Source organism: Leptospira mtsangambouensis, assembly GCF_004770475.1.
Classification (GTDB): domain Bacteria; phylum Spirochaetota; class Leptospiria; order Leptospirales; family Leptospiraceae; genus Leptospira_A; species Leptospira_A mtsangambouensis.
In genome coordinates this window covers 57,672-115,342 of the sequence record NZ_RQHK01000002.1, presented here as the reverse complement: position 1 = coordinate 115,342, position 57,671 = coordinate 57,672, and the positions used below count along the sequence as shown (strand labels likewise).

Annotated in this window: 49 protein-coding genes and 1 tRNA gene (2 of these 50 cut by a window edge); 19 read left to right on the top strand and 31 right to left on the bottom strand. The window is 38.5% G+C overall.

Annotation, left to right across the window (positions count from 1 at the left end; translation table 11 throughout):
* The 9 genes in view from EHR01_RS00475 to EHR01_RS00435 are tightly spaced (at most 24 nt apart) and all read right to left on the bottom strand, a layout consistent with a single transcriptional unit that may run on beyond the window.
* On the bottom strand, positions 1–3,395 hold the 5' portion of the coding sequence (locus EHR01_RS00475) for a TIGR04388 family protein (RefSeq protein WP_135692539.1). It extends 2,494 nt beyond the left edge of the window; only the first 3,395 of its 5,889 coding nucleotides appear in the window; the start codon lies at positions 3,393–3,395; its stop codon lies beyond the left edge, outside the window.
* Positions 3,396–3,419: 24 nt separating this feature from the next.
* Positions 3,420–6,098, bottom strand: coding sequence for an efflux RND transporter permease subunit (locus EHR01_RS00470; RefSeq protein WP_135692537.1), 2,679 nt, complete (start codon positions 6,096–6,098; stop codon positions 3,420–3,422).
* Positions 6,095–9,079: an efflux RND transporter permease subunit gene (locus EHR01_RS00465; RefSeq protein WP_135692535.1), complete on the bottom strand. Its 2,985-nt coding sequence runs from the start codon at positions 9,077–9,079 to the stop codon at positions 6,095–6,097. The genes EHR01_RS00470 and EHR01_RS00465 overlap by 4 nt, the downstream gene beginning before the upstream one ends.
* Positions 9,076–10,476, bottom strand: coding sequence for an efflux RND transporter periplasmic adaptor subunit (locus EHR01_RS00460; RefSeq protein ID WP_244309930.1), 1,401 nt, complete (start codon positions 10,474–10,476; stop codon positions 9,076–9,078). Before EHR01_RS00460 ends, EHR01_RS00465 begins: the two co-directional genes overlap by 4 nt.
* Positions 10,473–11,105, bottom strand: a complete 633-nt coding sequence (locus tag EHR01_RS00455) for a hypothetical protein (protein ID WP_135692533.1) — start codon at positions 11,103–11,105, stop codon at positions 10,473–10,475. The genes EHR01_RS00460 and EHR01_RS00455 overlap by 4 nt, the downstream gene beginning before the upstream one ends.
* On the bottom strand, positions 11,102–11,602 hold the full coding sequence (locus tag EHR01_RS00450) for a hypothetical protein (protein WP_135692531.1): 501 nt from the start codon (positions 11,600–11,602) through the stop codon (positions 11,102–11,104). The genes EHR01_RS00455 and EHR01_RS00450 overlap by 4 nt, the downstream gene beginning before the upstream one ends.
* 10 nt (positions 11,603–11,612) lie before the next feature.
* Entirely contained in the window at positions 11,613–12,131 is a 519-nt protein-coding gene (locus EHR01_RS00445; protein WP_244309929.1) for a hypothetical protein, read from the bottom strand.
* Positions 12,128–13,492 carry an Ig-like domain-containing domain gene (locus EHR01_RS00440; RefSeq protein ID WP_425269969.1) on the bottom strand — a complete coding sequence of 455 codons (1,365 nt, stop codon included), beginning with the start codon at positions 13,490–13,492 and terminating at the stop codon, positions 12,128–12,130. Before EHR01_RS00440 ends, EHR01_RS00445 begins: the two co-directional genes overlap by 4 nt.
* Positions 13,479–15,032 carry a TolC family protein gene (locus EHR01_RS00435; RefSeq protein ID WP_425269968.1) on the bottom strand — a complete coding sequence of 518 codons (1,554 nt, stop codon included), beginning with the start codon at positions 15,030–15,032 and terminating at the stop codon, positions 13,479–13,481. The genes EHR01_RS00440 and EHR01_RS00435 overlap by 14 nt, the downstream gene beginning before the upstream one ends.
* Before the next feature lie 122 nt (positions 15,033–15,154).
* On the opposite strand from EHR01_RS00435, the gene EHR01_RS00430 reads away from it, so the two are divergent.
* Genes EHR01_RS00430 through EHR01_RS00415 form a run of 4 tightly spaced genes read left to right on the top strand, consistent with a single transcriptional unit; the run spans position 15,155 to position 18,279 of the window.
* Positions 15,155–15,889 (top strand): FecR family protein, encoded by a 735-nt coding sequence (locus tag EHR01_RS00430; RefSeq protein WP_208721717.1) that lies wholly within the window; start codon positions 15,155–15,157, stop codon positions 15,887–15,889.
* On the top strand, positions 15,886–16,809 hold the full coding sequence (locus tag EHR01_RS00425) for a DUF4384 domain-containing protein (protein WP_135692529.1): 924 nt from the start codon (positions 15,886–15,888) through the stop codon (positions 16,807–16,809). The genes EHR01_RS00430 and EHR01_RS00425 overlap by 4 nt, the downstream gene beginning before the upstream one ends.
* A gap of 39 nt (positions 16,810–16,848) precedes the next feature.
* Entirely contained in the window at positions 16,849–17,052 is a 204-nt protein-coding gene (locus tag EHR01_RS00420; RefSeq protein WP_135692521.1) for a hypothetical protein, read from the top strand.
* Positions 17,053–17,055: 3 nt separating this feature from the next.
* Entirely contained in the window at positions 17,056–18,279 is a 1,224-nt protein-coding gene (locus EHR01_RS00415) for an LIC_12337 family protein (RefSeq protein ID WP_135692519.1), read from the top strand.
* Between the two features lie 28 nt (positions 18,280–18,307).
* Here EHR01_RS00415 and EHR01_RS00410 read toward each other — a convergent pair whose 3' ends face one another.
* Positions 18,308–19,456 carry a phosphoesterase gene (locus EHR01_RS00410; protein WP_135692517.1) on the bottom strand — a complete coding sequence of 383 codons (1,149 nt, stop codon included), beginning with the start codon at positions 19,454–19,456 and terminating at the stop codon, positions 18,308–18,310.
* Positions 19,457–19,508: 52 nt separating this feature from the next.
* Here EHR01_RS00410 and EHR01_RS00405 point away from each other — a divergent pair, with 52 nt between their 5' ends.
* The gene (locus tag EHR01_RS00405) at positions 19,509–21,047 is read left to right on the top strand and encodes an ArnT family glycosyltransferase (protein ID WP_135692515.1); all 1,539 of its coding nucleotides are present in this window, start codon (positions 19,509–19,511) and stop codon (positions 21,045–21,047) included.
* On the opposite strand, the gene EHR01_RS00400 is transcribed toward EHR01_RS00405, so the two are convergent.
* A complete protein-coding gene (locus tag EHR01_RS00400) occupies positions 21,044–21,448 on the bottom strand; it encodes a thiol-disulfide oxidoreductase DCC family protein (protein WP_135692513.1) in 405 nt (134 codons plus the stop codon). The genes EHR01_RS00405 and EHR01_RS00400 overlap by 4 nt on opposite strands.
* A 67-nt stretch (positions 21,449–21,515) precedes the next feature.
* Here EHR01_RS00400 and EHR01_RS00395 point away from each other — a divergent pair, with 67 nt between their 5' ends.
* Positions 21,516–23,462 (top strand): M3 family metallopeptidase, encoded by a 1,947-nt coding sequence (locus EHR01_RS00395; RefSeq protein ID WP_135692511.1) that lies wholly within the window; start codon positions 21,516–21,518, stop codon positions 23,460–23,462.
* Here the strand turns inward: EHR01_RS00395 and EHR01_RS00390 are convergent.
* Together EHR01_RS00390 and EHR01_RS00385 are read right to left on the bottom strand one after the other, a co-directional pair.
* Positions 23,433–24,002 carry an SCO family protein gene (locus EHR01_RS00390; RefSeq protein WP_135692509.1) on the bottom strand — a complete coding sequence of 190 codons (570 nt, stop codon included), beginning with the start codon at positions 24,000–24,002 and terminating at the stop codon, positions 23,433–23,435. The two genes, EHR01_RS00395 and EHR01_RS00390, sit on opposite strands and share 30 nt — an antisense overlap.
* A complete protein-coding gene (locus EHR01_RS00385; RefSeq protein WP_244309928.1) occupies positions 23,999–24,478 on the bottom strand; it encodes a copper chaperone PCu(A)C in 480 nt (159 codons plus the stop codon). The genes EHR01_RS00390 and EHR01_RS00385 overlap by 4 nt, the downstream gene beginning before the upstream one ends.
* On the opposite strand from EHR01_RS00385, the gene EHR01_RS00380 reads away from it, so the two are divergent.
* Positions 24,447–25,466, top strand: coding sequence for an alpha/beta hydrolase (locus EHR01_RS00380; RefSeq protein WP_135692505.1), 1,020 nt, complete (start codon positions 24,447–24,449; stop codon positions 25,464–25,466). The two genes, EHR01_RS00385 and EHR01_RS00380, sit on opposite strands and share 32 nt — an antisense overlap.
* Here the strand turns inward: EHR01_RS00380 and EHR01_RS00375 are convergent.
* Positions 25,446–27,347, bottom strand: coding sequence for a hybrid sensor histidine kinase/response regulator (locus EHR01_RS00375; protein WP_135692503.1), 1,902 nt, complete (start codon positions 27,345–27,347; stop codon positions 25,446–25,448). The genes EHR01_RS00380 and EHR01_RS00375 overlap by 21 nt on opposite strands.
* A gap of 23 nt (positions 27,348–27,370) precedes the next feature.
* Between EHR01_RS00375 and EHR01_RS00370 the strand changes: the two genes are divergently transcribed.
* Genes EHR01_RS00370 through rktP form a run of 3 tightly spaced genes read left to right on the top strand, consistent with a single transcriptional unit; the run spans position 27,371 to position 29,520 of the window.
* Positions 27,371–27,640: a Sec-independent protein translocase subunit TatA/TatB gene (locus EHR01_RS00370; RefSeq protein ID WP_004787433.1), complete on the top strand. Its 270-nt coding sequence runs from the start codon at positions 27,371–27,373 to the stop codon at positions 27,638–27,640.
* Between the two features lie 9 nt (positions 27,641–27,649).
* Positions 27,650–28,429 (top strand): twin-arginine translocase subunit TatC, encoded by a 780-nt coding sequence (gene tatC / locus EHR01_RS00365; protein ID WP_208721716.1) that lies wholly within the window; start codon positions 27,650–27,652, stop codon positions 28,427–28,429.
* Entirely contained in the window at positions 28,426–29,520 is a 1,095-nt protein-coding gene (gene rktP, locus EHR01_RS00360) for an Arg-Lys translocation region protein phosphatase RktP (protein ID WP_135692499.1), read from the top strand. Before tatC ends, rktP begins: the two co-directional genes overlap by 4 nt.
* On the opposite strand, the gene bla is transcribed toward rktP, so the two are convergent.
* The 9 genes from bla to EHR01_RS00315 form a co-directional block, all read right to left on the bottom strand.
* Entirely contained in the window at positions 29,497–30,387 is an 891-nt protein-coding gene (bla, locus tag EHR01_RS00355) for a subclass B1 metallo-beta-lactamase (protein ID WP_244309927.1), read from the bottom strand. The genes rktP and bla overlap by 24 nt on opposite strands.
* Before the next feature lie 103 nt (positions 30,388–30,490).
* On the bottom strand, positions 30,491–31,771 hold the full coding sequence (gene clpX / locus EHR01_RS00350; protein WP_135692497.1) for an ATP-dependent Clp protease ATP-binding subunit ClpX: 1,281 nt from the start codon (positions 31,769–31,771) through the stop codon (positions 30,491–30,493).
* 16 nt (positions 31,772–31,787) lie between these two features.
* On the bottom strand, positions 31,788–32,390 hold the full coding sequence (clpP, locus tag EHR01_RS00345) for an ATP-dependent Clp endopeptidase proteolytic subunit ClpP (RefSeq protein WP_100791427.1): 603 nt from the start codon (positions 32,388–32,390) through the stop codon (positions 31,788–31,790).
* A gap of 3 nt (positions 32,391–32,393) precedes the next feature.
* The gene (gene tig, locus EHR01_RS00340) at positions 32,394–33,740 is read right to left on the bottom strand and encodes a trigger factor (protein ID WP_135692495.1); all 1,347 of its coding nucleotides are present in this window, start codon (positions 33,738–33,740) and stop codon (positions 32,394–32,396) included.
* A gap of 62 nt (positions 33,741–33,802) precedes the next feature.
* Positions 33,803–33,874 (bottom strand) — tRNA-Gly (locus tag EHR01_RS00335).
* A 148-nt stretch (positions 33,875–34,022) separates the two neighbouring features.
* Positions 34,023–34,718 carry a TenA family protein gene (locus EHR01_RS00330; RefSeq protein ID WP_135692493.1) on the bottom strand — a complete coding sequence of 232 codons (696 nt, stop codon included), beginning with the start codon at positions 34,716–34,718 and terminating at the stop codon, positions 34,023–34,025.
* An 18-nt stretch (positions 34,719–34,736) separates the two neighbouring features.
* Positions 34,737–35,399 carry an arylesterase gene (locus tag EHR01_RS00325; RefSeq protein WP_135692492.1) on the bottom strand — a complete coding sequence of 221 codons (663 nt, stop codon included), beginning with the start codon at positions 35,397–35,399 and terminating at the stop codon, positions 34,737–34,739.
* A gap of 115 nt (positions 35,400–35,514) precedes the next feature.
* Positions 35,515–36,738 carry a hypothetical protein gene (locus EHR01_RS00320; RefSeq protein ID WP_425269967.1) on the bottom strand — a complete coding sequence of 408 codons (1,224 nt, stop codon included), beginning with the start codon at positions 36,736–36,738 and terminating at the stop codon, positions 35,515–35,517.
* A complete protein-coding gene (locus tag EHR01_RS00315) occupies positions 36,728–37,432 on the bottom strand; it encodes an OmpA family protein (protein WP_135692491.1) in 705 nt (234 codons plus the stop codon). The genes EHR01_RS00320 and EHR01_RS00315 overlap by 11 nt, the downstream gene beginning before the upstream one ends.
* A gap of 302 nt (positions 37,433–37,734) precedes the next feature.
* Between EHR01_RS00315 and EHR01_RS00310 the strand changes: the two genes are divergently transcribed.
* Positions 37,735–40,500 (top strand): hypothetical protein, encoded by a 2,766-nt coding sequence (locus EHR01_RS00310; RefSeq protein ID WP_135692490.1) that lies wholly within the window; start codon positions 37,735–37,737, stop codon positions 40,498–40,500.
* 10 nt (positions 40,501–40,510) lie between these two features.
* On the opposite strand, the gene EHR01_RS00305 is transcribed toward EHR01_RS00310, so the two are convergent.
* Positions 40,511–41,680, bottom strand: coding sequence for a DUF3095 domain-containing protein (locus EHR01_RS00305; protein WP_135692489.1), 1,170 nt, complete (start codon positions 41,678–41,680; stop codon positions 40,511–40,513).
* Positions 41,681–41,769: 89 nt separating this feature from the next.
* Here EHR01_RS00305 and EHR01_RS00300 point away from each other — a divergent pair, with 89 nt between their 5' ends.
* The gene (locus EHR01_RS00300; protein ID WP_135692488.1) at positions 41,770–43,536 is read left to right on the top strand and encodes a glycoside hydrolase family 3 protein; all 1,767 of its coding nucleotides are present in this window, start codon (positions 41,770–41,772) and stop codon (positions 43,534–43,536) included.
* 3 nt (positions 43,537–43,539) lie between these two features.
* Here EHR01_RS00300 and EHR01_RS00295 read toward each other — a convergent pair whose 3' ends face one another.
* Positions 43,540–44,685, bottom strand: a complete 1,146-nt coding sequence (locus EHR01_RS00295) for a hypothetical protein (protein ID WP_135692487.1) — start codon at positions 44,683–44,685, stop codon at positions 43,540–43,542.
* A gap of 44 nt (positions 44,686–44,729) precedes the next feature.
* Here EHR01_RS00295 and murA point away from each other — a divergent pair, with 44 nt between their 5' ends.
* The 5 genes from murA to EHR01_RS00270 all read left to right on the top strand — a co-directional run bounded on the left by murA (position 44,730) and on the right by EHR01_RS00270 (position 49,661).
* Complete coding sequence (murA, locus tag EHR01_RS00290; RefSeq protein WP_135692486.1) at positions 44,730–46,034, top strand: UDP-N-acetylglucosamine 1-carboxyvinyltransferase; 1,305 nt, start codon at positions 44,730–44,732, stop codon at positions 46,032–46,034.
* Complete coding sequence (locus EHR01_RS00285; protein WP_135692485.1) at positions 46,035–46,709, top strand: 4Fe-4S dicluster domain-containing protein; 675 nt, start codon at positions 46,035–46,037, stop codon at positions 46,707–46,709. It abuts the gene before it with no gap.
* Between the two features lie 179 nt (positions 46,710–46,888).
* Entirely contained in the window at positions 46,889–47,203 is a 315-nt protein-coding gene (locus EHR01_RS00280) for an LIC10235 family protein (RefSeq protein WP_002973161.1), read from the top strand.
* A 137-nt stretch (positions 47,204–47,340) separates the two neighbouring features.
* Positions 47,341–48,120 (top strand): hypothetical protein, encoded by a 780-nt coding sequence (locus tag EHR01_RS00275; protein ID WP_135692484.1) that lies wholly within the window; start codon positions 47,341–47,343, stop codon positions 48,118–48,120.
* Positions 48,121–48,296: 176 nt separating this feature from the next.
* Positions 48,297–49,661, top strand: a complete 1,365-nt coding sequence (locus EHR01_RS00270) for a FliI/YscN family ATPase (protein WP_135692483.1) — start codon at positions 48,297–48,299, stop codon at positions 49,659–49,661.
* A 1-nt stretch (position 49,662) separates the two neighbouring features.
* Here EHR01_RS00270 and EHR01_RS00265 read toward each other — a convergent pair whose 3' ends face one another.
* Positions 49,663–52,716 (bottom strand): SpoIIE family protein phosphatase, encoded by a 3,054-nt coding sequence (locus tag EHR01_RS00265; RefSeq protein WP_244309926.1) that lies wholly within the window; start codon positions 52,714–52,716, stop codon positions 49,663–49,665.
* 175 nt (positions 52,717–52,891) lie between these two features.
* On the opposite strand from EHR01_RS00265, the gene EHR01_RS00260 reads away from it, so the two are divergent.
* Entirely contained in the window at positions 52,892–53,491 is a 600-nt protein-coding gene (locus EHR01_RS00260) for a flagellar export protein FliJ (protein WP_135692481.1), read from the top strand.
* Entirely contained in the window at positions 53,491–54,141 is a 651-nt protein-coding gene (locus tag EHR01_RS00255) for a periplasmic-type flagellar collar protein FlbB (protein WP_135692480.1), read from the top strand. The genes EHR01_RS00260 and EHR01_RS00255 overlap by 1 nt, the downstream gene beginning before the upstream one ends.
* A 69-nt stretch (positions 54,142–54,210) precedes the next feature.
* On the opposite strand, the gene EHR01_RS00250 is transcribed toward EHR01_RS00255, so the two are convergent.
* The 5 genes in view from EHR01_RS00250 to EHR01_RS00230 are tightly spaced (at most 47 nt apart) and all read right to left on the bottom strand, a layout consistent with a single transcriptional unit that may run on beyond the window.
* On the bottom strand, positions 54,211–54,780 hold the full coding sequence (locus EHR01_RS00250; protein ID WP_135692479.1) for a guanylate kinase: 570 nt from the start codon (positions 54,778–54,780) through the stop codon (positions 54,211–54,213).
* The gene (locus EHR01_RS00245; RefSeq protein WP_135692478.1) at positions 54,777–55,061 is read right to left on the bottom strand and encodes a DUF370 domain-containing protein; all 285 of its coding nucleotides are present in this window, start codon (positions 55,059–55,061) and stop codon (positions 54,777–54,779) included. Before EHR01_RS00245 ends, EHR01_RS00250 begins: the two co-directional genes overlap by 4 nt.
* Before the next feature lie 12 nt (positions 55,062–55,073).
* Positions 55,074–55,949 carry a hypothetical protein gene (locus tag EHR01_RS00240; protein WP_135692477.1) on the bottom strand — a complete coding sequence of 292 codons (876 nt, stop codon included), beginning with the start codon at positions 55,947–55,949 and terminating at the stop codon, positions 55,074–55,076.
* A 47-nt stretch (positions 55,950–55,996) separates the two neighbouring features.
* A complete protein-coding gene (locus tag EHR01_RS00235; protein WP_135692476.1) occupies positions 55,997–56,287 on the bottom strand; it encodes a hypothetical protein in 291 nt (96 codons plus the stop codon).
* Positions 56,288–56,298: 11 nt separating this feature from the next.
* Positions 56,299–57,671: the 3' portion of a FapA family protein gene (locus EHR01_RS00230; RefSeq protein ID WP_135692475.1), read on the bottom strand. 619 nt of this gene lie beyond the right edge of the window; the window shows 1,373 of its 1,992 coding nt (coding positions 620–1,992); the start codon falls outside the window, past its right edge; its stop codon occupies positions 56,299–56,301.

Sequence of the window (57,671 nt, the reverse complement as noted above, 5' to 3'; positions counted from 1 at the left end):
TGCATACCAAAAGCTTGCAAAGTATAACCAAAACTTGTACTTGTGGAAGCATTTTGATTTAAACTCCCCGCATTCAAAATTCCATTTGTATCTTCCATGATGGATAGGATTTCATCTTCCCGAGTACCAAATGCAACAACAGCAGTCTTCACAATCCCTCCAAGGGCACCAACCATTTGCGATCCAATATCCATAATGGGATTTTTTGCCATCGCTTTATTCGCTTGTTTTGCTTTGATTTGATTGTATTTATCACCTAACATTTTTGAGATGGCATCGACTGGTATACCCGTACTTTGTGATATTGCCATCGAAACCCCATTTTGAACTAACCTCTGCTCGTTTTCTTTAATTTCCTGAAGTCTTTTTTCTGGGCCTGTCATTTGATCGTTAATTTTGTTATATTGTCTTTCCCCAATTAAATTTTTAAACATCCCTACATGGGGAGCTAAAGACGCATTTAAAATCATTGTAGATTGGCCTAAGGTAACTTGATCCAAAACGTTTAAGCTAGAAGTAATTGTTTTTGCAGCAATGGATTCAATTGCTTGTATGGGATTTTTTAAAGATACAAATTGGTTTCTAGATTGAATTTTTTTAGCGTCGATACGTCCTCTCATAAAATCAATCAACATTGTTGCGGTTTGAATATCAGCTTCACTTCCACCTGTTGCTGCGATCCAGGCCTTTGCTAATTCACTATTGATTGCAGAATCAAGTTTTCCTTTTAGAGATGCCTTCACACCCCCAATACCTCCAGTCAAATAAGCAACTGCTAACTCCTGGACCAAAGATTCTAGATTTTCTTGACTTTCCTTTCTTGCTAAAAATAAATCCTTATTTCGATTATCTTTTTCTTGAATAGAATTAATATTTGAGTGAATGGATTGTTTGTCTCTCTGAAGTGAGTTTGTTAAAAACGATTGTGCAGTATCTGCTTTCTTTTGAAAGAGTGTTGCCCAATCATCTTCATTCCATGGAGTAAAAAAACTATTCCCATTGGGAACATTAATTTTCCCTATGGAACTTAACTGAATCTGACGAATTTCTTCTGTTTTCCCTGCATTGTATTGACCTTCTGCATTTTTACCAGCCAATAAACCATTATAAATTTCTTTCTTTAGTGTAAGGATACCATTTTTGCCGTCGATCGCCACATCATAATCTTTCTTTAATAAGTTTTTGCATATATCAGCATTTGGATTTTCATAACAGGAGCCAAACCGATTTTGTTCTGCTTCGGTCAGTTGCGTAGTTTCATAGCTGCCAAGTAAAATTCTTTCTTCTTTTGTCAACTCACGCCCACCTAACAATTCCCATTGAATAGAATAAGCCATTTGGTTAATTAGTTTTTTTTGTTCTGAACTTTGAATTTGTTCTAAATCACGATTCATTTGCAAGAGAGAACCATATTGACCCACACCTGTAATGGTTTTATGAAATTCTTGTAATAACCCATTCCCTCCAATTTGGATTCCCTCTGTTGATTCTCCAAAATCTGCTAAGGTTTGATATTCCAGTAAATTCGATACAGAGAATTCTTCTTTTTTAAGATTTGGTGTCCATGCTGAAATAGAGGGTGCAGGATTTGCTTTTAATTCACCTGCTTCGTATAACTCTGCCCAAGATTTTAATCCGGTATGTTTCTCCTCTTCTAAACTTTTTAACCATGTTTCCTTTGAACGTTCAATTTCCGAACGATTGACTTCTAATTTTGCAGTCGCCTCCAGAAGAAGATTGTTTTTATTTTCTTTCCATTCCTCGTAACGATTAGAATAATCTTTTACTTTTGATTCCCAATGCGAAACAGCAGGTAACAAACTTTTCTGAAAATAGTTCGATTGTCCATCTAACTGAGAATAATTATCTTTCCAATACAAAGAAGATTGAGAGGAATTTTCATCATACATTTCATAAATAATAGAATAACCGACAGCACCCATTTGGAAACTTACAGTTCCTGGCGTAAGAATTGTTAGATAACGATCGGCAGTCCAGTATCCATATTTAGTTTTTCCATCTAATAACAAATTTCCACGTGTGTATGTTGACTGATCAAAAGGAACGTAAAAATCTCCAATTTTTTGATTATTAATAAAATGATATGCATCCGTATACAAATTAGCTGCCACCAAGGATTGCACTCGTCTTCCTTCACCTAACCGCTGATTAATAATTGATACCAAACGATCAGTATCAGAATGATGAATCGATTGAAAGATTCCTCTCATCTCAAGATCATAAACATTGAAAAAATATCCTACTTCACCACCTCCACCAGTTAACCAGTTTTCGTATGTATATGCCGATGAAAGATCATGGTAAGTTTGATTGCGAAGCCTCCATTCAGCTCCTGCCAAATCAAAATTTGATTTTGATTGGGTTAGCTGAATTTGAAATCCAGTTTGGTATGTATAAATTTGGTCTTTAAAAATAGTATATTCTGAAAATGCCTTACTTGATTCATCAGATAAAAAATCTTTCATTTGCGTCGATATGGATGTTAAAATTGAATCTGGATCAATATCAGGCTGGTTTAACTGAATAGAAAGATCCCCAATAAACTTCGAAAATAACCTACCGGCTTCGTTATAGGTGCCATCATAATTTTTATATTGGCAACCTGAGGAGACAGAACAAGAGGCATCCAAACCTGTTTTTAGTTCCGAGACAATTTCGCGTAAAGCTACTTTAACCGTATCCTTATATGAATTAATTGCATTTAGATTTTCGGAAAACTGGTTTTCTGTATTGGCCAAAGATTGGACATACGATTGGTAATCGTTTTCAAGTTGTGATATTGAATTTGCAAAAGAATCCAAACCTTCTTGCCTGGTTTGATCCCATTGAAACTCCCACTCTTTTGCAGATTCTAAAATTTGATTTCTGTTTTCTGCAATCTTACGTTCTTCAGATGTAAAATCCTCATACAAGGCCTCCTGTCCAATTCGAGTGAAATACAAAACATCTATTTTACCAGTTTCTAATTTCTCTAAAAAAACATTTCGATTGTCAAAATAATCATCAAGCAAGTCCCTTTCCCATGCAGAATAGAAAACCGAAATTTCTGAAACGAGAGACCTCCTTCTTTCATCAAGATATCCTTCGTTAGAAACAAAACTGTCTTCTCCTTTTTCTTCTGAAAGTATTTGCTCAATGATTCGATTTGCATTTTCTTCCCACTCCCCCATCGACAAATACAAAACTTCATGAACTTTAGATTCCCATTCGTCGACTGAATTGGCAAAGTATACATTTCCATAAAATTCAGAATATGAAGAAGATTGGTAAGTTGGAGGAGTCCAAGATTCTAAAATGGATTGCCCAACAATAGCATAAGTAAAACAGAAAAAACTGATTAAAACAAAAAAGCAAAAAGAGGATTTTGAATTCATAGAGAACCTCAGTTCTCTTAGGTATCAAATGATGAGTTTGGTTTTCATTATTTTCCATTTTTGCAACATTTTAAGATAGAGAAGAAAAAAGATTGAGATAAGAAGAAATCCCCCCATAAAAAACTTTCCACCTAACCCCGGTAGTAAATACGAAAAACCAAACAAAAGGGAAAATGGAATCAAAAGACTCGCATGTAAGGTGGAGCGAGGGATCCACAAAAGCAAAATGAACAAAAATGAAAGAACAGTTCCATATAGAAAATAATCACCACCTAATACTGATGTATTGATTCGCCAAAGAAACAAAAAACAAATACAGGGGATCAGCCAAAATGTTTTGTGTTTTTTTCGATATAAAAACAAAACTGAAAGCATAAGAACAAAAACAGGTCTATATTTTGGTAATGATTCTTTTGTGGGTATAGTTTCTGACAACCTAACGATATCATTTCCCAAAAGTTTCCGAATTTTAGATTCTAACTCTTCCCAATGAATGGATTTTCCTTTTACCAATATTTCTAAACTTGTTTCGCCATTTTTACGATAGATTCGACCTTGCGTTTTTACTGTTTTGTAATTTGTAAACGTTTCCGTAAAGACAGGATTTCCCGATGACATTTTGATTGGCTTTTGCGGATAACGATCTAATTGATTATCAGGCTTTACGAAAAATCGAATATCCATAATCTTTTTTTCAAAAATCATTTTCCCAACAATGGATGATTGTAATTCCAATGACCTTTCTCTAATTGAATCATTCAAATCAAAACCTAACAAGTTTCTATACTTTGCGGGAGATTGGAAATTCCAACCGTCTGTTGAAGGCTGAAAACACAAAACAACTTCTTCAACTTCTTTTTTGGTTTGCAACCAAGGGATGATCGAAAATATCTTTTTCTCTAAAATTTCTGTATTGGCGTTAGAAAAACGAATTTTACGATCTGAATTTGATTCTGACTCACCTAACAAATGGAAGTAGCCCGATTCTGTTGGAAGATTCTTAAAACCATTTTTCTCACCTAACTCATTTAAACGAAAATAAAATACGGCGCTTGAAGGATTTTGTTTAAGAATCAAAAGATCAGTAATTTTTCTTGATAGTATCTCATTTTCTACTTGTTTGGTGATCCGAATGGATTCAGGTTCTGGCAAAGATGTGGGGAATTCTAATCTTGCAATTTGGACGGTCCCATAAGAAGATGTAACCGGCACAAATCCCAAACTCGAACCAAAAGAAACCAATATCCCAATGATAAGGCATAGACCAACGAAAAACACTCTGGTCTTTTTTTGTGAATCTTGATTCTCCCCGAAATTCCATTGTTTGTATGGGAAATATTTGTTCTTCGTGAGCAAAGGAAAACATGAAAATGATTTTTTTGAAAAGGACAGAAAGAGATTTTTCAAAAAAGGAACCAATAATAAAAAATAAAGATGAACCAAAGAAATGATTCCTAAGATTTTTGGAATCCAATGCAAAAGAACAAAAATCCAAAGAATCAAAACGGATACAAAATTAGGGAGATTCCATTTTCCTAACCTTCTTACTGGAAATATAACCAAAAAGTATTTCCAAACTAACAATTGGAATAATGTGGACCGCCCAATTGAAAAAGAAAAAACAGAAGATAACCCTAGAAAAAGAAGAGAGGCAATATAAAAAGACAATAAACGATATAAAACTGTTTTGATTTCAATCCGGAAAAAAATAGGAGATATAAGTAAAACCAAATCCAATAAAAAAAATAAAACGAAGAATCGTGACAAATCATTAAAAAAATCTTGGTAACTTGTATATAACAAAATCCAATCTTTATCATTCGATAATAAAGAGGTTAACTCTCCTGTTATATGATACAAAGAAGTTCCACTCTTTGCGTTAATCAATATCGTTTCTGATTGTAATCCATTGATTCTTGTTCCATGATGTGATTTTTTTTCTCTCATTGATACAGTGCCGAAAGAAGAAACCAAAAGACCTTCTCCAAACCGAGAAGGAATCCCAAAGTTTGACCAATCTTTTGGGTTGAGAGGGAAATCCTTTTGGAACCACAAACCCTGTTCTAAATCATAATGAAATCCAAAGTTGTAATTTCGAATGGAGTCAAACAGAACCGACACCGAGGGAAACTCAAAACTTTGTATCCTGTTCCCTTGTATCTCCAAAACCACTTCTTTTTCAGAACCTGGATGATGGACAAATGATGAAACACCAGCGATGTTTCGAATTTGATTTTCCAAACGACGGCGACTGCGATCAGAGTTTTTTGATATCTTTTGCAAAATAACAATAAACTGATCTTCTAATTTTTTTATTTGGATCTTCGGCGAAAGCGAATCTGTCGGAAATCTTTGTCTTTGCAAAAGATATTCATTTCGAATCGTAGCTACAATATCTTCTTTTTTTATATCTTCTTCTAATTCCAAATGGATCTGAGAACTTCCTCGTTCTGAGATTGATTCAATTTCTTTGTAGCCAGAGATCCCTTTTAAAATCTGTTCCCAAGGTTTTGTGATTTTTTCTTCCACTTGTAATGCAGTTTTACCGGGCCATTGGACAGTAATCTGAATGGATTCCGGAACCTGCAAAAAAGATTCTTCACCTAACAATAACTCGCCTAATTGAAAAACAGAGAGCATACTTAAAAATAATACTAAGGCGAAAATACGATAGCGGTAGTATTGAATTAAATTCCCCGTCATGTTTTTTTAATCCAAAATTTTTCAAACAAGTTCGGATAAACATAAAAAACAAAGAATAAGGAAATTAGAATGCCAACAAACATCGTGCTTGCGATAGATTCAGAAAATTCGGAACCTGGGCATCCAAAAACAAAAACAGGAAAAAGACCCATCATCGTCGTTCCTGAGTTTAATAAAATGGGCCACAGTAACCAACGAAGAACATATTCTCGTTTTTCTAAACCAGCTACATTTTCAGGTATTTCGATCCATCTTTCACCAAATAAAGAAATACTATCAATAGACAATCCAAGCAGAACAATTAGACCGATATAATGCCCTAAATGAAATTCCGAAAATAAACCAAAAACAAAAATCATAGTGACCAAAAGGTAGAAACAAGATATCGAAAGGTAAAAAAAAGGAATCCAAAATGATTCATAAATTCCCACAAGAGCTAAATAAATAAAAACAAAGGAAATAATTAAGAGGATCACAAGAACCAAATAAAATTTTTTGATTTCCTCACTTGCCGAAACTTTTAGTAAAGTTAAATGCCCAGATGGATCCAAATCTTTCAATTCAAAGTCCATCACTTGGCCTATCCATTCAGCAGAAAACAATCCAGATTCACGGCGAAACTGATTCAAACTTCCCCTTTGTTTTGATCGAAAAAGAGAACTAAGGTATGTTGTTTCATTGGTTTTTGTTTTGAAACTGATCCTAGAGAAATCATTTGTATTAGTATGATTGGAAAGAAAGGAATCGAAACCAAGATACAAATCCGTTTTGATCGTCTCACCAATAGAGCCTAAATATTTGGGTCTTTGTTCGTATAAAAATTTCTGTTTTAAATCTTCTTCATTTGGATTCCAGTCTGGAATTGGAATTTGATTTCTAGTCCATTCTTCTAATCGAATTTCTTTTGGTAAAAAATCAAACTTACCAACAAACCCCTTGGATTTTGACTGGATTTGGAAGTTCATAACAATTTTGCTTAACTCCTCCCACTGATCATGTAGGAAAACAATTGAGTCAACAGGAATGAAGGGTAAAGCCGTTTTGAGTTGGGAGTTGATAAGCTCCCATTTCCAATCCCATCTTGACCTCAAAAGTTCATCCGAAACCAATCGTTCTAATTCATTTTCTTTTTGAACTCCATAAAATTTCCATTCGATCGGAATTGCTTTTTTAGGATTTTGGGACTTTGCATCATAACCATTTAATGGAGATAGAAAAACAGAAAGAGTCGGGTCAAAAATTTTGATCTTCTTTTCTAAAGCTTCAACAAACCGAAGTTCTTCATCTAAACTCAAATGGTTCCAAGGAATCATTTGCAAACGATTGCCTACAGAAACTTGTTCTGGAAAAATTTTCCAACTAGGACCAAACCTAAACAAATAGGAAAATGAAATCATTACCAATATGATCGAAACCATTCGAATATTCATTTTGGAAAACAAAACATAGGTTTTATTATCAATTTGGAATAAAGAATCCTCTCTTTTAAAACTGATAGAATCCATTTTTAATGACTCTGATAAAAAAATGGAAAGTAATGGAACAATCAAAACAGAGGAGACGAGAGAACAAAAAACCAAAAGAGCTATGCAGACTCCGGAATCGAAAAAGAATTCTTTCCATTGCATAGGGAACAATAGAAGAGGAATGAAAACTACAATGGTCGTGAGAGAGGAGGAAACAAGTGAAACCAAAACAGAACGAATTCCCATTGTGACAGCCTCAAAAATTGATAACCCCATGTTTAAATGTCTTTTTATGGAAAATACTGTCAGGTTGCTGGCATCAAATAACATTCCGATCCCAACTGAAATCCCACCTAAACTCAGCAAGTTGATCGAAATCGAAAAAAACAAAATCAAATGAAAAAAGAAGACCAAAGAAAATAAAACTGATATAAGTAAAATCAAAGTCGGAGTCCAACTACGATACAATAGGAAAGAAAATAGAAAAGCGAATCCCAATCCCCAGATCATATTAAAACCAGTTTGTTTGATTTGATCTTTTAATTCATTCGATCCATCATAAAAAATTTCAGATGCAATTAAAGAATCGAAACTTCTTAGTTTTGTTGTTATTTCCGAAGATAACGACAATGGATTCGAAGAAGGATCCGTAAAGATGGCAAGATAAATTGAATTTTTTCCATTCATTCGTGTGAGTTTTTCACCGGGTGAGTCTGCTTCGTAGATTGTTGCGAGTTGACCAAGTCCGACTGAATTTCCATTTCCTAAATGAATGGGAAATTCAGAAAGATTTTGATGAGAAAGAACTTCAGGCGAGAATTTTAATTCAGTTTCTTTTGTATATTCTTCGACTACCCCTAGCGATCCACCACGGATTCCTGTTTGGAGTTGTGATTCCAAATCACGGATGTTTATTGGAAATAAGTCCAAAGTCTCTGGATTTATGGAAATAATAGAAGTTTTTTTTCTGTTTCCTGTGATACGAACTTCTGTTACACCAGGAATCCGTTCCAATTGAAATACCAATTGTTGTAAATGGAACTGAAAGTTTACAAGATTATCGTTTCCGTCCTTGGAGATAACCACTTCTAAAAATGGAGAATCCTTAATTTCTCCTTGCACTAATCGCGAAGCCTCAACACCAAACGGAAGTTTATCTTTCATTTCCAAAATTCTTTGGTATAATTCTTCTTTAAAGTCACGAACCGATGCACCAAATTGTAGATCAATTTGTACAATTGACTTACTATGTTCAGAAATTGTGCGTATCCGATCGACAGACTTTACTGAAGAAACCAATTCGGAAATTGGCAAACTCACCATCATGTCAGTATCTTCTGCTGAATGATTCGGGTACTCAGTGACAATAAAATACCGAGAGGGTGTTAAATTCGGTAATAACCAAATTTCTAATTCAGGAATTCTAAAAAAAGCAACGATAACAATCGATAAACAAAAAACAAAATACAAACGTTTGTGTTTGAAAAAAGAAAGAACATAACTTTCGATCTTCATAAAACCAAACTAAATTCTACTTCATCCTCAGAAGAAAGCCCAGAAAGAATTTCTAACTCATTTGACAAATAAGGTTGATACTGAATGAAACGTTTTTCCACCCTTTCCCCCTTTTTTACATTCACAAAAAAACCATTCGTTTCATCACCATGAAGGGAAGAAGTTGGAATCAAAATTTTTTCTGTAACCTCATTTAGTTTCACTTGTGAAAGCCCGAACATACCAGGAAGAATCATTTTATGATTTGGTTCCAAACGAACCTTAATGCCAATGCTATGAGACCTTGAATCTAAAAATCCTCCTACACGATCCACCTTACCTTTGATTGATGGTAAATTTGTTTGAGAAGGTAAAAAAAGAACAGATTTTCCTGGGGAAAAATGAATCAAATCAGATTCTGCAATTTGAAAACCGACTGAAAGTTCTCCCCTTTCAATTAAAGTCATCACCGGAATTTGGTTCGTTAACTCCCCTTCTTTAGCCTGAATTTTTAATATTTTCCCAGGTTTAGGGGCACGCAAACGAGTTTCAGCTAATAATTGTTCGTTTGATTTGATTTGGTTTTGAATGATTTTCAAATGCGCCAAACTCAATTCATACTCGGTACTTTCGATAGAAGTATTTTTTTCTCTCCAAGTTTTCAACTTTTCTTCAAAACGATTCTCCTCAGATTCCAATCCTAAATGTATCCCAGAGAGAAGATTTTCCCGATCTCGTAATAAATTTTTATACTGCGTTTGTTTGGATTCCTCCTCTTGTTTTATTTTCTCCAACTCGGAGAGAGATACAAAACCTTGTTTCCAAAGAATTATTTTTTTCTCTTTTGTATCTCGAACTAGTGCCCATTCTTTTTCTGCAAGTTCAATCCATTCTGTTTTTTTATCGATTTCTCTTAGTTTCGTTTCTACTTGTTTCTCAGCTTGTTTCCATTTTTCATAAGCAATTGTCACTTGAGATTTTGCGATGCCAGCAGATAAAACTAATCTTTCTCCCTCCAATCGAATCAATTCATCATCTATCTCTAAAAGAATTTGACCTTCCTTGACAAAGTCACCCTCTTCAACGAATATCTTTTTGACTCTTCCATTTTGTTTGTTATGCAATTGGATCTCTTTCGTTGGTTCCACTACAGATGGGTATTCCAAAACTTTATTTTCTTCTAAAATTCTAGGTTTCTTGAACACCAAACTTTGTTTTGGTGACTCCATAGCAGAAATTTCATTTGTTTTTCCCAATTGGTTCGGGAAGTATAAAAATGAAGCCAAAAAGGGAAAACGACCTCGAATCGCAGGAGTAGAGAGATAGGTATACAGAATCGACAAAACAAAAAAGAAAATTCCAAAGATAAATATTTTGCGAATCCAAACTTTTAGGATATATCCAAGATTCCCTTTCATACATTTGCCAAAGCCAATACAAAAAAGATAAATAAGATTGGATTCAAATAACCCAAACTATGAGAAAGGAAGCTTACAAATTGATCCCTGGAAATAAACAACCGTTTGTACAATTCTCCATTCTTGATAAGAAAAAACATAAACAACGTTGTCCAAAATACTACAACCAAGGTGGAATAAAAATTGGATGTAAAAAAAAGACCTAAAAACTGGTTTCCTAAAAACAAAATACAAACAAAGAGAAAAAATTGTTGAATCAGACTTCCAATAAACTTTCCTAAATTTTTCTTAAATGTTTCCTTTGTTCGCTTTAACAAAGAAAAAAGAAAGTTGATCGAAACAGAAAGAAACAAATATAAAACGGCGACTAAAAGAACACTGAAAATTTGAAATGGATACAAACTCCAAAGAGAAACTTGTTTTCCAGCGTTCATCGCATCCATTTCTAAGTTGCGATTGTTGCTCATAAACTCATCCCAATTCCAGAAACAATGAAAACCGTAGAGTAAAATATATATACTTAGGAAGAAAAAAGGAGATTGATAAATTTTTATCAATCTAGCTCTTAACATTCCCAAGAGAAACACTTGGTATTTTTTAATCTGAATTCCCAAAAGAGATATTTTCATTTTTTGCCCAATTCCTTTTCTAATCTATCTAGATGGGTTTGGAATTGTTTCCATTGGGCCAAAAAAAGTTTCTTTTGTTTTAACGAATCTTTTGTATTCTTTAACTTCAAATACAACAAACAAGCTTCTGGTGATATGGGCAGTAACTCAATTAGTTTTGATTCATCTTCAGTAGAAATGGTGACAGGCAATTTCGATACAAGCACAGCCTTAAAGTATAACAATACCAATTCGGGTGGTTTATGAGAAACTTCTGCCCAATGGATAAAGAACTCTTTCCAATCTCCCAAATAAAACAAAGATTTGCTATAAAGCAGGTCTTCTGCGGGTAATAATTTTTCTTCTTTCTTTTTCTCTTTTAATACAGAACTGACTACCGTTAGATGACCGGAACGGTATGCTTCAGAGAGAACTTGTAAATCATTCGAATCAGAAAGAGCCGCCTGTGAACAACGAACAAAGTTTAAAATGAAAAACAAAATAAGTATATTTTTCATAAAGGAACTCCTAGAGTTTTTGGATAGAATCACGAAACGGAAATGGATCTTTTTTATCCCAATTCCAATCGAATCGATTGATTTCTTTTTTAGAAAAATCAACCCAGATCACTCGTATCGAGTTTAGATTTGGTTTTACTGGATACACAAACCGTAATACAAAAACTTCTGTCGCTTCAACTTGATCTGCTTGTTCTTTCCAAATTAAAATCCGCGAACGATTTTTATTGGGTAAATGTTTTAATTGATTTTGAAAGTGATCCAAACGATCATTGGGAAGAGGAGAACTCACCTCATCCCAAATTTTATCTCCAAGAACCACAGAGTAACCTAACTCTTCTAATTCTTCCTGTATCTGAAAACTAACTTCTTTTTCTTCGGAATAACTGTCGTAAAAACAAGGGGAAACAGAATGAATCAATAAAATCTTTTTACCATTCGGAATGGGATATGTTTTCTTTCGGAAAGCCTTTTGAGTCCCAACACAAGATAAAAACACAAAACTACTTACAATAAGTAAATACTTCATTTTGCTTCCACCTGAATGACAAAACCAACCTTCATCTTTTTCCCAGAAATGGATTTTGCATCTGGATCCAAACGGAACTCATAATAAGGATAGAAGTTTGGTGCAAAACTAGAAGAAGATAAATTAAAATCCCCTCCAGTTGAAATGTTTCCAAATAAAGTTCCATTACAACTTGCTTCACTTTCTGCAAAGGAATAAGTTAATTGTTTACAACCAAAAGGAAATTCTGTTTGACAATGAGACCAAACCCAAGTCGATAAACGAATGTTTGTTGATGGTGGAGAAATTTTTGATAACCTTGTGGCCCCAATGACGGAAGTTGTGTCCATATACTGATTAAAAAAAATCCGAAAATTATCAGTATTTACATCTGCGCAGTCTAAACTTGACCCTGGCCCACCAAACCCAGTATCTCCTCCACGAAAATGATAAAAATTTGGACTAAGGATGGGCATTCCTTGGCTCCAAAAACAGAATCCAGAATCCCAACGAGCACCTATTACCGATCCTAATTCTTGAACCCCCAAACCGCAGTTTTGTGATTCCAAACCAAAACCCGCAACTTCAGGATCACTCAAATCAGCTCCAACAAAAAAATCGGATCGAACAACTTCCGATAATTCTGCACCATCGACTGAATGTAATCCGACAGGAAAAACAATATGATACCGAGTTTCCGGTAAAAAATTGAGATCTGGTAACACTCTCAATAAACTAGGACTTTCCCATTCCAAACGATAAGAGAGACCTGGTTCGAACCGAAGTCCTTGCCCCACTTCCGTTTGGTTCATTGATTTTGAAAATTCAATTCGGATGGGTGAAGGACCAGGGATTCCGGAACAAACAATTCGATCTTCACCTAACAAAATATTTGTGATAATTCCTCCAGACAAACATTCCGTTTCAGTTCCCGTTGAAACCAAAATTGAATTTATGGTTGGAGGGCCAGGACTTTCTTTTTCACCCACATGAAAGGGGATGGTATACACGCGATCCAGGTCCTTCCCCGTTTTATCTTCACATTGTTTGGTGAGACGAATCACATAACCGCCAGATGGCAAATCCATTTTAGGATAATACTTGAGAGTGAGTTCCGTTGTTTCAAAACTTCCTCGAACGGGTGGATCCAATGAAAAAGCCGATACGCAGGACTGGGTGGACATGGCTTTACTAAATACAACAGAGATATTTGTTTTTGGATCAACATTGTTGGAATCGGAGGCCGGAGAGAAAACAAGAACTTTTGGGGCATCGCTAGAATTCAAAACTCCAATCCAATCATCAAATGAGCCCAACTTGGAAGAACATTGGAACAATACAGGCACTAATAAAAACACTAAATTCCATCTAACGAGTTTCATACGGATCCTCCATTAAAAACGGGTAAGGTTTCTTTTGGATTGGTTCGTTTATTTTTATTTTTTCGCCCTGAGGAATTTCTTTCCAATCATCTAAAACCTTGGAGAGATCACTTGGAGTGCGTTTTGACTCTACTTGATAATAACGATTGTCAAAAGGATTTTCTCCAAGTAACAGAACAAGTTCCAAAGCAGTGGATATGTATTGAAAATAAGGCTCTAATACAGATTCCAAACTAACAAATACTTCTTCTTCTGATTTTAAGTATTCAATTTCTGAGATCAGCCCAAACTTTCTTTCTTCTCTTTTCGCTTTGTGTTGGTTTAAATTGGATTTTGTATTTTCTAAATAGAGATTATATTTTTGATACAATTCACTTAGTTTAATTTCAGTCGATTGGACTTGGTTTAAAAAACCGATCTCCGATTGTTTCCAATCCGCTTTGGCTTGTAACAAACTCATTTTTGAATCAAAGATTTTTTTATTTCGACCAAAATCATCGAATAAACCAATCGAACCACTTTGAAAGGAATTTTCGCCAGGACCTACTGGTTGTGGTCCATACCCAGGAATTCTTTGGATCCCGTTTCCTTCCGACTGGATTCCATTTTGTGTATTAGATTGAAAACTGGTTCCTCCTAAATTAGCTTGGACTCCCACACTCAGTCCATAAATTTCATTCTGAAGAGGGAATCCTCCGTTTCCATTTTTTCCAACATAACCACCTAATACTAGTTTTGGTTTCCAATCATTTTCCAAACTTTCTTCTTCTAGTTCTGCTAACTCAATTTGTAGTCTCTGTTTTTTTCGAAGTGGATGATTTTCATTGGGAGCCATTAAATTGGCACTTGGATCAAACAATCGGATACGTTCCGTAAATCCTCCTGCTAATGTAATACGAACATTTGGGTCAAGTGACATCGCCTGTTGTAATTCTAGGACTGCCAGTTTTTTGTTTGTGTCAGAGTGAATCTGTTTTGATTGAAATTCAACTTCCCAAACTTTGAGCCATTCGGATTCACCTTTCGAAGATAACCCAAGTTCCAATTCTTTTTTTCGTTTTTTTTGTTCTAGTTTGTAACGTTCTGATCTAAGATTGTAGATCAAATCAACTAACATTCGTTTTTGGAAGGAGAGATAGGAAAGGGAAATTGATTTGAATATTTTTTCTCTAAGGAGTTTTTTCTCTTCCGAATGAATGAGTCTCCGAATTTCTAATTTTTGTTTTTCTCTTTCGGTTTCTCCTCCATCATACAATAGTTGTTGGATTTGCAAACGAACATCACGGTATTCCTGATCAATCTGTTCTGGATTTTTTGAGAATATTCCGAAATAATGGACTCCTAATTTAGGAAGGTATTGTTTCCATTTTTCTCGAGTTAGGATGGGAAATATTTCAGAACGAACCTGCTCCAAACCCAGACTTCCATTCCGTTCCATCCCAATCCAAACACAATCTTCCCAGAACAAATTGTCCTCTGCCATCAAGGGATAAAATAGAAATCCCAGACAAAAACATATGGAAAAAAACTTACACCACATATCAGAAGATAGGTGGTAAATCTTCTAATTGGTCCTAACTAACCATTTTTGTAGGGGAATTTTTGATTTTTTTTTTAGTTTTTTTAGCTTGTAAGAGGAGTGAGTTCTACTATAAAAGTGGCATGATTCGATTTATTGTGTCCATTTTGTTTCTTCTTTTGACCACAACCCTTGCCGCTGAAGAAGTGGGGATTATTAGTTTCATTCAAGGAACAAACTACCTTTCAGGACCACGTTTCAAAAAGGCGAAAGAGCCGGTAAAGTTAGGTAGTATCCTAAAAAAAGGGGATACCATTACAACAGAAAACGGCACTTGTGAGATCCAGTTGGCAACACAAGCAACCATTCGTTTGTCAAAATATTCATCTGTCCTAATTGAAGACCTTCTCAATCCAAAGTCAAAATCCACTACTCTCAAACTTGTGGGTGGAAAATTATTTGTCAAAGCACACAAACCGGGACCAGGAGTGCCAAGCCAAAACCAACTCAGCGTTGTCAATCCTAGCTTTGTGGCGGGAGTGAGAGGAACAGAATTTCTGGCAGCAACACCTGACACCGGTGGGGTCAACGAAGACCTAACCGAAGTGGAAACGGGAGTTTATGTCAACGAAGGGACTGTGGCAGTCAGTCCGGATAAAAAAGGAAAACAAACCCTCGTCGCAGAAAATGAAGAAGTGGTTGTATCTGGAAAAGAATTAAAAAAACAAATTTTAGATGAATTTGTGAAAGATAAAATGCGCATTTTTGAAGAGTTCAAGGCCATCAAAGAAGAAAACTACCAACGAATCAAAGAACAATACGAAAAAAACGACCAACTTATGAATGAATACAAAGGCCAAGGTAGGGTAGACGAATGATGAAACAATTTTTAATTCTCTCATCGATCATTTCTCTTTCCCTTTTTTCTTCGGACAAAATTGGAAGGTTACCTGTTTATAAAATTGCAGTAGAGTCTTTATCAAATACGGATGAAACCATTGCTCTTCGTGATTTTATCAAAGAACAAATCCAATCCACTTCTCGTGGACTGGTCTCTCTTCCTTTGAAAAACTCTGAACTAGGGACTTGGGAATTTGATAAAGAAGGAAATCCTTCTGAAGAAACAATGCACAGTTTCCAAAGGCTCTCTGGAATAGACAAACTTCTTCTTGTATCAACAGAAGATGGACAGGCTGTGATTTCGTTTGTAGATATTTTACACCAAAAGTTAGAATACCGCAACTCACTCCCGGATAGCCTTTCCAAAACTTTGGTCTCCGATTTCTTAGGATTTTTAGATAAAAAAAATATCTATTTGGCTTTATCTGAAACAGGTTCGGGATCTGCAGCCCAACTCAAAATCAATTCTTTAAAACCCACTTATGTGGCTGGGGAACCGATTCGTTTTGAAATCGAATCAACTGAAGACAATTATGTTTATGTTGTCCTTGTTCCTGAGAACCAAAAGGGAGAACCTGTGCTTCTGTTCCCCAACCAAATCCAAAATGATAATTTCATTCGCAAGGGAGACCGAGTGACCATCCCAGATAAACGAATTTCGTTTAGAGCGTCCTCAACTCCTTCCAAAGATAGAATTCGTGCCTTTGCTTCTAGAGAAGAATGGAAAGAATTCCAACTCCGAGGAAAAAAAGAAGATTCTTTCTATCGACTTTTGCCTCCTGCAGTGACAGGAACCAAAACTACAGCTAGGTCCATGATGGTGGTTCCAAATTCCCTCACTGCTTCCATTGAACAAAGCCCAGTGATGGAGTGGGAATACCAAATCCTCTCTCGATAAATTCTTGCAAAAACTTCTCCTATCTTTTAGATCAAAGGTATGAGAAGTTTTGTCATTCAATCCATCGCCCTGTTGGCACTTAGTACACTCGTCGCTTGTTCGATGTTTCAAAAAGATGATAAAAAAGATGAAAATGTCTTAGGGGCTCTCCTACTCTCTGTATGGGCTTACAACCAATCTGCTGGTTGCTCTGGCCCCAAGTCTGGGTTTACCATTTGTATTCCTAAGGGAATTGCGGAGTAAACTATGAAAAAGTTTCTCTATGCCATTGTATTCTTTGGAATGAGCCTTCAGATTTCCGACTTCAACAAACTCACTCGTTTGGATCGGAACGACCAACTCATCCATCTCTTTGGTGATGCCATCCATCTGGGAATTGGTTCAGAAAAAATTTGGTCGGCGACCACTGCTGACAACTGGGGTTTTGTGCGCCAATCGGCTACTTGGGCCCGAGGCAATTCCGGAATTATTGATTCTCTCATCCTCGCTCTAAAAAACGCAGGTTACTTCAACAATGCAACTCCCAGGAATGATGTTTTAAACAATGTCAATTTAAATGGGTTTGGATCTGCCACCCTCACCATTAAAATCAGTACACCCACAACAGGTGTGAGTTCCACTGCCTATACCGGGACCAAAGATTTTAATCATTTTTTTGAAATCAAAAAAACCGGTGCTTCAACTCCCTCCTTACAGTTGTTCTTCGATGATCCAAATACAACTCTAGGAAATGATGGAGCTTTGGTTTACTATCGTTTGGTTGACTTTGGAAACCCTCAGTTTGCCAATGTGGGGAATGTCATCACAGAAAGTTATACAGCAAACGATTCTGTTTACGGAACCAAATTCCAAACCTATACTTGGAGGAACGGTCCTGAAAATGCAAGTTGGATTAGTAGACATGGAAGAGTGGTTCTGACAGAAGTAGATGCAGGCAGACAACTCTGTTTTCGTTCAGTGGTACGTTTGACATTTACAAAACTGAAAGAAGTCAACCCATCGGGTGCGGCTGCCTTAGATAATTTAAAAACCTTTTGTAACGCAGCACAAGGAACCGGCTCTAGCGACCAGATTTATTATAACCTTGCTTATATGCAAAAGTTTGATTCACCTTTTCAAACCACTGCCAAAGCAACCTTTACAATGAGTGCAGCTAGACCAGAAACCATCTGCGCAATTCCAGAATCACCTTCTGCTCCAAATGTTCGATTATCATATGGGATCTTTAATATCAATGGATATGTAACCGATCAGCTGTTAGCTGCTCAAGTTCCAGCCGACTATCCGAGCCCCACAGTCGGTGGAGCTGATTTTATGTCTGTAGATGAAGCCTTTAATCGAACTTATGTAGCCTTTGGTGCAAGTATTTCGGGACAAGCTGCACTTGGCACGGTAAAACAATACGAAACCACTTCTAAAGCATTTTTGGATGCATTTGATGGCTCAGACCAAAACTTAAACTTTAAATAGTAGTAATGAATCGAATAGAATTGAATTACTATTTATTTCGATAAATAGCGTTGGAGAGAATCGATCCTGTGAGGCCGATCATCTCCAACCTCACATAGGAATCCTTTTCTTGAAATCGATATTCGGCAGAACTTGTATCCGGATTCACTTGTAAAACTTCCCCAGCTTGGCCGATAAAACGGATTTCGAGATAACGTTCATTAGAATTCAATTGGATTGTCTGATCCTTTGTCACTTGTATCCTGGGAACTTTTGGATCGTCCGCTCCATGAAAAAACTTTTTCACACAATAAAAAGAACCTGCTTGGAGTGCTGATTGAACGGATGATTGGTCTTTAGTTCCTTCCTCAGTTACAATATACCGAAGAAAACTTTCTCCTTTACGTCCTCTTTGGTTCCCCAAAGTTTGGATGGCATTCTTCCAACCTGGTTGGTCAAAACGTTTGATTGAGGATTCAGGAAAATAATGTAGGTCATCGCTTGCCATACAATGGACGTTTCGTCCTTGGCTAAGCAAAGAATCTAATATTTTAGGGTCATCGCCATAAGGAGAATAAACTTCCACAGCTTGGAAACCTGCCAAAGAAGAGATCTCCTCTCTGGAAAAGGAATCAAATAATTTAGGATGAGGGATGACTACATAACCACCTAACTTTTGCATACGATCCATCACCCAATTAAGATTTTCTCTCGTTGCATAAATTGGGAAATAATCATAAAAAGATTTTTTAATACCAATGGCTAAAAGATGGCGTTTTTTTACATTCTGTCCCCATTCCAATCCCCGAATGTATTCTGGATTTTCTGTCTCAGAAATTTGACCGTAATCTGTGACGGCAACATTTGAAAAGCCTTCCCGTTTGTATTCAGAGATGATTTCGGATACAGAATGCCTTTCTGGGGTGAACCAAACTTCATCGGAATGTGTGTGTAAAGATATCTTTTCCTGGTTTTCTCCATTCCAATTTTGGTATGGATTGACTAGTTTAGGTCCTTGGAAAGGAGAAGAAGGGAGAAAAGTTGATTTCCTAAGAAGCAAAACAACTGCTAGTTGATAAAATAATAAAATCCCAAGTAAGGAGGCCAAAACAAGAACATAACGATACTTCCACAAGGAAGGTTTACTCGCAGTTTGCCTTTCGGTATTGACAATGGTTACTGGAACATTGAAAAGCATGATCCAACTGTATCGATCTATTTTTCCAATTTGATTCCAGATTTGTTACAAAATGAATACAAAACTAGAAATTCAATTCCTCTTTGACAAAGAAGGGTGGGTTTCCTCTCGTGAGACTGTGAAATTCTTATCTGTCCACCGCACTTTCCTCATCCTTCTCTTTGTCCTAACGATATTCTTATTCTATGGGAATTCCTCTCCCTTGGTTGACCAAGACGAAGCCGCTTATGCAGGATTTTCTCGAACGATGGTAGAAAATGGAGATTATCTCAGAATGGAATTTCCCTACTCCACTCCTCATAGAAAACCACCTCTACATTTTTGGACCTCCTCCTTTTTTTTCAAACTGTTTGGGGTTTCTGAATGGGTTTTACGTTTATTTCCAGCACTTTGTATTTTGGGAACAAGTTTGTTAACTTATCATCTAACAAACACTATGTTTGGATCAAGGACTGCTTTATATGCCTTTAGTATACTAAGTTTTTCATTATACTTTCCTCTCAATGGGAAGATCGCCTTAGTTGATTCTCTATTAGTATTTTTTGGAATGTCTGGATTTGTATCTCTTTACCACTGGATGAAATCGAATCAAAAAAGATTCGTATTTTTGTTTTGGCTCAGTGTGAGTTTGGGACTTCTTGTCAAAGGACCACCCATTCTAATTTTTTTAGGTGGGACCTGCACTCTCCTTTTGAGCATCAATCAAATCCGTTCGAAGATTTGGAAACTCCATCCATTTTTATGGTTACCGGTTGCGACACTTCCGCTGTTTTTATGGGGATATTTATCTTGGCAAAAAGACAATGGAGCACTCATACGATGGATGTTAGATTGGTATATTTTTCGTCGTGCGACAGATCCTGTTTTTGGTCAGTCAGGTCCACCTGGCACCTATTTGATGTTATTTGTGGTTACACTTTTCCCTTGGACAAGAATTTATCTTTCCTTTCTCTACGAGAACGGATGGAAACTATTTGCCTTACTCAAAACGAACGGATTTAAAATATTAAAACATCTTTTTCCTTGGGAATGGAAAGAAATGGATTATACATTTACACCAAAACGTTTTTTACTACTCGGACTTGTTTTTTCTTGGATATTCTATGAAGTTTTGGCAAGTAAACTCCCATCTTATCCTCTATCCGCATATCCGATTCTTTCTATTCTACTGGGAGACCAACTCTCAAGAAAACACAACCAAATCTATATGTATCGAATCTACCTAACTGTATCACTTGTAATGATTGTTATCATTTCTTTTGTGATCCTACCTAAGTTTGCTGAAATCAGAAAGGATACAAAAAATTTAGCCGGAATCATTAACGAATACGTCCCAAAAGAAAAAACATTATATTCATTTGGAGCCCATGGAATTCCAAGTTTTGCATTTTACTACAATCGTCCCATCACAGAAATCAGTTGGACAGATGCCCAAACAACAAAGGGATATCTGATTGTTTCCGATTCTGATTATCAGCTTTGGAAAGGAATGGGAGTCCACTGGGAACCTGTGGGAGAAGTTTTTTCTGTTTATGCGTATGATCGAAACAAAAAACTAAATCTGAGGTTAGTCAAAACGACAGAACATTAACTCAAGAATCGTTTTTTTATGTTTGGTGAGGGGACCATACATGCATCCGCTTTGCCAAACCAAACATATCGTCGTTTGGCGATGAACTGGTAAATAGGATTTCGAAGCATTCTTGGGATGATCCAAAATCCAAACAATAAAAACCAAGGAAATTTTAGTTCCCGAACCAATTGCAAAATGGCATCGGATTCTAAATACAAAGTCCCCTCCTTCCAATACAAAATGCTATCAGGGAGTTTTGATGATTTTTCTTTTGAAAACAAGGAATGGTAAGTCTCTGAACCAATCGCAGAAAAGTATAAATTTTCTTTTTGGTTTTTTTTCAAAAGGAACTGAACCGATCCCATACACAAATGACAAACCCCATCAAAGAAAACAATTTTACTTTTTTCCGGTGGCATCCTTTCCCTCTGCTTCCAAACTGACGAAGTACCAATCGAAATCGAGTCTAAATTTATAGAGGTCGTTATGTTTCCTGAATTTCATTCTGAAAATCTTCCCAAAAAAGAATCTGCCATTTTAGAAAAAATGGAGTCTAACAAAAGCTTCATTCAATCTCTATTACAAATAGATAAACCTACATTTCAAAACTTTGTAAAACCTTACCAAAGAATCCAAACAGAACTGGGGGATCTTGTGACAGAGATTTCACATCTTAACTCTGTAAAAAATAACGAAGAAAGCCAAACCATCTACAGCCGGCTATTACCCAAACTCAGCGAATACTATACAGACCTTGGACAAAACGAAGATATCTTTGCTACATTCTTAAAAATCCAATCAACAGAATCAGATTTGACAAAAGAAGCGAAGAAAGTATTAGAAAATGAAATTCGAGACTTTCAATTGGCCGGGGTGGGACTGGATGCAAAAATAAAAGAAGAACTCAAACAACTTCTCATTCGATTGTCAGACCTTTCGAATCAATTTTCACAAAATGTTCTCAATGCCACCAATGCATTTTCACTTAAACTTTCGGAAGCAGAAGTAAAAGGACTTCCCGAAAGTGAAAAATTATCTGCAAAACAAGAGGACGGAAGTTATTTATTCACCCTACACTTTCCATCTTACATTGCTTATATGACTTATGGAGAAAATCGAGAAATTAGAAAAAAACTCTATGATGGTTATTGCACTCGTGCTCCAGAAAATGGAAAATTAATGGAAGAAATTTTGGAACTTAGAGAAAAGGAAGCAAAACTTCTTGGTTTTTCCACTTTTGCTCATTTGAGTTTGGCAACCAAAGTGGCAGACAACCCAGAACAAGTTATTGAATTCATAGATCATCTAGGAAAAAAAGCTAAACCTATCGCATTACAAGAACTAAACGAAATTAAAAATTTTGCTAAAAAGTTGGGACATACAGACTTAGAACCTTGGGATCTCACTTACTATTCCGAAAAATTAAAAAAAGAATCCTTTTCTTATGATGAAGAAATTTATCGACCTTACCTTGAAAAGGAAACTGTGATCAAAGGAACATTTTTATTTTTAGAAAAACTTTTAGGCATTCAATTCCAACAAGTGAATACATCCGTTTGGGAACCATCTGTCCTTTGTTATGATCTCATCGTGGAAGGAGAAACAAGATCACGTTTGTATTTGGATCTAGAAGTCCGAACAGAAAAAAAAGGCGGTGCTTGGATGCACAATTGGAAACCTCATTTCCAAGATGAAACAGGGAAAACAGAACTTCCCGTTGCCTTTGTAGTTGCGAGTTTTCCAAAAGCCACAAAAACACAACCTTCGTTACTCCGACCCAGTGATGTAGTGACTCTTTTCCATGAACTAGGCCATGCCCTCCACCACCTTCTCTCCCGTGTAAATGAAGCTTTTGTGAGTGGAGTAAACGGAGTGGAATGGGATGCAGTAGAATTCCCTTCTCAATTTTTAGAAAACTTTGCTTATGAACCAAAAGTTTTGGAACTCTTCGCAAAACACTATGAAACAAAAGAACCAATTCCGAATTCATATATCGAAACTATGGTAAAAGCCAAAAACTTTATGTCGGCCATGGGAGTTGTCAGACAGTTGGAATTTGCAAAGTTTGATATGTTGATTCACATGGAAAAACCAACAGAAAGTAGAGTTCAGGAAATTTTAGACCAAGTGAGAAAAGAATTCTCTGTTGTGTTCCCACCTGCTTATAATAAATTTCAAAATTCATTTACCCATATCTTTGCTGGTGGGTACGCTGCCGGTTATTATTCTTACAAATGGGCAGAACTACTCTCTGCGAACGCCTACTATTCGTTTGTTGATAGAGGAGTCTTCGATTTAGACCATGCAGCGCATTTTAGAAAAACTGTCTTAGAAAAAGGTGGCTCAGGAAATGCGATGGATCTTTTTCGTGACTTTTACGGAAAAGATCCAGAGATTGATGCTTTACTTCGACTCAACGGAATTGCTGCTTAACTTCTGTATGGATTTTGTGATCACTTCTTTGGAATCGGTGGACTTGATTAGTTTTCGAGTCTTCCGATTTTTATCTAAAACATAAATATAAGTGGAATGGTCAATACTTTGGCCATCTTCTGTTTTTTGCACATACGCAGCGTATTGTTTTAAGATTTGGTTTGTTGTGTCTGCAGAGAAAGAAAGTCCAACCGATTGAGGTAAATAAAACTGCACATACTTGTTAGTTGTCTCTGGAGAATCACGCACCGGATCTACTGAGATAAAAACCACTTTAAATTTTGTTTTTTCTTCTTCGGTAAGAGGTTCTACTGCGGCTTTAATTTTGGCCAATGTATTGGGACAAAAATCAGGACAATACGTATACCCAAAAAATACAAGTAACACTGGTTCGGGGAAAGATCGAAAGGAAACCATATTTCCTGATTTATCTTTTGCTTCGACATTCCCACCAATCGGGAGATCAGTAAATTCAAAAGCAGATCCGCAACCTACCAAAAAAATCCCAACAAACAAAACTAAGATAAACTTTTTTTTCATAAAGAACGCTCTTCTACTATAACGACACTTCTTTCTCCATTCGAAAACTCCAGTTCTAATTCTATTTTTTCCGAACGTTTTATTTTCTCATATAACATCAAATGTTTACCCGATCGCATCAACTGGATTGTCTGGTTTGATTTTAAAAGGATAGGATATTCCAACTTACGCATCTTTGCCACTTGCGTTTGATTGTCGATGGAGGTCTCATGGAACTCAACAATTTTGTAATCGTTGCAGAGAATGTTTCGAATCTCCACATCCACTGCGAAAGGATTTCTAATTTCACCATACACGGCGGCAGTTTTTGCTACTTCTGGCGGTGGTGTCATCCAGAGTTGGATGGTCTCTGTCGGTTTGTGACAGAAAACAAACAAATTGACTTGAATTAGTAACAGAAATCCTGCATTTGTTATATTTAACTTTCGTAACAAGAGAACCTCGATGAGAATAATAATCAAATGGGTGATTGCCATCACTCTCATTCTATCTTCATTCCTCGTATCCACTTACAACTGGACTATCAGTGAATACAATTATGATTCCTCTCGGAAATTCGAAAATTTTGACACCTTTTACCAAAACGAACTGCAGATTAGTGCCAAAGAAAATACAAGACCAAACAACGAAGAACTTCTGGTGCGAGTTTCAGAAGAAAAAACTCCTATTGCCATTGTCTACATTCATGGATTTGGTGCAAGCCGTGGAGAAGGAGAAGAAGTTACAAACAAACTTTCCGAATACTTCGGTGCCAATACCTATTACTTAAGATTACCTGGGCATGGAACAAATGCAGAAGACCACTTAAATACAAAATTTCAAACTTATCTCCAAGATGCCGAAGACAGTTTGATTTATGCAAGAGAGCTCGGGCAAAAAACAGTTCTCATTGGAACCAGTATGGGTGGAAACATAGCATCGTATTTAGCAGCGAAACACCCTGAACTTGTGGATTCACTTGTACTTGCTTCTCCATTTTATGATTTTGATGATCCAACTGCACATATATTCAGATTTCATTGGGGAAAATCTTTTATCAATGCAATCAAAGGTGAGATGCGAATTTCCAAAACAGATCCTAAAGATGAATCAGCCAAATATTGGTATCTTGACCAATATTATGGTGCCATTCAAAATATTTTGGATTTAAAACGTTTTATGGATCAAAACAATCCATATCCAAAAATTACAGCTCCCACCTTACTTATGTACTACTACAAATCTGAAAGTGAACATGATTTTGTTGCTTCCGTTCCAGCAATGTTACATGTTTATGATTTGATCCAATCAGGACAAAATCCAAACCCAAAAAACAAACTGTTAAAAATTGAAAACGGTTCGCATGTTTTACTTTCAAAGTATGTAAAATCTGACAAAGAGTTAATTGAAAAAGAACTCATTCAATTCATTAAAGACAGCACTGGTGCAGAAGAAGTTCCAAAACTAAAGAAATCCAAACGATAACAAAATAGTTTCGTAAAGTTCATCAACGGATATTGGTTTAGATCGAACCAATATCCCTTCTGCATCCAACTCCTCAGAATCAAGTCCATCCATATTTCCCGTATATAAAACAGCAGAAAGTTTGGGATTTGTTTTTTTAATTTTACGGATAAGACTTAAGCCATTCATTTCCCGCATTCGATAATCAGATAAAATAAAATCTGGAGCCTTATCTTTTAGTCCATCCAAAGCCATAGACGAACTACGAAAAACCTTGGGGACAACTTGTTTCTGGGAAAGTACAAAACATATTGCTTCACTTGCTGCCTCGTCATCTTCTACGATCCAAATTTCCTTTTTTGAAATCTCTGACCATACATCTTTTGGATTGTTTCCGTGGGAATGCGGTGGAGTCCCCAAAACAATTTGTCCTTCTTCCAAAGGAAGAAAAATATGAATGAGGACAGTCATCGGTTCTGGTTTTTCGATATAAAACTCACCACCCCAGTTTTTCACATAACGATTGATTAGGTGCATTCCTGCCCATTGGAATTCTTCATCACCAAAATTGACAAAATCAAGTGTATTGAGCCCAGAAAGACTGGGTAAGGAAAGGCCTGTAAATTCCATAGAAACTAATAGTTTGAATTCATCCGCTGAGGATGTTTGGATCCTAACAAGCCCTCTTTTTCGGTCATCCCAAACAAGGAGTCCACCCGAAGTCAATTCACAAAGAATTTTAGAAAACCGAACCGCATCTAATTTAGTATATAAAGGAGATTTGTAAAAATCAAATTGGGCTTCCACATTTTTTGGCAGACCAGCATTCACCAAAGGGATGGATGATTCTACAACAGATGAAATTTCTATTTTTGTCGCAGAGTTCTCATCTTTTACTTTAGAGTATTTAATAATCCTATGGATCATTGAACGTGCGTTATCTGCACCCATTCTAATTTTTTCTAGATATTCCAAAATTAGATTTTGATCAAATTTTCCTGATTGGATTTGTTCTTCCCCTAACTGAGAAAAAACATGGATGGGTTGGAGATAATTATTTAAGTCATGGGCAATGTTTGTTGCCAAACTTCCGATGGTTTCCATTTTTTGAGAATGTAACTGATAAGATTCAAGTTGTTTTTTTTCCGTTACATCATCCAAAAATACATAATAAAAATCCGGTTTTCCTTGTGAGTTACGAAAGGCACTAATTCGTCGATAAACACTGATTCGGCGGCCATCTTTTCTAGTTAACCTTGACTCTTCGGCACCTTCTTTAAAAAAACCAAAGTATTCCATCTCTTCTTCGGAAATAGGTTCCCCTTTGATTCGTTTGATATTTAGGTCTGTTAAATTTTGAAAACTATAACCGGTGATTTCAGTAAACCTTGGATTGATGCGGAAGTATCCACCTTCCCAATCTTGTAAGGCCATCCCGACCGATGCATTTTCAAATAGGCCAAGAAAAAATTGAATTTGTTCTACAATATTGATTTCATTTGTTTTTTCATTGGTCACATCACGAACAAAAACAATTTGTAAATCCGAATCCATATTCGGAATGTTTACTTTTCTCTTTTCAAATTGAAACCACCGAACAAGAACTTCATTCGGCATAAGGAAACGGTAGTCTCCTGTGATGGTGTCCCGATCATAATGTTTGTTTTGAGATAAAAATTGGTCTTTAAAGTTTGTTTTGTCTTCTTCGGCAACCCATAACAATAAATCCGACTCCAGACAGTCCTCTCCTGACTTATCACAACCCAAATTGTTTTTAAAAAAATCGTTTGAAAATAAAATCTGACCAGTTTTTGGATCTGTTAAGTAGACCCCACCGGAAAATAGATTGGGCAAGACCTTAAAGAATTCTATCATTCCGCTTGCTTCTAGATTCGTTTGCATAACTCTTGCCTTAAGAGGGAAATATGCCATCCAATCCGTTTTCTTTTCAAGCACCTATTGCTTTTTTTAATTTGGGACCATGGGAGATTGCACTCATTGTTTTCTTAGCGTTACTTTTTTTTGGCGGAAAACGACTCCCTAGCCTTGCCAAAGATTTGGGTTCTGGAATCAAAGAATTTCGGAAATCCTTAACAGGCCAGGAAGACGAGCCATCTCAAACTAGTTTTCCACAAGAAGAACCAAAGTCAGCCTCCACAGGCGCTTCCAAATCCGGAAAAAAGAAAAAAGCATAAGACGAAATCTTGGCTGGGAAAAAAAGAACTGCACTGCTACCGCCGGAGGATTCCGAAACCAGGGAAAAATACATGTCCCTGGGGGATCATTTAGAAGAACTCCGCCAAAGACTCATTTATTCCATTTTAGTGGTCTCTGCCTTTATGGTAGGAACCTTGTATTTTGGAAGTGAGATCCATACCTTTCTCATCCAACCTTATAAATCAGTTCTCGGCCCCGATGCCCATTTTTTTCAGATCCAGCTGATGGCTCCGTTTCTGATTTATCTCAAAACCTCGTTTATTTTATCAGTTCTTGTTTCTTTGCCATTTCTCTTGTACATCCTTTGGGGATTCATCGCACCTGCCGTGGACCCAAGGACTGAAAAATGGGGAAAGTTCATCATCCTTTTTTCCACCTTACTCTTTTGGTCGGGACTTGCCCTTTGTTGGTTTACTGTCTTTGAAAACTTCCTTCGGGTTTTCCTAGTGGTACTCAGACCGGATGGAGTGGATCCTTATTTACCGATTGACGAATACTACGATTTGTTTTTTAATTTGCACCTAGTGTTTGGTGCTTCCTTTCAATTGCCCATCGTCCTCATCCTACTCGGTAGGATTGGTTTCCTTTCTTCTAGGTTTTTGATTTCTAGATGGAGAGAGGCAGTCCTAATCATTGCGGTTGTGTCTGCCGTTTTATCTCCAGGCCCCGATGTTTTTTCTATGTTAATGTTACTGGTTCCTCTTAGTTTTCTATTCTTTCTTTCAGCCATCATTATGAAAGTATTGGAAACAACAGATCGCAAATGAGTTTTCGAGTTAAACTTCCTGTACTCTTAGGGATCATCAGTTTTCTATTTTTTATCATTCATTTTTTATTTGCAGAATTTACATTTACCCATTGGCAAAATCCCAAAGGAGAAAATGCACTTAACTTTAATTTGGTTGGGGTTTATTCTTCTTTTGTTTTCTCTCTGTCCATTGGTTTTTTAACTTATTATTTCCTGGGATTTTTATATCAGTACATTTTACATTTAATTGCCCACATCCAAGATGACGAACTGCCCAAAGACATTCGTAATTTAAAAAAAGACACTGAAGAATATAAAATATATAAATCGGTTCGTTTCACACTCCTCCAAGGAGATGAAAGTTTAGGGGAAGAACAATTCGAAAACAAGTTTGATTGGAAAACCAACCAAGCCGCTTCCGTGAACAAACAAATCCCTGACATTCAGATTCCAAAAATTCACGGTTTTGATGTCTCCGTATTCCCATCTGTCATGCGTTATGCGGGTGCAGACTACATTCGGATTGTCAGAGCAAAAGATGGAATTTTTGGAATCCTTGCAGGCCATTTGGAACCAGGGATTCTTGAATCCTCTGAAAAAGTTTTCATTCATGGAATCATCTCCTCTTTTGGAGATGGAATTTTTTCGACAGAAGAAATTTTGGAAAAACTAAAAATGGCACTCCACCAGTTTACTTTTTTAAAATTAAAAATCTCAGCTTTTGTGATTCCAAACAGAGAAGATAAAATGTCTTTTTTACATTATATGGACATGCCTATCTTTCAATTCTCTGACCACGGAATCCAAGTGATTGAAGGAAGTGGAGATGACCATTGGTATCCCAATCACAAACATCCGCTTTCCATTGCGGATGGGATTGAAATTGGAGATTATTTGGTTTGGGCAAGTGACAGAACCCTCACACAGTTTGGGCTCACTTCCTTTGAAATTATGGAAGAGTTTGTGGATTATCTTTTGGATTTAAAACCAAGTTCTTCCAGACAGATGTTACTGGCCATTGCCAAAAAGATGAGCGCTTTAGGAGCTGAAAGAAATCTTACAAACCCAATGGAGAAACTTTCTATCTTAGTGGTTCGGCGAAACAAGTAAACGAATCGTATGGCGAAGTAAATCCAACTTCCCCCAGTCGCCATGACCGGGAACCACAACTTCTGCATCTGGATAACGAGAAAGAACCCTTTTCACAGAATTTGGCCATTCGTTTAAATCCGCTTCTTTTACATTCCCCAAGTTTTCTGCATCCAAAGCCTTCACCAAACAACCCCCAAAGAGGATATGTGTATGGGCAAGCCATACCACAATATTGTCAGCTGAATGCCCATGGCCTGGAAAAAAAACTTCTATTGATTCATTTCCCAGAGCAAACCTTGTTTGGATGTCAAGGATAGGATTTGTTTTTCCAAATCCTCTTTCTTTTGCTAGTTTCGCTGTTAAGGAAGTGCTATAAACCGGAATGTTTCGTTTTTGGAAGAGAGGAACCCCCGCCATACGGTCGTCATGTGCATGAGTCACAATTAAAAACAAAATTTCTTTTTGGAACTTGGTTTGGATCTCAGAAAATAGTTCTTCTGTTTGTGATTCCGTCCAAGGAGTATCAATGACTACGACTCCTTTGTTTGAGAGAACCACAAGGCCATTGGCCGAAAAGACCTGACCCTGGAACTCTCCAAAACTGCGGTGGATCCAAACGGTTTCTTTGATTTTTTGCCACTCTAACCTTTCGGAAGAAGGTAAGGGCTGATTGGATTCAGGTGGAAGAGAAATTACCGAAGGGGGTTCGGAAATTTTCTCTAGTTGGCAATGGAAAAAAGAAAATCCGGCAATACAGAAGACCAAAATCAAAATATGGATTCGTTTCTTAGATGGCGAAGAGGAAAGAATGTTTGCGGTTTTGATTGGATCGAAATAACGTTGCTGCGAGGGTTTTATTGGATCAGAAGCAGTCACAGGCATCATAGGTTACTCCTAAAAAAGAAAAACCTATCCGTAAGATAGGTTTTTTATCATTTCTCAAGATCCAAAATTTTAGATTTCGAATCCAGAGTTTGTTTTTGGAACTTTAAGCGATTTTTTCGATATCACCTTTGAGGATGGTAATCGGAGCTTCTTTTTTTAGAACGGTTTCATCAGTCACAACCACTTCCAATACATCTTTCCTAGAAGGAATTTGAAACATAAGCTCCATCATGATCTCTTCTACGATGGCACGAAGTCCGCGAGCACCACTTTCTCGTTTGATGGCCGTTTGGGCAATGGCCTCTATCGCAGATTCTGTGAACTTAAGTTTTACATTCTCAATATCAAACATCTTTTGGTATTGTTTGAGAAGAGAATTTTTTGGTTCTGTAAAAATGGATTTGAGACTTTCAATGGTGAGTTCATCCAGAGTGGCAATGATTGGAAGTCTTCCAATAAATTCTGGGATCAGACCAAACTTCATGAGGTCATCTGGAATCACATGGTGCACCACCGATTCCCCTTCTTCAATTTTACGACCCTTATCGTTTACGATTTCATTGGAATGAAAACCAATGGATTTTACACCAACTCGTTGTTTGATGATGTCACTAAGACCCACAAATGCTCCCCCACAAATAAAGAGGATGTTTTTGGTTTCAACTGGAATGTATTCCTGGTGTGGGTGTTTGCGCCCACCTTGTGGTGGCACATTGGCAACAGTTCCTTCAATGATTTTGAGTAGAGCTTGTTGTACACCCTCTCCACTCACATCACGAGTGATGGAAGCAGAATCAGACTTACGAGAAATTTTATCAATTTCGTCAATGTAGATGATTCCCATCTCAGCACGTTTGACATCGTTGTCTGCATTTTGAATGAGTTTGAGGATGATGTTTTCTACATCCTCTCCCACATAACCTGCTTCTGTAAGAGCCGTTGCATCAACAATAGCAAATGGAACTTTTAAAATACGAGCCAGAGTTTGGGCAAGAAGAGTTTTTCCCGAACCAGTAGGTCCAATGAGCATGATATTGGATTTTTCCAATTCCACATCTCCCGCCTTACGTTCGTTATGAAAGATTCTTTTGTAGTGATTGTAAACGGCAACTGACAAAGCTTTTTTGGCTTGTTCTTGGCCAATCACATACTGGTCTAAGATTTTTTTGATTTCGGTTGGTTTCGGAATGTCACCGACAATGGCAGTTTTTTCACCACCTTGCGGTTCTTCTGCGATGATTTCATTACACAATGAAATGCACTCATCACAGATATAAACACCAGGACCAGCGACAAGCCTTCTTACTTCGTCTTGGGCCTTTCCGCAGAAAGAACAATGTAATTTTTCTCTGGAATTACCCGTTTGGCTTGGACGTTTGGTCATGATGTGAGCCCCTCTTTTAAGCTTGTGGCATCTGTTTGCGTTCTTGGATGACGTTGTCGATGATGCCGTATTCTTTGGCTTCGTCGGCGCTCATAAAGAAATTTCTCTCTGTGTCTTTTCGGACTTGGTCAGAAGATTTTCCTGTATGTCTTCCATAAAGATCGATGAGTTTGTCCTTGATCTTGATGATTTCTTTGGCAGAGATTTCGATATCGGAAGCTTGTCCGCCTGCTCCACCATAAGGTTGGTGTAACATAATTCTAGAATTGGGAAGTGCGGAACGTTTTCCTTTGGCCCCACCTGCAAGGAGAAGTGCTGCCATAGAGGAAGCCTGTCCAATACAAAGGGTTCTTACCTCAGGTTTGATGAGTTGCATGGTATCGTAAATTGCAAGTCCGGAACTCACATACCCACCAGGGCTATTGATATAGAGATATATATCGCGGTCAGGGTTCTCAGCCTCCAAAAACAAAAGCTGTGCCGAAATCACATTGGCATAGGTTTCGTCGATGGCAGATCCAAGAAAAATGATCCGGTCTTTCAAAAGCCGTGAAAAAATATCGTATTGGCGTTCGCCACGGCTTGTTTGTTCGATGACATAAGGCATAAGTGTAGACATAGTTTACTCTTCTTTCCCGCTAAGAATTTTCTCAGCTTCTTCCGTTGAAATAGTCTTAGGCGACTTCTTTTCTACCTCAGCGTATACAAACTCGTCGATTTTATCAAACAGGAATTTGTCACGGTAGTAGGTTTCCGCCTTCTGTTTTTGGACTTCTTTTTTAAGGGTTTCGGCAGGAATTCCTTGTGTAACCGCTTCTTTTTCGTATCCCGCTTCTAATTCTTCGTCAGAAATCTGGATTTTGTGGTCTTCCGCGATTTTCTGCTTCAAAATATAGGTTTGGATGCGTTTTTCTGCTGCTTTTGAGAAAGATTCACGAACCTCTTTTTCTTCCTTGTTCAATCGTTTTGCGTAGTCAGCAAGCGAAGATACAGGAAGGCCAAATTCACGCATAAAGTTTTGGAAAACAGTTTCTGTTTCTTCGTAAATTAAAGATTCAGGAATGATGAATTTAGATTCTTTGATGATTTCGTTATAAGCATCATCAGTGGCACGTTTTGTGAGTGCGTTACCAAAAATTTCAACGAGTTGTTTTTTTGTTTTTTCTTTTAACTCTTGTAAGTTGGCAGAACCATCCACTTCGGATGCAAATTCATCATTGATTTCTGGATATGTTACTTTGTAAATCGCAGAGACAGTCACAGTATACACAATGGTTTTTCCAGCAGACTCGGGAGACTGTGGGTAAGAGTCCGGATATGTGAATGAAAACTCTTTTGTTTCGTTTAGTTTCATTCCAAGTAGGTTCGTTTCAAAACCAGGAGGGTTTTGAGGAGCTCCCATTTGGAATTTTCCGACTTGGCCTTGTTCTGGGTATTCTTTGTCGGTTTCTTTAAACTTGTAATTGATCTCTAGAAGGTCAGCGGATTCCACTGGTTCGCCCTCTTCTTTCAAAGAGTTACGAGCCATGTTTTTTTGGATTCCTTCCAATTCTTTTTGTATGTCCGCATCAGAAATTTTAATTTCTTTGGGTTGGATTTTGATCTTCTTTAACTTTGGTAAGGTGACTTCTGGTTTGGTGTCGTAAGTGGCTTTGGCTTTGGCACCAGTATTTTTATCAAATGTTTCCATTTGGAATTGTGGCAGGCGAATTGGTTTGTGTTCCAATTTATCAAACAAATCTGCCATTGCTTGGTTGAGCATAATGTTGGCAGCATCATCCATTACGGAATCCCCAAGAACTTTTTCGACCATATTGAGAGGTGCTTTTCCGGGGCGAAAACCGGGGATTTTTACTTTTTCAGATGCATTTTTGTATGCCTTAGAGTAGGCAGTTCGGACTTCTTCAGCGCTAAATTGAATGCTTAAGTCACAGGTTGCGTTGTTATTTTTTTTTGCCGTAAATTCCATCGTATTATATCCAGTGTAAATAAAGAGAGTGTAGTGGAAAGAAAAAGAAGCGTACCTTCATTAGCGGGAAACGGGACTTGAACCCGCGACCCTCTCCTTGGCAAGGAGATGCTCTACCGCTGAGCTATTCCCGCAGAAGGTTTGTGAAACCATCATTTGGAATCTTAGCAAATCGGCAAGGAAAAAAGTCGAAAATTGCAAAGGAAAATTGGAGGTCATAGGGAATTCTCCCACCTCTAAACTAAACTTTTAGGGACCTAAAGACGACCGACTAACCGTTATTTAACGAGATGGCCAGTTTTGTTCCGTCCAAGCCTGCTCCCAAAACATCCACTCATAATTACAACTTTGTTGGAAGGCAAGCACTGCCCTTTTTTTGGAATCCTCATCGGCAAGGTCTGCATACTTTTGCAATCGACTCAAAAGACCTGTCATATATTCATTGAACCCGGGATCGGAATACATCAGAAGCCAAGAAGCATAAGGATGATCTTCTGGAATCTTTCCTTTTTCTTTGAGTAAGTGTTGGCCAAGGTCAATATAAAGCCAAGGACAAGGAGCTATGGCCGCAAATCCTTCCACCACCGACCCTTTGACAACGGAGGCAATCATATGGTTTTGGTAGGCTAAATTATTTGGCGTTGGCTCAGTTTCCGCAATGGTTTTGGCATCATAACCCAAAGTTTTTCCATAACCCATGTGCAGTTGGCTTTCCACCACAAGGGCCATCTTGGCCGCATCAATCAGCCAAAGTTTATCATCTGGATCTGTGACCCTGGTGGATAAAATGGCGCAGGCATCTGAAAAAGATTCTAAATATTTGGCATCTTGGATTTGATAAAAACGAAAGATTTTGGGATTTAGAGATCCATCAGCAAGAGCACGAACAAAAGGATGAGAGAAAGAAGCACCAAATGATTGTTTTGCGGATGACTTACAACGTTCTGCAAAACTTGGGATAGGAAAGGGACTAGTCATTATTTGACTCCAATCAAATTATTTTACGAGTAGTGGTTTAAGATAAGGATAAACCGTATCAGAGACTAGTTTGTGTCCAACTTCCGTCGGATGGATCCCATCCTTTTGGTTGAGTTTGCGAATGGAGGCTACTTTTTCCAAAATAAACGGAACCAAAGGAACATCTTCTTCCTTAGATAAATCCGGATAAATGGAATTAAACTCTTTAGCGTATTTTTTTCCCATATTGGGAGTGGCATACATTCCAACTAACAATATTTTGGTGGAAGGATATTGGGATTTAACTTGTCGAATCATTGCACGTAAATTTTCTTTTGTTACGTTAGGACTAATCCCTCGTAACATATCATTGGCACCTAGTTCTAATACAAAAACCGTTGGTTTTTCTGCCAAAACCCATTCCAATCTCCCTAGGCCTCCACTGGTTGTGTCCCCCGAAACACCAGCATTTGTCATTTGGTAGGAATAACCTTCTGCTTTGATTCTTTTGGTAAGGATATGTGGCCAAGCGTCTTCAAAATCAAGAAGTCCATACCCTGCAGTGAGTGAATCACCAAAGTAGATAATTCGTTTTGTGTCGTTGGACCTTGTCGATTCCTGTTTGTTGGGATTGGAATTGTCAGAAGAATTTCCGCAAGCAATCGTTAGAAAAAAACTAATCAATAAAAAATACCGCATCATCCATTAGATTGTTTGTATGGAAAGAAAAATCAAACATTTTTAGAGTGAGTGATTTTCTCTCCCACGAATGGATTTGGAAAAGCAGGACCACAGAGTGCAGAGAAAAAGGATATTGTTAGTAAATTTTATCTGCGTCGTAGAAAAATGAGACACCGGGCATAATATAAAACTCCGTCACAGTATGTTTGATCGAATTGGACATTTCGGCAAACCCAATGTATACACTTCTTGCGGAATAATCACTTCTTGGAACGTTCCCAATTGTATCCCCTAAATAACTATCATAGGTTCGTTTGACATCTTGGCGGATCATTCCTATGTCCAAAGTAAAACGACAATATTGAAAGGAAGATTCTAAATTGAAAATAGTTCCCTTGTCTCTGACCTTCCCACCATAAGCAGGAACCACGGCATTTAAATTGGAACTTCCGTCAGAAAATACTTCTTGGATGATTTGAGAACCTAACACAGAAAAGTTGCCTTTTCGATCTAACAACTCCAGACGAGCCCGAAGTTCCCACCAATCACGGAGTTTAAATTTAGCAAAAATTCCAGGTAAAACTCCTTTCATTGAATATTCTGCATTGGCATCCCCACCGATGGACCAAGTGGCTTTATTGGGAACGGATGCTTCAGGCCGACTTGTCGAATACGAACCATAGGATATATTATTTCGTTCCGTATAACGATGGAAATTGATGGAAGGCCCAATCATAAAAATTTTAGAAAAAGGATGTGTATAAGAAAATCGTAAGTGTTGGCTTACACCTTCAAATCGTAGCAAACGATTCCCTTCGAAGGTACTGGCCCAATAAGTATCGGTCCTTGGAGAAAAGAAGTTATTGGATGCAGGCAGGTCACGACTGTAAACACCAAGCGAAGTATCTTCTGCAAACTGCACTTCAAATTTGTTTTTATAACCGTACCGAATGTCCCAAAATTGAGAATTCACTCCCAACTCTTTGGCTGGTTTATAAGGAATCGAAAGTGGAGCCCCTGGTTCTGTGATTTGTCGAAAGAGAGAGTTTTGAAACCAAGCAGGTCCTGTTTCATTTAAAATGGCGGGTGATAATTTTCCAATCCCCCAACCACCACGAAACATCAACCTATGTTCATACACTTGGTTGAAGACATCCATACTAGTTTTGTTATCTTCTCTATCTTCCAAGGGAATAGAAGTTTTGTTTCCAACCTCTCCTCCTTCTTTTTTTGTTTCAGTTGAGTTCACTTCTTTAGAAGTTTCTTCTGCAAACAAAGGGAATAATATTCCCAAAAGGAAAATCAAAAATAAGAGAGAGTGTAAGGATGTAAAAAAACGATTCCAGAAATTAATAAACAATGCGAACCGTCCCTACGTAAACCTCTGTTCTACGGTTTTTCTTTTCCGCAAGCATTGTATCGACTATTTTTTGTAAATCAGCGAAACCATCCACTTCCTTAAAACGTTCTTCAACAATTCTGTGAATGAGTTTTAATTCAAGTTTTACGGATTGAGAACGTTCCTTACTTAACTTAAGGTTCATTGAGAATGCACCCACACTATCCGTGTGTCCACCAATTCGACAATTGGTTTCAGGGTATGCTTCCATAGCGTCCCCAACTTTAGCGATGAGTTCTTTTGCTTTTGGAGTGAGAGTTGATTTTCCAGATGGGAAAGCTACGTCCCCATCGATCACAATTAAAAGTTCTCGTAACCTTTTTTCATCATCTTCAATGCGTTTGAGTTCGACCCCTTTTCCAACAAGACTTCCTCCAACTTCTTCAAATGGAGTTCCAGAGTGTTCAAAATCACTGCGAAGACCTTTATACAATTTCTCCAAATATTCCGAAGTTCCCAGTTTATCCAAAGAACCTACTGGTAAACTTCCCAAATAGTCGCCGGCTTTCTCTTCTTTAGGAGTGACACATCCGCAGAATTTTTGAAAAGCAACTGAATCCTTCCATTCTTGTTTTACAATACTATTGCAATTGATAACAAATAACAAAAGGAAGGTGGAATGTATTATGATTGATAAGTATATTCTTTTACGCATAAAAGCCAACAGTCCTTATCTTGAGAAGTGACTGGGAAAATCAAATGAAAATTAGTTCAGCTAAAATTAACAGATTTAGAAATAAAAAGGAAAATCATTCTACCATAAAGTTGACACATACATTAGGAGTTCACACTAGAATCTCCCCTCAGATTCCACTACAAACTGCTTGTTTTTTCACCACCAACTAACGCACATATGGAGACCGACTCAAAATAAATTTCAAATTGGATTTTCGTTGCTCCGATCTGATTGGTGAAAACAATTGGACAAGCTAAAGACGCTGGAACCTGGAAATGATTATGAACTTTTACCAAAAGATAAAATCCTCAATTTTAATTCTATTTCTCTCATTCTTCCTATTCCAAAGTTGCAGTGGACAGGTTACTGCGGGAGATACTTTCCTTTTTGGATTTAGTGAAAAGTTTGATCGGTTGCTTGGGAACGAATCAACTGTAGCTTGTTCGTCAGACGTGACAATTACAACAAAAGCAGTGTATTTGGAAGAAGACGGAGATACAACGGCGACCTTCAATGCATCTAACGATTCAGGGCTGACATTGGGTGGAGCTCAACAATGGGGATATAGCATTTTCGAAACTTGTATCTATCCTAACTCTCCATTTAGCGGGTCTTTGGAGATTCCTGTTTCAGTTACGTCAAACTATGGTTCAAGAGTTGCTTCTGTTAAATCATTCCCAGGAGCGGAAGTTGTTATCCCAACCAAACTTACGTTTACCGCAAATGGAGTGTCAGAGAGACAATGTTTTAAATTTACCGCTACCCATGATTCACTTCGGAATCCTGTTGTAGACCCCATGAAGGTAACATTGGGAACAATGATACAAAAAGATGGAAGTGGAAATGAAACTTCCGGAACGTATTCCGGAAAAGATGCCTGTGATATTTCTGTATCACTGGATGATGCGGATGGACCAGGGGTTAGAGTTTCCAATATTTCGCGAGTGATGGAAGAACCAAGTCCATCAGCGTCTGAGACTTATGGAACTTTTCAAATTAGATTACGCACTGCTCCGACTGCAAATGTAACCATGTCGATTAATGATACTTATGATGCAGTGAATGTAAATAACCGAGAAGGAAGTGCCAGCCCAAAAACTTTAACATTCACTACCGCTAACTTTGCCACACCGCAATTGGTAAGAGTGGATGCAGTAGATGATTTAGAAATTGATGGAGTCAAAGTTTATACGGTTGAAGTTGGAAGAACTTCTAGTTCAGACTCCGAGTACAATGACATCAAACCAAGAAATGTGGTCGTTTACAATCGTGATCAAAGTGTTCCCGGTTATGCATATGTGAGGTATGATGCCACTACAGGTAGCACCGGAACTGCTGGTGGTGCTATCGATCGTTTTGCTACCGATGAAAGCAATCAATTGGGAACTAAGTATTCCAACTTTCAGTTAAAATTACGAACCAAACCAACAAATAATGTTACTCTCACCTTTTCCTCGAATTGTGGGAATAAATGTAATATTTTAACACCAACGTTAACTTTCACAGCTTCGAACTGGAATAGTTACCAAACTTTCCAAGTAGAAGGTAAATCTGATTCAGCAAACTCTGGTAACGCGAATTATACAATTTCCTTCGTTGCATCTTCTGCGGATGCTACCTATAACACAACAGTTACGGAACCTACTTTTACAGTTCGTTCCTGTGATAATGATGGAACTCATTTATTACAACCATGTAATTTCTCAGGCTCTCCTTTGGCTACATCAGGCTCTAGTGACCGGCTCACTGCTACTGAAGGAGGGACTTCACATATATGGATGATTGCCCAATCGAATCCAGGGGCAGATGTCACCATTGGCCTCACAAGTACAGATACAAGCGAAGGCACAGTTCCTGCGTCTGTTACAGTGAGTAGCACCAACTATAACTTTATGGAGTTAGGTGGAACGAACCGCGTCCTTCTGACTCATGTTGATGACAATGAGGTTGATGATACAGTTAACTGGGACGTGACTACCGCTTTGTCCACAGGAGCAGTCGCATACAATCCCATTGATATTTATGCCAAAACCACAGACAATGAAGCGTATTTCTATGTCAGTAAATTGGGTTCAACAAAAGAAAATTCTTCTGCCCCAGCTGATACAGCAACAATCCATGTATGTTTGGGAGCACAAAATACGGAAACCATTACCGTCAGTGTGGCTTGTGCAACTTTCGCGGCTGGAACTGCTGCATTCGGAGAATGTGGAACTCTTTCTACTGCAACACTTACCTTTCCCGCAGGAAGTCGGGTGGATGATGCCGATGCAAGTAATGCTAATTGTGCCAATTCTGCAAGAAAACAAACTGTTACCATTCTTGGTGCCGATGATAACTTTGCTGATGGACCCCAAGACTATACAGTCAACCTTACAAAAAATGCAAATACAGATGCAGTGTATTCCAGTGGTTCGGCTACTTTATCCAACCAAACCATCACCAATAGAGACGATGAACCATTGGGCAAAAGAATATATGCTAGTGTCATAAACACTCCTGGAGAAATGACCGCCGAAGGAGTGTTTGCTGCTGACAAAACATGCAATAATAATAGGCCAAGTGGTGTGACGGGCGGAACTTTCAAAGCTTTAATTGTAAGCGATAGTGGAGCAGATACAACTGTCCAAAACAAACGGGTCCCCAATGGAATCAATTGGGTATTAACTTCAGGATATCATTATTACCGTTGTAATACTTCTGGTTATGCGAACTGTAGCGACGAACATTCTTCTTTATTTGTTGCAGATGGTTCGGCTGGATTTGATCCTACGAATCTACCTAGAGAATTTTCCACCATTGGAGATCAGTATTGGACAGGGATGACAAACACTCTCTCACCCGCCACACAAGCTAGTACACCAGCTTGTCCCGGAGATGGATTAACTTATCGACATAACTGCCACGGGTTTAACTTCCAAAATTGTCCATCTACTCCGGCTAGTTTCTTATACGGTCAATCTTGGACCATGAGTTCTGCAAATAGTATTACAAGTCAGGAAGCAATTTGCACTGGATCAAAAAAACTAATCTGCGTTGAACAATAAAGACATTCTCCTACACCACCTTTAACTTTTCTTTCAGCATCTTGGCGGCCATAGCAAAACCGCCATCAGCGCCATCTACAAAATGAACTTCTTCGGAAGAGGCAACTTTTAATACACAGGTCATAAGCGACCGATTGGAAACAAAGATTCCATAACGGATAAGACCTTCTGTTTCCAATTGGTTCAAAAAAGATACAAGAGCTTCCCTATGTTCGTGAGATCCGTCAATCACCATCTTGAGAGTGCCATCATACTTACGAAAGTCTGCAGAAAGAACTTGGTAATCTTTTAGTTTGTCCAGTGAGTAGTGACCTGACTTTAAAGGGATTCCAAACCGCATAGCAAAAGCCATCACCGTTCTTTCGATCCAAATTTTCATTAATGTTAAATAGTATCGGAAACCACTGGATGTACCCACACGAGCCAGTGCTTCATTCCGTAAATAAGAACCCGAAGCAAGTTCAATGTTGTTCACACGTAAGGGATGGTAATCACCCTCTTCTCCATATTCAGAACGAATGAAATTAAGAACACGAGTGACCGTTTTTTTACAAACTCCAAAATCTTTGTGGATGGGTTTTACAATGAGAGAAACTATCTCGCCTCTCTCACTTGGAACGTCTTGCCAACGACAAGTAAATCCTGTAAAATCTGCAGGCAAAATTTTTTCATTTTCACGAACTAAATAAGATTCATCTTTCCCTTCTTTGATCCATGTTTCCGCAAGTGGCAATGCATCACCAAAAAGTGAACATTGGACATAGTGAGCAGAGGCTCTAAACTTACTTAGGAATAATTCTGTTCCAGCGCGGTACAACTCTTGGACGGGAACAATGCCTGCACGCATTTCTAAACCAAACGCAGACCGCACTTGCGAAATGGTATCAGCAATGGCGGAACGAATCGGAAACAATAAATTGATAGGGAGTAAAAAAGTGACTCCATCCCCACCAAACACAAATGGAAAATCCATATGTCCATACACATTGGCAACAGCTATGGCGGTAAGTCCACCCGCAGTGTTGACATCTTTGTACCGACCTTCTTCAATTGCTTTTGTGGATCCAACAATATCGGTAATGAGTATAAACCAATCATCAGGAACTTTAGTTGGCATCACACCATCAAATAAATTTTTAAAATTAGAACTGGGTGTTAGGTTTTTATAAAAGTCATCCACAAAAACTCAGACGTTAGATTCTGATCCAAAGTGGAAATTTTTCTTGGTTGTCTCGGAAAAGCCATCCGTAGATCGTACCATCATAGCTTATGAACCAAGTTCTACTTCGCACATCCTTTTCCCTCTTTCTCCTTTTTGGATTTTTTGGCTCCTCTTATTGTTTTGGATTTTATTTAACCGAACTTGCTGCCAATGAACGAAAAACTTGGTTGGACACAAAGGCCTGGGCCATCACCGAAGCAATGTCTGAAGAAGAACTTGTGGGCCAAACCATTCACATCGCCATCCCACAAAAGACAGTGGATGCTGTGGCTTTGGAAGAAATTGCGGCAACCAAACCTGGTGGGATCATTCTCTTCGGAAAGAATTTAGGCAAAAAAGAAGAAATCCTCTCTCTCACTCGTGGATTACAAATCGCAGCCAAAGACCAAGGCCTTCCTCCTTTTTTTATTTCTACAGACCAAGAAGGAGGCCGAGTTTTCCGTGTCCAAGATGGAATCACACCATATCCAGGTGCCATGGCAGTTGGCCAAACAGGAAGTACGGAATGGGGTGAAGTGGTTGGTTTTGTCACTTCCTATGAACTTCGTAACCTCGGGCTTAATTTTCTTTTTGCACCTGTTCTCGATATCAATAACAATCCACTAAACCCTGTAATCAACACACGTTCGTTTGGTTCTGATTCCAAACGAGTATCTGATGTTGCTGTTGCATATGAAAGAGGAGCACGAGCTGGTGGATGTTTGCCAGTCATCAAACACTTCCCTGGTCATGGTGATACCACTGTTGATAGCCACTTGGGCCTACCCATCATTAACAAAAGTTTAGCGGAGCTTGAATCATTGGAACTAGTTCCTTTCAAACGTTCCATCGAAGGGGGAGCAGAAGCAGTAATGTCTGCACATATTGTGTATCCCAAAATTGATCCAAAGTTTCCGGCAACTCTTTCCAAAACTATTTTAACAGATGTTCTGCGAAAAAAACTAAACTTTGATGGAATCATCATCACCGATGCAATGGAGATGCACGCTATTTCCAAAAATTACGAAAAAGACAGACCTGGAGTCCTTACTATCCTTGCCGGAGCCAATATTGTCCTCTTAACAAGTTGGGGAGAAACAGCAAGAAGGTTCAAAGCCCAATTAACCGATGCCTACAAAAACGGTGAGTTTCGATATGTAGACAAAGAAGGAAAGGAACAAGATAAACTAAAAGATGCGGTCCAAAAACAAATCCGCAAAAAATTAGAACTTGGTCTTTATGATGAAAATTCCATCTTACCTACTGTCTACGATGACAACCCAAAACAAAAAGAATTCCTCACCCACTGGAACGAGGAAAGAAACAAACGATATACAAAGTTAAACGAATCCAAAAATTTTGTAAAAGAAATCAACGAAGACTCCATTCGTGCTTACCCAAAATCTGTCCAAACTTCTGGAATCATACCAACAGAAACTTTATCGTTTGTAAAAAACAATCGTTTGAAAGAAACTCTCAAATCAAAAAAAATAAACACAGTTGCTTTCAAAACCTTCCAGACCCAAATAAAAGATAAATCCATCACTACTTATCTATTTGATTCGACTTCCGAAAACGAAATTCTATCGATTGTTACCTTAGCAAAAAAATACCCTAACAAACGATTTATCATCTTACATGGGGGAACTCCGTTTATCAAATTACCGGAACATCCAAATTTACAATATTTACTTTCTTTTTCCTTAACCCAAGGATCTTGGGAAGCATTTGGCGAAAAACTCACTTCTGGAAAAGAAATTCCAAAAGTGGATTTGATTTTATTACCCAAGGGATCAAAGACACCATCAAAAGGTGCCTTTCCCGAAAGGTTATAGTTCTTAAGACAATACTTCTCTGATACCACCTCGTTTGCGGATTTCTTCATACAAAGTTTTCCGCACAGTTTCATCAGCATCCACATAACGAAGAAGATACAAATCAGACTTTTGTTTGGTGGGCATCATCTTTGCTCGGATATGAAACATTGGTCCGTTATCAAAACCAAAACTCACTTCCCAAAGATCTTGTTGTTTCCAAATTTCTGGTGAAATTTCTACAGGAAACGTAAACAAAATCCCTCGATCAGAAAGTCTTTCCGAAAGAGTGATAAAAGGCCTAGGTGTTTCTTTTATATCGAAACGTTTTTCGTTATGTTCTTTTTGGTCTTTGGCAATTCGTTTCAAAACTTCCAATTGTTTATCAATATTTTCTTCTGTTAACAAAAGTTTATTTTTATCCAATTCCAAAACTTGTTTTTTTTCATCAGGTGGGGGCCAAGGGGCAACAGTGATGGAAAGTCTGTCTGTTAACATCAAATGTGACTCACCCTTTCTTTCAATTTTTCCATTAAAATGAAAGATCATCCCACTTTCATTGGTTCGCATCACCTTCCCTTCCAACAGATAACCACCGCTACTTGGTCTAAACACATAAAGTTTTGCTTCTTTACCTGGGACTAACAAATCCTTAGAAAGTCCCTTCATGGAAAGAAGGAGTTCATCCGTAGTTTTTTGCATGACATAGGTAAGTTCTTCTCTGCCATCAGCCTCTAATGCAGCCACTTCCCCTACTGTTAGTTCATTCAAGGAAAGAATTTCTTTTTTGAATTCAACCCCTGAGCGGAATAATTTATCAAAAAGATCTACTTCTTTCTCAGTGGTATTGGCATTGGATTTTAAAAAGTACCGATAGAGTGCATTTTTTAATTTGTTTCTGTTTTCAGGCAGAAGATAAATCTCACGTTCATCTTCATTTAGGTGATCATAAAATGCATGGAGGATGTTCAACTCCACTTGGTTGCATTTTCTTGCCACGGCATATCGTTGGAACTCAACCCAATGGTTGACAACACTGGTTTGTTTGTTTTGCAAATAATTCATCACCTTCACGTAAATAAAGGCGGCAACACCCATTAAAAAGATGTAAAAGAGGTAGATCGTATCAAATTTGGGAAAAATCCAAACGACTTGTGCTATAAAATTCATAATTTACTTTTCCTCATATCCGTATTGTGTCGAATGGAAGCAAGGTGAGTTCATCCTACTTCAAAATTATCGGCAAAAATCCTCTCAACGGGACAGTAGTTCCCCAAGGAAATAAAAACGAAGCACTCCCGCTTCTGGGGGCCCTCCTCCTTTGGGAAGGAGATGTCATTCTGGACAACTTACCGGAAATTGCCGATGTCCTGAAACTCATGGAAGTCCTCCGCCAAATTGGAGTGGAAATCACTGCCCTTGATTCAAAAGGATCATACCTCTTTCAGAAAAAAAATCCAGTGAAATCGGACCTTCCCTATGAACTTTGTTCGCAACTGCGAGGTGCAGTCACTCTTGCGGGCCCAATCCTTGCTCGCACAGGGAGAGTTTTCCTTCCCAAACCCGGGGGCGACAAAATTGGGCGCCGTCGTATGGACACCCACTTACTTGCCTTAGAAGCACTTGGTGCCAAAATTGAAGTTTTCCCAGATGGATATATGATCACAGCTGATCGTTTGGTGGGAAAAGACATCTTACTGGATGAGGCATCTGTCACTGCTACGGAAAATGCTGTGATGGCTGCTGTTTACGCAGAGGGCCTAACAACGATTCGTAATGCTGCTTCTGAACCTCATGTCCAAGGCCTTTGTCGGTTTTTAATTGCTGCTGGTGCCAAAATTGAAGGTGTAGGGACAAACCACCTAACCATCACAGGTGTAAGTTCTCTCCAGTCTCCTGCCGGTGGACTCCGACACAGGATTGGATCGGACTATTTAGAAATTGGTTCTTTTATCAGCCTTGCTGCTGTAACAGGTGGTGAAATCCACATCACTGATGTTAATTTAGAAGACATTCGAATGATCCGAATGGTCTATTCTCGTTTGGGAATAGAAGTAAGGCCTACAGAAAACGGAATCCTTGTTCCTTCCGATCAAAAAATGGAAATCATTCCTGATTACCACGGTGCCACACCCAAAATTGATGATGCACCTTGGCCTGGATTTCCAGCTGACATGACTTCGGTGGCTCTTGTCACAGCCACACAATGTAAGGGAACTGTCCTCATCCACGAAAAACTTTTTGAATCCAGACTCTTCTTTGTAGACAATATCATCGCCATGGGTGCACAAATCATTCTCTGTGATCCGCACCGAGCCATTGTGATTGGAGCCAATCGTTTGTACGGCCAAAGAGTGGCAAGTCCTGATATCCGAGCTGGGATGGCAATGATCATTGCTGCCCTTTGTGCAGAAGGACAAAGTGAAATTCATAACATTGTTCAAATTGATAGAGGTTTTGAATCGATTGATACCCGTTTACGTTCATTGGGAGCTCAAATCGAAAGAGTTTCTGATTAAATGAAACGAAAGGATCTTTTCCGCGAAGGTTTTAAATCTGTTTTCCAGTTTACCTTCACCAAAGCGGACGAAATTACCGAAGCCATCAAAGAAGTTTGGGAGGATGAAAAAACTCCCAAGGGAAAATCCTCTAAGAGTTCCCAAAGACTATCTGACAAACGAAAGTCGACACCGAAACCAACAACTGTCCGGAAACGAAAGACAAAAATGTTCCAGACACTTGCCCTGCCTCCAGGAGCATCTCTTGATTTTTTTTCCCTTTGTACTGGTTGTAATGAATGTATTTTTGCCTGTCCTTATGCCGTCTTATTCCCTGTTACAGTACAAGAATCGGAAAAGTCCTATCCTCATTTTGATCCCAATGCAAAAGCCTGTCATATGTGTTCCGACTGGCCCTGTATTAGTGTTTGTCCTGAGGAGGCTCTCCTGCCGTACAATTTGTCCGGTGAAAAACCAAATTTCGGTAAGGCGAAGGCCATCACAGAACATTGTATTAACGAAAAAACTGGTGAATCCACTTGTGATGTTTGTTTAACTACATGTCCTATTGAAAAAACAGTCAAATTTAAAGGGAATTTGCCGAGTTTTGTATCATCATCTTGTACAGGTTGTGGGCTATGTGTTGAATCTTGCCCCAGTTTTCCTAAAGCCATTCAAATCAAATTTAAAAAATAATAACGATCGCCTATCAATCGTTTTAGAAAAATAAAACACCGCAAAACATCAAAAAATTGTTATTCGATGAGAAAAATATCTTGAATTTTTCAGAGAGGAGAGAGATACCCTTGTTAGGGCAAGGGAATTTCCCTCGTCAAAAAAAAGATAAAATCTAGATTTAAAGGAAAAAGAAAGCTATGGAACCACAAAAAGTAGGCCCAGGACAAATCGACAAAATTGCAGAGGATTTGAAAAAAGATCCTGAAAAATCCATTGGAAATTACCTTTTCAAGGGTTTCAGAATTCAAATTTCTAAATACAAAGCTTCAGGCGCAGAAAGAGTACAACAACTCTACAAAAGAAGAAGAGCGCAAGGTCTTTGCATCGTTTGTGGAACCAAAGTAACGCGTAAAAACCCTGTAACAGGAATCCTTTACAGACTTTGTGACACTCACAGAGCAGAAATTGACCAAAAAAACAAAGAAAAAGCAAAAGCAAAAAAAGGAAAATAAACCTTTCGCCGCATTTTTCTAACTAAGAGGGGACTTTGGTCCCCTTTTTTGTTTACAGACCATTTCTGCCCTTTATCTTTTTTGTCATGAAGTTCCTCCTCCCAGTTTTAGCCCTAACCCTAATTGGATGTTCTCAAATGGTCTGGCGCCAAGCACAATTGGCAGAAGAAGTCTCTCCTAGCAACGATCCAAACACAAACTTAGTTCTCACCGTCACATACGAAGAGAAAGATTCTTGGAATCCTTTAAACGGAACCACTGACAAACGAAATTACAAAAGTAAAATCAAATTGGTAAAAAACACGGCTACTGGTGGGAAAACCATAAAAGAATGGGACTTACCTTCTTGGTCCCTAGGCGATGGAATTTTTTATCACACAGGCTCTTCCACTTTATTTGTGTTATATGGAAAAGATGATGAGTATGGAACCTTAAACCAAACTCTATCGCTTTATCCAGAAACTGGTGGTGCCTTTTCCTATCCTGCCTCTCCGGAAAAACGAATCATTTTCCAAATGGCACCTTCCCCTAACGGCAACTTGGTGGCCCTTGTGACAGCAAGTCCCACAAACGAAGGTGAGTTTTCCGAATTTGAACTCAACATCATCCAACTCTCAGATAAAAAAATCCAAAGTTTTCCTATCAACTTCTGGACCGCCCTCCCTCTCTACGGAATTCGTTGGGGAGAAGATGGAAAAAAACTCTATCTCCGAACCCCTGACCGAATCCTTCTCTGGACCGGATCTGCCATTGAAGAAACCAAATCTTTCCCTGACTGTTTTACAGTTTCCACAAACTTTGGCAAGTGGGCCTATGAATCAGCAAGCCTAGGCGAAGGTGGAAATGTCATCTTGGGCAAAAAATTACCCACACCTCGCCAAATCTCCAATATCGACCAAATCAAACTCTGTCGCTAGATCCGAAAGGATCTAGACCCTTCCTTCGCCCAAATGAAAACCCAAGGCTCCTAGTCCCCAAGGAGCTTTGGTTGGTGCCTTTCTGAAATCAGAAGACGAATTGGCCCAAACCTTTTCCCCCTTCTCAATTCGCTTGATTTAATTATGTCACATGATTGGATGAGTGAAAAGCCCCCATGATCGAAAAGAAATTTACGGAACATATCGATGCCATTTCGAAATACCTGAATGTCGTCGAAAAAATTGAACCCATTCGCAAAAGTGGGGTCGTTGTATCCGTGGTGGGCAATGTCATTTATTCGCAAGGTCCCCCCGATTCCAAGGTTGGTGAGATTTTAGAAGTCGAACGTGGTTCGGACAAAGGATATCTCCCTTGCGTCCTTGTTGGATTTAAAGACCACCTTTACACCTTGATGCCGCTAGGTGATACGCAAGAAATTTTTCCTCATGCATTTGTATTTTCATCTGGAAGGCAAATCACTCTCAATGCTGGTCCTGAACTTTTAGGACGTGTGTTAAATGGTCTTGGCAAACCCATCGATAGCAAAGGAATCCTCATCACTAAAGAAGAAAGAGCATCGGAACCAAGATTCCTAAATCCATTGGATCGTCCCCCCATCACTGAAATTTTAGAAACAGGAGTCAGGGCCATTGACGGTATGCTCACTGTAGGCCGTGGGCAAAGGATTGGAATTTTTTCCGGTTCAGGTGTGGGTAAATCGAGTTTACTAGGGATGATCGCTCGTTATACGAATGCAGATGTAAACGTAGTGGCGTTGATTGGAGAAAGGGGTCGAGAGGTGAATGAGTTCTTACATGTAGAACTTGGAAAGGAAGCCCTCGCAAGATCCGTTGTTTTTGTTGCAACTTCAGATTCTTCTAAAATGGAACAAGTAAGTTGTGCTAACTTAGCATGTTCAGCCGCTGAATATTTTCGTGAAAAAGGAATGTCTGTCAATTTGTATATGGACTCTCTCACACGTTATGCGGAAGCACTCAGAGAACTTTCCATCGGAGAACCTGTTGTGACCAAAGGTTATGCATCCAGCGTATTTACCAAAATGGCAAAACTTGTAGAAAGGGCGGGGACATCGCATAACGGCGGCTCTATTACTGGTTTTTATACTGTTTTGACTGATGCAGAAGATGATATGGATGATATTGTCGCAGATAAAGTCCGTGGATTTATTGACGGACATATTGTACTCACACGTAAATTAGCAGAACAAAGTCATTATCCGGCCATTGATGTTCCTGCTTCATTATCTCGTCTTATGCAAAAGATTGTGAACGAAGACCATTACATGCGTTCTTCCATTGTTCGTGAACTCATCTCAAAATATAAAAATTCTGAAGATATCATTTTGCTCAATGCTTATGTCCGTGGAGCCGACGAAAAAGTGGACATGGCGATTGATAAAAAATCACAAATTGATGATTATTTAAGGCAAAGGATTGAGGAAAAATCGACTTACAACGATGCAACCAATCGACTGGCAAAAATTCTACAATCAACTATTCGCACAGAAGACGATTTTTAGATCATTCAATTTCCAAAATTACTAAAGTCACATCATCATCAGGAGAACGATTCCCGGTGAATTCTTTAATTCTTTCAAGTAACAAACGTTTGGATTCTGCAATCGGATAACCACTGTATCTTTGTACGATACTTTCCCAATTTTCCTGACCGATCATTTCTTTGTCTGCATTGGTCGCTTCTGTAATTCCATCTGTATACAAAACAATCCGATCTCCAGCTTTCAAAGAAAGACGATCTTCTTGGATGTCTAACTCGGGAATCCATCCAATCAGTTTTCCTTGGGGAAGACTGAGTTTCGGTTTAGACTCTCCTTTTCGATTGATGATGAGTGGAGGATGGCCACAACGAGCATGGACCATTTCTTTTGTTTCGAGATTGATGTAAATATAGGAAGCAGTGACAAAAGCTCCTTTCATTTTTCCAAGTAAGGTGGAATTGATTTGAGTCATTAGTCCGGCTGGTTCTCTTGATAACCTAACTTGTGTAGAAAAAGCAATCTTCAACATAGCTGAGATGAGAGCCGCTGGAATTCCATGTCCCGAAACGTCAGCAATCAAAACACCAAGTTCCGTATCGGAAATGGCATGAAAGTCAAAAAAATCTCCACCAACACTTTCCATTGGTTCATAATAGAATTCTGTTTTGATCCCAAGAATATTAGGCGCTTCTTCAGGTAAGATGGAACTTTGGAGTTTCCGAGCAAGGCCTAACTCATTTTGGAAGGCAATGAATTTGTTTTGTTCTTCTACTGCTTTTTTGAGAGTGATTAAGTTCTTGGCCCTAGAGATTAACTCCCGTTTGTCAAAAGGTTTTGCTAAATAATCATTACCACCAGCTTCCAAAGAAGCAATGATATCGGTAATCTGGTTTTTAGCAGTTAAAAATAAAATCGGGAGTTGGTATAATGAATACGACTCACGTAGAACCGTACAAACATCGTATCCACTCATACCAGGCATCATAATATCAAGTAACATCAGTTCAAATGGTCCGTCATCCCGAACCATCCGAATGGCATCTCCTCCATTCGAAGCCTCGTGTACATCACAACCAATGAGAGTTAGATGGTTCTTTAGAACTTGTCGATTGATAGGTTCATCATCCACAACGAGTACTTTGATTTTTTCACCATCGTATTCTTCAGTTGTTTCTTCAATCGGTTCAAATTCAGGAGACTCACCTCCAAACCATAAATCGGATTTATTTACGGGAGGTTTTTCCATTGGGATCTCCCCTTCCCTTGCCAAAGGAAGTGTAAACCGAAACACAGAACCTTCCCCTTCTACCGATTCAACCCAAATGGTTCCACCATGCAATTCTACTAGTCGTTTGGTAATGGCAAGACCAAGACCTGTGCCACCAAACTTCCGTGTGGTGGAAGCATCTCCTTGTTCGAAGGATTTAAATATATCTGCAAATTTTTGTTTTGGAATACCGATCCCTGTGTCTTTAATTGAAAGAACAAGCATCCTTTCCATAATTTCGGCAGATACATCAATCCTACCTTTTTCAGTAAATTTGATCGCATTCCCAATCAAATTAAATAGGATTTGTTGGAGTCTTGCCTCATCACCTAAAATCGGTGGGAAATCCATAGGCACATGATTGCGAACTGTGAGATTTTTTGTTACATAAAGTGGACGAGAAATCACAAGGACCAAATCACAAATTTGATGCAGGTCAATTGCCTTTAGATCCAAATCCAAATCTCTATTTTTCATTTTGGAAAAGTCCAAAATATCGTCCACAAGAGAAGACAATCGTTTCCCCGAACTCACGATCATCCCTAAATTCTGCCTTTGTTCTTGGTTGAGTTTCCCACCTATTCCATCAAACATTGATTCGGCGATTCCAATGATCCCATTGAGAGGTGTTTTTAGTTCATGTGATGTATTCGCAAGAAATTCATCTTTTAATTTATCTAAAACAAGAAGTCTTTTCGACAAAGATTCTACGTCGGAAAATGCACGACTAAACCTTCTAGATAAAGTAAGGGACTGCACCAGAATAAATACAAAAATTCCAATCGGGATTGCTTCAATCGTATAAACAACTTGGTAGGCATTGAGTAAGTCAATAAAGGCTGCAATTGCTACGGATATAATTCCAATGGCAAATAAAAGGCTACTTTCTTTTCGATTTATGACAGCCCGGAACACACCTTGTAATATTAAAAGGACCCCGGAAAGAAATACTATTTGAAAATAACCATTTAACTTTGTATATATGGGAGTGGGTAATACCAACAAAAAACTAATAAAAATTAAAGTAGGAATTAAGAGAATGCGGTCCATCAAACGTGGGTAATATTTGGGATAAAACTCACGAAAAAAGGCGAAAAAAAGATATGGTGATAAATAGAAGGTTAGATATTCAAGCCTGAGACAAAAATTCCAACTGATACAAGGTGATAATTCATTGAACCCAAATCTTTCTCCAGTAAACAAAGTTCTTAAGGATAATAAAAGGGCCGCAAAACCAAATAATAAATTTCCTTTATCGGAACGTCGAAAATAAAACAAACCGAAATGGTATAATGCAATAATAAACACTGCTCCCGCTAAAAATAAAGAAGATGCAAGGTCCTTTTCATTTGCTTTAAAAAGTTTATTCCATTCGCCAACATAAGGTGGCTCCCACATTCCGCCTTTGTCATGATGAAAATTAGAAATCTCCACCAAAAGTTCGTTAGGTCCTTCTTTCCAAGGTAATGGGTAAAACTGGAATTGATAGGAAGGTTCCGACTCTTCCGGATTTTTCGAAACCACTCCAGAAGAACCAAGGAGTTTTCCATTCCAATACACTCGGGAAGCGGTCGCCATATCCACAAGTTTGATCCCATACACTATGTCCGGACTAGTTCCTTCCGGTGGCTCTAAAACCAAACGGTAAGTTCCAAACCCATTCCCTGAACCAAGAGCGGAATTCCAAATCCCGGGAACCTGAAGTTTGAGATTTGTTTGGGGGAGTTCTTTTGATTCTGAAAGGAAAATATGAGGATAAAAATCCCATTCCCCTTCCAAATGAACTGGATTTCCCTGGCTTTTTTTCACAATCTCTGCCGGGGGAGATGCAACCAAAGGTCCAAAGCTAAGGCAGAAAAGAAAACAGGCCGAAGCCAAAAGATGTAAGTATTTATAGGACAATATTGCAAGTTTTACTCATTTTTTTAAAAATACGAGTAAAAAAGAGTACAAAAATTATTCAGAACCGAAGAAATAGACAGGTGTGAAACGATTTCGTTTTAGTTTGGAGACAGTCCTCAAATTGAGGGGTTGGCGGGAAGAAGAAGAAATCCGTCGGCTATCTTTTGTTGTCTCAAAACTCAATGCGCTCATAGGGGAAAAAGATTCCAATGAACGCGAAATTGAATCTTCCTACGAAGCGATCCTTGCCTCCTCCAAAGTGGGGACAAGTCTCTCTGATTATCTTTCCATCGAACAATACATCCAAGGTCTGATGCGTCGCAACGAAGAGTTGCAGGAACGAATCACAGCACAAAACGAAGAAGTGAATTTGGTTCGTAAAGATGTGATGGTGGCACGGATGAACAAAAAGGTAATCGAGGTATTAAAAGACAAACGATTTGCCGAATGGAAGAAAAAACGAAATCGAGCAGAACGAAGAGAAGTCGAAGAATTTAACCTGCAACTAAGCAAACAATCATTATTCGATTCGACAGAAAGTTTTGGACCTTCAAAATCTAAAAAAGTGCCAAGAACTTTCAAAATTCTGAACAGAGAGGATGGAGGTGACGAACTCACATCCGACTTCAAAACTCTTCGTGATTTTTATGAAAAATATTACCTAGGACAAGGCAAATCATAATGGCAAGTGTAACCGATAGCACAAGATCGTTTTTCTTAATCGTTCTCATTTTTTTCTTAATCGCCATTGGTTTTTTTGTATTCGATTACTTTCAAGTCATCAATGCAGAAGACTATTTACCTTTCTTAAAAAAACAAGCTGGCCTTGTGAACCAAGACCTTCTTTCTCCAACCGAACTTGAAAAATTGGAAATGGAAAAAGCAAAAGAAAGACTGATTGCTGACCGCGAAGAATTGGAACAAATGAAACGGGAGTTAGAAGAAAAATCTTCTTCCCTTCACGCTGACAAAGAACGTTTGGAAGAACTGAAAGAAGGAATCCAACGAAAAGAAAAAGAAATGGCGGATAAACAAAAAAAGGACAATGCACGTGCAGAAAAAGTAAAAGTCCTTGCCAACAAAGTTGCCAACATGCCACCAGAATCAGCTAGGGATATGTTGATCAATTGGCCTGATTATGACATCATCGAAGTGTTTGAACAAATGGACCGAGATGCGGAAGAAGAAGGAAGGCAAACCATTACTACCTACTTACTCACTTTATTTCCAGCAGAAAGAAGGTCTGTGATTTCCAACAAGTGGTTGGATGCGGGAGCCAAAAATGTTCCTAATTACGGTAAAAGTATTGATGAGGATAACGACGAACCTTAAAAAAGGTGTCTAAAATTTTGAAAGTTACATCTTTTGTTTGAAAAGAAATAACAATACCGAATCAGTTTTTTAGTTTTGTTTTTTGGTTCCAAACAAGATGGATTTGACGTCTCGAATGGCGTCTTCCAATCGATCATTCACAACCACATAATCAAAGTTTGGTGCTTCATCTAATTCCCGAATTCCATTTTCAATCCGTCGTTCGATACTTGTTTGGGAATCGGTTCCTCTACGGATCAAACGTTCAATCCAAATCTCACGACTCGGTGGTTCAATGAAGATGGTAACGGACTCAGGCCGAAGGGCTTTCACTGATTTGGCACCTTGAACATCCAAATCCAAAAGAGCAACACGATGGTCACGAATGGCCGCTAAAATCGGATCCTTTGGGGTTCCATAATAATTTCCATGAACTTCCGCCCATTCATAGAATTGGCCAGCTGCAATTCGTTTTTGAAATTCTTTGGTCGATAAAAAATAGTAAGATTGGCCTTCCACATCTCCTGGCCTTGGTTCCCTTGTGGTACAAGAAACAGAAAAATAGAAATCAGGAAATTCTTTGAGGAGAGCAGCAATGATGGTAGACTTTCCACCTCCAGCTACGGAAGAGATAATATACAAATTAGGACGAACGTTCAATCTTCTTGTTCCTCCTCTCCCTCACCGATATGGTTGTCACCTGATTCTAGTCTTTTGGACAAACTTTCGGGGCGAATGGCTGAGAGAAGGATATGGCCGGAGTCCAAAACAAGGACGGAACGGGTTTTTCTTCCACTCGTAGCATCGATGAGCCGACTTTCCGATTTTGCCTCAGAGCGCAATCGTTTGGCACCTGCCGAATCCGCCTGAAGGATCGTGAGAATTTTCGATACAAATACTACATTAGAAAAACCAACATTGAGTATCGGAAACGAAGACATGGAAACATACTTTTAGATTCTTCTAGATCGATCAAGTCGAATCGTTTCTATTAAATGAATTTCATGAATGCCGATATTCATGGCTTCTGAAATTTCATCATGTTTGTATCCCTTTTTGATCAGATGAACCACTTTATCAATCTTTGTTGCAGAGGAGGTGAGTTCTTCCAAAGCCGATTCAATCGAAAGATCCACTTTATCTAAATTCATTTTTTGATAAGAGGCAAAGGCTGGGTCATTTGCTTTTGATACTTCGTTTAAAAATTCTCTTTTTTTCTGACCTTGGGTGAGTTCGTTTCGAATTAAGTCTGTTGGTTTTTCTTCTGCAAATGGATTTCCACCTACCGTATAATTCATCTTAGGTTGGAACGTTGGGACTTCTAAATTATCTATTGCTTCTGCCGAAGGAGAATTCACAGCTTCCATTCCAAAAATTCCTTTGACTGCTTTCCCTAATTTTCCAAAGGCTTGGTTCACAGCCCCTTCTGTTGTTTCCACATCATCACTTGGAACGGGAATTTGGTTGGATTGGTAAATTTTTCCTATTCCTGTTCTTTGTTCTTTGATATCTAGAGTTGTTTCTTCTTCCAGTGTAGATTCAGGAACTAACTCTGATTTCATGGAAAGTCCCGTTGATTGGTAATGTTTGAATTCTTTTACCAATACCTCTCCCTTTTCCATCATAGAACGCAGAGCCACCATTTTGGATTCGATAACAGCAACGGTTGCATCCAGTTCACGGATGGTTTCTGCCGTGGCCATATCAATAGCGCGGTTTAGTTTTTTATCGTAATATTCCGAGACTGCTTTTTGAACTTTTGCAGAAATGAAGACATACATCATCCCACAAAATAGTAGATTGATTAAAACGAGAGAAAAGAGTTCCATGTCGCTCTCCTGCAGAACATTTCCAACAACATTCCAGAGTGAGTGCTTTAAGCTTTTAAATCAAAACGAGATCCCCTTTCCAAATTAGGACGATCATAAATGATTCCTTCTTTGGAATAAGCGTGAACCGAATTTTCTTTGTCTTGTTTCGGTTTCGCCGCTGAACCCTGGTTACCTGACTTTGCCTCAGGAACCGTTTGGGCTCTATTTTGGGTTTGGATCACAACCTTTTGCAATTCCACCACCTGGTTTTGGTGGGTAAAAGGATTCTCTGCCTGGGCCCTACGTGCAAAATCGTAGTGGTGGGCGATACTCGCGAAGTTTTCGTTTAGAATCATCGGGAACCCTCTTAATTCTTAGACTTACCACGCCCTCTCTTTTTTCTCCAGTCATTTTTCGTTTCGTCCGGATCTTCGTAAGGCGCACTACGGACCTGGGACTCTTCTTCGTAGAAAGTTTTGGCCTTGGTCTCGTGGCGGAGTTTGAACTCTGCGTTGCGGATGCGGATGGTGACTCCTGGGAAAATGGTCTTCTCGACCGAAATACGGCCATTAGCAGCCTGCTCGTCCATGTACTCGGTGAGGGTTTGGATGTCCTTTCCAGCCTCAGCGATCCGTTTCTCCAGCTTTTTGGTCCCAGCCTCTAATTTCTGCAAATGGGCGTCTTGTTCGGAAGTAAAACTGGCCGGGTCCGCTTCTTTTCTCGCTTTGAGAGTGCGCATGGTCTTTGTCAGCTGGTCCAACTTATCCTGGTTCTCGTTTCGTTTTTCTTCGTATTCCTGGATCTGCTTTAAGATCTTGGGGTTGTTCCCCACAATGAGGTCAGTCTGCGGATTGGCTTGGGATCCGATGATTTTGGCAGAGATCAGTTGGGCTGCTTGGATGGTTCCTCCCACAATCTGGCCACGTTTTCCTTTACAGGAGATTTTCCCCCCTGCCATCAAATGAGAATGTAAAATTCCTTCTTGGACAATGATGTCTTTTTCTGTGATGCAAGTAGCGTTCTGGATGAATTTCGCAACAATGTTTCCGCCTGTGGATTCCACTCTTGCTTCTTCTCTTCCCGTTACCCCTTGGCGCACAATGATATCACCATCGGCTTCGACGATGGCTTTTTGGACCGTTCCATAAATTTCAATATTCCCGGCCGCTTTGACAGAATAGTTATCTTCCACGTTACCTGTGATGATGATAGAACCAAGGAAGGTAACATTTCCAGTACGAACTCCCACGTCTCCATTGATTCGGTAAACAGTTTCCACAGAAAGCCGGCCGGCAGCATATAACACCTGTCCGTTGACCTCTGCAGTGAGACGCATTTTGTCTTCCGACAAGATGGTTCCTTTTCCTTGTTTGAGTTCGGTATCCAAACCATCTTTGGCAGGTAAAACCATTCCAAATAAATTACGACCAAACTTCCCTTTTTCTGCAGGAAGCTTTTCGGCTAACAATTGTCCCACGACAACGTTTTCAATCATATCTAAATCTTTGTAATCGACTCGACCTGATTGATCTTCCTTGAAGTTGATTTTCTTTTCTGTGCGAACATAGTATTTGATTTCCGCATTTTTACCATTTACAGGAAAATCACCTTCAGCCCCAATGAAAGGTTTGTTCACAACATCTTCATCTAGATTTTTACGAATTTCATCTTCTTTCAGTCCAAACGCAACTCCCATTCCTTTGAGAGCCGCAACAATGTCAGAGACTTCTAAATCACGTC

What these genes read in the sequence shown, in the direction of transcription:
- EHR01_RS00470 (WP_135692537.1), bottom strand. Translation starts at nt 6,098, where the DNA reads ATGACGGGGAATTTAATTCAATACTACCGCTATCGTATTTTCGCCTTA.
- EHR01_RS00465 (WP_135692535.1), bottom strand. Translation starts at nt 9,079, where the DNA reads ATGAAGATCGAAAGTTATGTTCTTTCTTTTTTCAAACACAAACGTTTG.
- EHR01_RS00460 (WP_244309930.1), bottom strand. Translation starts at nt 10,476, where the DNA reads ATGAAAGGGAATCTTGGATATATCCTAAAAGTTTGGATTCGCAAAATA.
- EHR01_RS00455 (WP_135692533.1), bottom strand. Translation starts at nt 11,105, where the DNA reads ATGAAAATATCTCTTTTGGGAATTCAGATTAAAAAATACCAAGTGTTT.
- EHR01_RS00450 (WP_135692531.1), bottom strand. Translation starts at nt 11,602, where the DNA reads ATGAAAAATATACTTATTTTGTTTTTCATTTTAAACTTTGTTCGTTGT.
- EHR01_RS00445 (WP_244309929.1), bottom strand. Translation starts at nt 12,131, where the DNA reads ATGAAGTATTTACTTATTGTAAGTAGTTTTGTGTTTTTATCTTGTGTT.
- EHR01_RS00440 (WP_425269969.1), bottom strand. Translation starts at nt 13,492, where the DNA reads ATGAAACTCGTTAGATGGAATTTAGTGTTTTTATTAGTGCCTGTATTG.
- EHR01_RS00435 (WP_425269968.1), bottom strand. Translation starts at nt 15,032, where the DNA reads ATGTGGTGTAAGTTTTTTTCCATATGTTTTTGTCTGGGATTTCTATTT.
- EHR01_RS00430 (WP_208721717.1), top strand. Translation starts at nt 15,155, where the DNA reads ATGATTCGATTTATTGTGTCCATTTTGTTTCTTCTTTTGACCACAACC.
- EHR01_RS00425 (WP_135692529.1), top strand. Translation starts at nt 15,886, where the DNA reads ATGATGAAACAATTTTTAATTCTCTCATCGATCATTTCTCTTTCCCTT.
- EHR01_RS00420 (WP_135692521.1), top strand. Translation starts at nt 16,849, where the DNA reads ATGAGAAGTTTTGTCATTCAATCCATCGCCCTGTTGGCACTTAGTACA.
- EHR01_RS00415 (WP_135692519.1), top strand. Translation starts at nt 17,056, where the DNA reads ATGAAAAAGTTTCTCTATGCCATTGTATTCTTTGGAATGAGCCTTCAG.
- EHR01_RS00410 (WP_135692517.1), bottom strand. Translation starts at nt 19,456, where the DNA reads ATGCTTTTCAATGTTCCAGTAACCATTGTCAATACCGAAAGGCAAACT.
- EHR01_RS00405 (WP_135692515.1), top strand. Translation starts at nt 19,509, where the DNA reads ATGAATACAAAACTAGAAATTCAATTCCTCTTTGACAAAGAAGGGTGG.
- EHR01_RS00400 (WP_135692513.1), bottom strand. Translation starts at nt 21,448, where the DNA reads ATGCCACCGGAAAAAAGTAAAATTGTTTTCTTTGATGGGGTTTGTCAT.
- EHR01_RS00395 (WP_135692511.1), top strand. Translation starts at nt 21,516, where the DNA reads ATGTTTCCTGAATTTCATTCTGAAAATCTTCCCAAAAAAGAATCTGCC.
- EHR01_RS00390 (WP_135692509.1), bottom strand. Translation starts at nt 24,002, where the DNA reads ATGAAAAAAAAGTTTATCTTAGTTTTGTTTGTTGGGATTTTTTTGGTA.
- EHR01_RS00380 (WP_135692505.1), top strand. Translation starts at nt 24,447, where the DNA reads ATGAGAATAATAATCAAATGGGTGATTGCCATCACTCTCATTCTATCT.
- EHR01_RS00385 (WP_244309928.1), bottom strand. Translation starts at nt 24,478, where the DNA reads ATGGCAATCACCCATTTGATTATTATTCTCATCGAGGTTCTCTTGTTA.
- EHR01_RS00375 (WP_135692503.1), bottom strand. Translation starts at nt 27,347, where the DNA reads ATGCAAACGAATCTAGAAGCAAGCGGAATGATAGAATTCTTTAAGGTC.
- EHR01_RS00370 (WP_004787433.1), top strand. Translation starts at nt 27,371, where the DNA reads ATGCCATCCAATCCGTTTTCTTTTCAAGCACCTATTGCTTTTTTTAAT.
- rktP (WP_135692499.1), top strand. Translation starts at nt 28,426, where the DNA reads ATGAGTTTTCGAGTTAAACTTCCTGTACTCTTAGGGATCATCAGTTTT.
- bla (WP_244309927.1), bottom strand. Translation starts at nt 30,387, where the DNA reads ATGATGCCTGTGACTGCTTCTGATCCAATAAAACCCTCGCAGCAACGT.
- clpX (WP_135692497.1), bottom strand. Translation starts at nt 31,771, where the DNA reads ATGACCAAACGTCCAAGCCAAACGGGTAATTCCAGAGAAAAATTACAT.
- clpP (WP_100791427.1), bottom strand. Translation starts at nt 32,390, where the DNA reads ATGTCTACACTTATGCCTTATGTCATCGAACAAACAAGCCGTGGCGAA.
- tig (WP_135692495.1), bottom strand. Translation starts at nt 33,740, where the DNA reads ATGGAATTTACGGCAAAAAAAAATAACAACGCAACCTGTGACTTAAGC.
- EHR01_RS00330 (WP_135692493.1), bottom strand. Translation starts at nt 34,718, where the DNA reads ATGACTAGTCCCTTTCCTATCCCAAGTTTTGCAGAACGTTGTAAGTCA.
- EHR01_RS00325 (WP_135692492.1), bottom strand. Translation starts at nt 35,399, where the DNA reads ATGATGCGGTATTTTTTATTGATTAGTTTTTTTCTAACGATTGCTTGC.
- EHR01_RS00315 (WP_135692491.1), bottom strand. Translation starts at nt 37,432, where the DNA reads ATGCGTAAAAGAATATACTTATCAATCATAATACATTCCACCTTCCTT.
- EHR01_RS00310 (WP_135692490.1), top strand. Translation starts at nt 37,735, where the DNA reads ATGAACTTTTACCAAAAGATAAAATCCTCAATTTTAATTCTATTTCTC.
- EHR01_RS00300 (WP_135692488.1), top strand. Translation starts at nt 41,770, where the DNA reads ATGAACCAAGTTCTACTTCGCACATCCTTTTCCCTCTTTCTCCTTTTT.
- EHR01_RS00295 (WP_135692487.1), bottom strand. Translation starts at nt 44,685, where the DNA reads ATGAATTTTATAGCACAAGTCGTTTGGATTTTTCCCAAATTTGATACG.
- EHR01_RS00285 (WP_135692485.1), top strand. Translation starts at nt 46,035, where the DNA reads ATGAAACGAAAGGATCTTTTCCGCGAAGGTTTTAAATCTGTTTTCCAG.
- EHR01_RS00280 (WP_002973161.1), top strand. Translation starts at nt 46,889, where the DNA reads ATGGAACCACAAAAAGTAGGCCCAGGACAAATCGACAAAATTGCAGAG.
- EHR01_RS00275 (WP_135692484.1), top strand. Translation starts at nt 47,341, where the DNA reads ATGGTCTGGCGCCAAGCACAATTGGCAGAAGAAGTCTCTCCTAGCAAC.
- EHR01_RS00270 (WP_135692483.1), top strand. Translation starts at nt 48,297, where the DNA reads ATGATCGAAAAGAAATTTACGGAACATATCGATGCCATTTCGAAATAC.
- EHR01_RS00255 (WP_135692480.1), top strand. Translation starts at nt 53,491, where the DNA reads ATGGCAAGTGTAACCGATAGCACAAGATCGTTTTTCTTAATCGTTCTC.
- EHR01_RS00245 (WP_135692478.1), bottom strand. Translation starts at nt 55,061, where the DNA reads ATGTCTTCGTTTCCGATACTCAATGTTGGTTTTTCTAATGTAGTATTT.
- EHR01_RS00240 (WP_135692477.1), bottom strand. Translation starts at nt 55,949, where the DNA reads ATGGAACTCTTTTCTCTCGTTTTAATCAATCTACTATTTTGTGGGATG.
- EHR01_RS00235 (WP_135692476.1), bottom strand. Translation starts at nt 56,287, where the DNA reads ATGATTCTAAACGAAAACTTCGCGAGTATCGCCCACCACTACGATTTT.